Consider the following 57,671-nt stretch of genomic DNA (forward strand, 5'->3'; position numbering starts at 1 on the left):
TTCATAAGAAAGTTCCCTTATATGCGAATATATATTCTTATTATTAACGAACATATGTTCTTTATTAAATGGGGATATTTGTTTTCAAAATTATATTATTGTTTATATATTTATGGTGTAGTATGATGAGTACCAATCCACTTGATATACTTGTCCTATATGAAAACATGTTCCGATTCTCTTTGCAACTTTCGACTTAGCAGGTGGTAGTAAAGGTGTCGACCTTGGGTTTCTACTATAAATAAGTTCACCTTTAACTAACTTAGAGAGATGAATACTTTCAGTACTAGGTGATATTTTCGCTATATATGCTTATTCATCATGATCAACGCTCGACATCTAATAATGAAATGAGTATCTCTGCACTGTTGGTTCCCTGATGAAGACGTCTACTGATGAAATAATTGATGATGTGAATATCAAGGATGTACAATGATTGCACTATTAGGGTAGAGAGTATCTCTTCCGTTAACCCTAATCCCCCAATTATTTCCCCTTGTTATGCCACGTCAATGGTTTACGAAAACATGTACTGTGCCTCAATTAGAAAAATAGGCATAATCTCTCGATTTGATGTATCTACTTTTTTGATCGAATACAAAATTTTGTAAAATACCATTATAACGTTAAGTGTAAGGGGGAAAAATGAGAGTGAAATATTTTGAAAGCAATACCCTAGAACTGAGTCATATTGTTTTTCTCGGGAGAACATGGAATGAATATTTGTTGATGTTTAACTTATCAAAAGATGAACTAGTTGGGAGGTGGATACTTGATTGTCCAGGGGGAGCATGTTCATTTACTGCAACTGCAAACAAATATGGAATTAAAGCCTTCGCTGTTGATTCAGCATATTATCATACTCCAGAGGAACTTGGGAAAAAAGGCTTGCAGGATATAGAGTATATAATCTCTATGTTAGATAAAGTAAAAGAAAAATGTCAATGGAACTACTTCAAATCTATGGATGAACTTAGAGGTGAGAGACTAACGGCTTTAAATCAATGTATTCAGGATATGAAAGAATCGAAAGGATACAGATACTTACCAGCAATATTACCAGTCTTACCATGTGAAGATAAGTCTTTTGATATGACTCTTTCCGCTCACTTATTGTTTATGTATGCGGATAAACTCGATTACAATTTTCATCTTCAAACGATTCAAGAAATGATTAGAGTAACAAGAGATGAAATTCGTATTTTCCCGACAATTGATATGAATGGTAATAAATATTTGTATTTGGATGAAATTATCGATTGGGTTCGATCAAAGGGTATGAGAGTAGATGAAGTTAAAGTACCATATGAATTTCACAGGAATGCTAACACAATGTTGAGAATTATTTGCAAATAAGGGAAGAGAAGGTGAGTTTGTGGATGTAATTAATGGAATTAATCAAATATTGCTACAGGTACTTATTATTCTATTTCCAATTATTATTTATTACTTTTATTGGGAAGATATAAGCTTAATAGAGAATAAAAAAAGTATCGAATTCGCTTATGGAATAATCTCGGGGACCTCGATTATACTGTGTATGATTTGTTCGTTTCCGATTTATCATGGATACTTGCTAGATTTAAGAACAATTCCTTTATTGATAGGATTTCTATATGGCGGATATGGTACTGGGATTTTTATTTCAGTCGTATTTCTAAGTTTTCGATACTTTTTGGGTGGTGGAGGACTCCTTGTACCAGTAATTGTTTGTTCTATTGTGATTCCCATAACATTTTTGTTGATTCCTAAATATAAGAGTTATAGTTCCAGACACAAAGTAATTACTACAACGGCACTGACACTATTTACAAGTCTTTTGATTGCTAGTGTGACATATTTAAAGCTTATGTGGTCGAATCTACCAGTTAATAGAGACTTTTTTATATTTTTTGCGGGTTTTAGTATTATTCAAACATGTACTATGTGGGTAACGGTTTTCCTAATTGAGAGTATGCAGGAAAGAGTAATGATGCATTACCGATTACGACAGGCAGAAAAGTTAAATGTATTGAGTGGAATGGCTGCGTCGGTAGCACATGAAATCAGGAATCCAATGGCGGTTGTTAGAGGCTTTATGCAACTTTTTAATGAAAACGCACAAATACCTATGGATATAAGACCTTATTTAAAGCTAATAATTGAAGAGTTGGATAGGGCAGAATCAATAATAACCGGGTTTCTAACGTTAGCAAAGCCACAATTAGAAAGACTGGAACCAGTATCCGTTTTGGAGCTTATAGATCATGGAGTGAATTTAATGTCTCCCTATGCATTATTACACGGTGTAGAAATTCAAGTCTTTGCTGATAACTCCCCCTGTATCGAAGCTGATCCGAGAAAATTTAGTCAAGTGTTGATTAATATAATTAAGAATGGCATTGAGGCTATGACAGACGGAGGTTTATTGAAGATTGGAGTAAAAGAAGAGGGAGGTATTGTGTTAATAAAAATAATTGATTCTGGAATAGGAATGACGAAAGAAGAATTACAACGACTGGGAACACTTTTTTATTCCACAAAAACAAAAGGAACAGGAGTCGGATTGATGGTAAGTTACAAAATTATTGAAACAATGAATGGAAGAATTGAGGTTAGTAGTAAGAAGGGAAGTGGTACACAGTTTACTATTATGATTCCGAAAGCAAGTTGAGTCCGAGATACTGTGTAAAAATGGACTCATCTTCTAGTAAAAAATATGAGCCATTCCATACTCTTTGGTGGATGAGGTTGTCCAGACCCAATCTACGAGGAGGAATGAAATGACTAAATAATCAGATTAGCTTAAATGATGAAATTTGCACGCTACACAAAAGTCCTTACAAGGGGAGATCTCTACGGGCGCGTAAGAGCGCGATTCTTGACGCTCCTGACTTAAAGTTGTCCACCATGAGGATCAAAAACGGCAAGAGTCTTACTTAACCAGGTTCCGGGGAAAGTTACCGTCTATGCTATACTCTGTCCAGTATCAAGTATTCATAATCTTACAATATTTATGTTGGCAGTGCTCTGCAAAATTTGGCCGCCAAACTCTGCATTTTAAAGATGCAAAATACAACAAAGCCATGTTGGATGCGGAAGAGAAAGCGGAGTTAAGATACCGATTCATGAGGTGTAAACATGGATGAGAAACGAATCGAACGTATCGAAGACCAGTTAAGCCAGTTAATACGGATGATGGCGAGTATTCATAGGGAACTGGTTGAGATCAAAACGAACATGAATCAGAAGTTAGATCAGGTACTTGAGAAGTTAGACGATAGGAAAAAATAAAGAAAGCCACCGTGCCTGGTGGCATCATTCTACAGAATCTTCAATATGAATGATGTCCTTATCTTTACCCTCAAGTTTTTAACTGTGGCGATACTGATTGTTTTCGGATAAAAATGACCTTCAATTTTCGAAAGGCGGCTCACTTCTGGTAATTTGTATGAGTTCATTTTATCTTCCTAACCTTCATCCCATCCCTTGGAGGGGATAAATATATTTTCAAAATAGGTATTCGTTAATTCTTAAGACTTAGGTGTTACGTTTCGGCAACCTATGTTTTTGATCAGTTTAATTTGGCTCTAGACCTAAAGAACAAAAATATAGCACGAACAAACAAATCAATGGCAATGGATAATCCCGGCTATTCCCATGCGTCAACTGGTCGTCGATCTTGCCAGTAGTGCTTAGAAGAATTATACAGTTGTTTATGGGGGGGAATTGAAATAGTCTCGAAAGGCAGAAGGTACATAGCCCCGAGAGCACATTCTCCGACAGCCCCCATGATAATAAAACACGATCAACGGTTCAACGATCCCGATTGTTGGCGTGATGGATTGATGGTATCGCTTATAATTGTTGTTTATTGTTGTATCTTGTCGAATTTAGGGTGATAATTCTATAATTTACTAAAAACCTAATTAAACGGGACACAATGAACGATGAGATACTTAGAAACAATACAAGTACTTACTAAAGAAGAATTAATACGACTAACAAGTAAGATTCATTCCTTAGAAACAGAAGCTAACCAACGAGAATCAAATATCGTTCAAGAAGAAGATGCGTCTTTGCCAAAAGAAGTAATTTTGGATTATCGATTTCAATACTTAAGAGAACAATTAAATAAACGTAAAAAACAAAATATCGGGTTCCTTGCCAAGATCATTCATAAATAGATAATTTTTTCGTCTCGTATACAATGAGGCGTTTTTTTATGTATCAAGGTTATTATTTTCGTAAGCGTAAAATAATCCCCACCTTTTGAAGAGATGGGGATTTTCGTATGATTTACGTATTCTTTTTTATAGCCCGGCAGGTAAGCGGTAGGCTTTCTGACCAAGGGAGAAGCTGATCTAAGGAATCTTTGTCTTTCATATCTAGGTTAGGTAGTTTCTCAAAGAGATAGGTAAGATAGAAATAGGGATGTAATCCATTTTCTTTCGCTGTCTCTATGATACTGTAAATGATCGCACTCGCCTTTGCACCACGCGGGGTATTGGAGAACAACCAGTTTTTGCGACCGATCACAAACGGTTTGATCGCGCGTTCACTTCGGTTGTTATCGATCTCCAATCGCCCATCTTGTAAAAACGCCTCTAATTTTTCCCACTGGTTCAGACAATACAAGATGGCCTGACCGAACGCACTTTTGGGCAGCACTTTCGGTTTCTGAGTACGAAGCCATGCCAAAAAAGCATCCAACACAGGGCGGCTGCGTTCTTGACGGATTTGGTAACGTTCCTCAGGCGTGCACTCCTTTAAGTCCCGTTCAATCGCAAAGAGTTGATTGCAGAAATTGAGTCCCTCTTTGGCTGCTACCGGTGACGAGCGCTTCGATTCAGGCAGCGCCTTGAGTGCCTCATCGAATTTGCGCCGGGCGTGAGCCCAACAACCGACCAGGGTCACATCCGGTATCCCATGGTAACCCGCATAGCCATCGACGTGCAGGTATCCTTTGAAACCGGAAAGAAACTGACGCGGGTGTTTGCTCGCCCGTGTCGTCTGGTAGTCATAGAGGATGATGGGCGGATCTTCTCTCCCGGTACGGTACAGCCATAGATAAGAAGTTGTCTGTGCGGCCCGGCCCGGTTCACGGAGCACTTGTAAGGTCGTCTCGTCTGCGTGCAAGATGTCCCGCTTGAGTAAGTGCTCGCGCATGCGATCATAGAGCAGACTCAACCAGGTATTCGCTCCGTAGAGGATCCAGTTGGCCAGGGTCTGACGAGACAACTCAATCCCCAGGCGTGCAAACTGTTGCTCTTGCCGGTAGAGAGGCATGCTCTCCACATATTTTTGACTCATGATATAGGCCATACTGGAAGCAGAAGCCAAACTCCCCGGAAAGACAGGGGCAGGCATAGAGGCTGTGACAATCGGCGTGCTTGTCTCCTCACGCTCACAACGGCGGCAGGAGTAGACGTAACGGACATGCTTGACCACTTTGACTTCGGCCGGAATGATCTTCAGCTCTTGCCGTATCTCCGTGCTCATTTCATGCAAAGAACCACCGCAACACGAACAAACCTGCTCCTCAGATGGCAGGCGATACTCGATCGTCTCCACAGGCAGGTTTTCAAGCAGGGTTTCCCGGTGGCCGCGTTTTTTGGAGCGGCGGTACGTAATGGTTTCGAGGGTAGGCTCCTCTACAGTGGGATCTGCCTCCACCTCGGCTTCGTTAAAAAGCTCAAGCTGATCGGCATTCGTTCGTTCGCTCGAAGAGCCAAACCGGCGCTGTTGGCTAAGACGAAACTGCTCCTCATACCACTTCAGCTTGGCAGTGAGTTCAGCAATTTGATTTTTCAGCAAATCGCGTTCTTTTTGGAGATCTTCAATTGTAGTAGGTGTCGGGTTCGGCGTATGATTTTTCATAATACTATTGATTTCGACAACATACCGCGAATTCCTTTTTAATCCCAAAGTCTAATTGGGTGTACATATCATAGAATCGTACGCGCAGTGACGGCAGGGTGAGCTTGTCGCTGTTCGAGAGATAGACCATCGAGCAGCCAACGCAACTCTCGACGACTAATTTTTAATGGTACGGAGCTCGCTTCTTCCGGCCACTGAAACTTCCCTTTCTCTAACCGGCGGTAATAGAGCCAGAAACCGTTGTGTTCCCAAGAATCTTCAGTTTATCTCGCTTTCGATTACAGAAAACGAAGAGACAGGGCGAGAAAGGATCGAGTTCAAACTCTTCCTTGACGAGCACAGCTAACCCGTCAATCGATTTCCGTAGATCAGTGCTTCCGCAGGCCAGATACACTCGCTCTACGCTGGCTTCACTTAGCATAACGTTTGAAGTGTTCGCACGACGTCGGCCAGCAGCGCAGGATCAAAGCCAGGCTGGATCTCTACGGTTGCTTGCCCTACTCTAACGAGCAAGGTGTTTCTAGACTTGTCAGTCTGCCCGTCCACTTCTACCGATATCCATTTGGATGATGGGTTCACAGCGGCTTCTTTGTGTTCAATCTTCCGGAGCCAATACCGGAACTGATGAAGCTTCAACTGATGAGCTCTACACCATGCTGATGCACTCTGTCCGCTAGCCCGAAAAGCAGCGATCCGTACCTCCCACTTTTTCTTAATTCTGCATGGGACATTGAAAGTTCTCCTCTCCGAATATCTTGAGGAGATTATCTCAAATACAACACGAGGTTAGTAGGTGGGAAGTATTTGACGCTTACTTATTTTCTGTTAATTCCACCGATGATTCGACAAAAATTCATAAAATACGACATTTAATGATGGCATTTCAGATAGTAGATTATTTAAAATTAGGAGTACATTCGTCCATTCAGTTGTCTCATTGAAAGATTTCGCAGATTTTGTACAAGAAGGTGGTAATTTATTATTTAATCAAAATATTAAGGATTTTATTAATAATACCGATATAAATAAAGGTATAAAAGAAACATTACAGTATGAGCCCGAAAAATGGGGAGGGGATCGGCGCGCCAATTAGGCTAGCACGTTGTGACTACTCGGCATTAAGGTTTTGATAAAATGATTCTTTCACAAAAGGGGAATAAAGCACTTGAAACTTTTATCTCGGTCTGTTGATCCAAAAAAAAGAGCGACAAGATTAGAAGATCATTTGCAATCTGAAGTTAAATTGGAAATTCCGGCAAACACAGATTTATTGGGGCAAATTGAAATCATCAAACTAACCGAAGATGATCTAAAGATAGTGAAAGCTTTAAAGCCTCTCGTTGAGCAACATATCGAGCAGATCACGGAGAAGTTCTATGAAAATATTACAAAACAACCCCAATTATTAGATATTATTCAAAAACACAGCAGTATTGAGAGATTAAAGAAAACATTAACCATCCATATTCAAGAGTTATTCAATGGAGTTATTGATCAAGAATTTCTGCAAAAGCGTCTGCGAATTGCACACGTCCATGTAAAGATCGGACTCCAAAACAAGTGGTATATATCAGCCTTTCAAGATTTGTTGAATTTATTAATAAAAATTGTCGAAAATAACTTCGATCATCCGAAAGATGTAGTGAAAGCCATTCAGGCAATCAGTAAACTATTAAACTTTGAACAGCAACTGGTCTTAGAGGCATACGAAGAAGAGAATGAAAGAATTCGAAATGAGCAAGAGAAAAAGAAGGCTGAAATGACGAAGAAGGTCTGTGACACAGCAGAAGAGTTAGCAGCGATCGCAGCAGAAACAAGCACTTCCGTCCATCAATTAATAAAACAATCAGAAAGCATAGTTGAATTAGGAAAGCAAGGGACGGAATTGGCTCTGATGTCGGAAAGCCTTTCACACAGCGGAAAAAAACAATTGGATCATCAAAATCAAAACATGGAAAACATCCGAGAAATCATGACAGAAATCTCGATGGGTACACAAGAGTTAAATGATATTTCCAATCAAATCACTGAGGTCATAGATATCGTTAAAAGTATCGCTGATCAGACAAACTTATTGGCATTAAACGCATCCATCGAAGCCGCGCGTGCCGGGGAGCATGGTAGAGGATTCGCCGTCGTAGCCAATGAAATCAGAAAGCTTTCCGAACAAACCAAACAATCGACATCCAGAGTCATTGAACTTATCGCAAGAACTAACAATCACATCAGCAGAGTTTCTCATTCTATTAAGAACGTGAATCATTTGGTTGAAGAAGGAACACAGAGTATGATCAAAACCGATCAGTACTTTGCTGAAATCCTGGAATCGATGGACAAGACAAAAGCGCAAAACGAAAGGATAGAAATGGCATTAAAAACTTTACTGCAGGTCATTGAGGATATTTACAAGGCATCAACTGAAGTGGCTGAATCGGCTGATCGCTTGAATCAGATCACGGACGAGTCTGTTCATATGTAAAATCCAAATTCGGTCTTATGCATGAATTGATTCTTTTATCATAATGAAGTGACCTCTCAAGTAAGCAGAGGCAGATTGCCCCTGGTCTTTCTCTCAGCCGAACATAAGGTACATGGCCGTATGTACTATTTTTAAAATATTAATAAATTACCCCTAAATACCCTTGATTTTAACCGCTATATGGAATATACATTACACATTTGTTCCGAATTTAGTTATAATGAACGTGACTTGAAAACTCCTTTTCTCAATTCTACCCCTTCCGCGCGGTCATCACGACTGCGCTTTTTTTACGATAAAATAAAAGAGACACACATTTACAGAGTGCCTCCTCGTTAACGTGAAGAGTACGGGGGCTGGTGCCAATCATATCGTTTATCATCACCAATCTTATTGTACACGATGATTGATTGACTGTCTGTTCACTAGTGTTGCATAAATTATAACTGAATTTTCTGCGTTTTAATCTAATGCTATTTTAACAAAATAAGGACAGAGAACGTTAAAGGTAGCCCCGCCCATTTGGTATAATATGTATATTCTAAAAAGAAAGGGTTCCGTTACTGTCCTGTATTCTGGCATGCCGATTCATTGCTGAGATCTCTTACCTTCGCCTTTTTTTCGATGATCTATTGTACTTGAACCATTCTATGTAATCGCACCATAAGAAGGCCTTTAGACTTCGAAGCAACTCCAATAAGCTTTTGGTAGTTTGAATTTGCATCTTCATTAGAATCATCAGACAATAGGTGATCAAAGCAAGATACACTTGGTTCCAAACCGCCGTTTCGGAGAGACCATAAAACGTTTTGATTCTCAAATGTTGTTTCATCCATTTAAAAAACAATTCGATTGCCCATCGTGTACGATATATGTCACTGATCTCTTCTGCTGACAAATCAAAACAGTTGGTAATAATTCTTATGTCATTGCCCTGTGAATCCTTTGCCTCGACCAGTCGAAGTACGTGATCCATGGGCTTTTGAGGGGATCCTAGCAACACTTTTGTGTCCGCAAGGACAGGACTCTCATGAAGCACTTGAGATTCCAGAAGGTAGAACGTTGCATTGTCCTTCAAACGGGTAACAAAGCCTATTCCCCTACGGCAATAATCATCAAATTTCTTGTAATCGACATAACCACGATCAAACACATAGATGGCTTCCGAATCATCAATCAAGGAATCCATTTGTGTGATGTCATTAGGCTTCGCCGTCGTTAGACGAATCTGTTCAGGATAGACTTCATCATGATCGACAAATGCCAAGCTCACGTGGATTTTTATTCCCGCTTTGGTTTTCCGAAAGCTCGCCCAGCGGTATTTTGATAAACATAAACTGATCGTAGTTGAGTCTATGATTTTGTATGGCTTCCGCCCGGCAGGGTTAGCAGCCATGCATTGGATTTTTCCAACTAAAGAAAAAAACAGATGAGCGAGTAGATCGGTATCCACCTGACGGTGTTTCCGTGAAAGTTGCGAATAGCTGATGGAATCTAATTGCAAGAATTCTTGCATATGAGGATTCAAGATATCTGCCGCAACGGCACGTAAACTTTCACGTTTTTGCAAGATGGCGTGCAGAAATAACAGGACGTAAGATTTCGTAGTAAGCTTCTTAGCGTATTTATCTTGTTGGTTTTGATCTACTTTTTCTTGAAAATTACACTGAAAAAGTGGTTCAACCCATTTACCAAATGCCGAAAGTAGGGTATCCTTATCCTTGTCCATAAGTGTATTTCCTTTCAATGGATTTGGACAGGACTACCTGACCTCTCCATTGTAAAGGATTTTTTTATTTAAGAGATGAAAAAAATAATAGAAGAATATTCTGAATTAATTAATGCAACACTAGTGCTGTCTGTTAAGATTTCGTTAACTCATTTATATCTCTTAAAATTGTAATCGGTACGGTCAATCCGCCAAAAAGTGACTTAGAAATAAGCGCTGTAGCAGGGAAAATACGATAATACATTTTAACGAACATGTAAGCAGGGAAGTCCATGAAAAAGTCTCGTATCTCTCGAATTCGCTGGTATATCGAACATCGGCTAGAATACTTGGAAAACAAGCAAAAGAAATTAAAAGCAATCGCGCAAGGAGATCACCCGGAACAAGTGGAAACCTCTCAGATTGACGCAATATTGCAATATGTAGAAAACAAGGGGAGGATTCAGGAACTTAAACATATCATTCGTCATATGGAGGAAAAAGGGGAAGACTGGTAAGGCAATCAACCTCATTTCTCTTTAATCGCCATTCAATCTGGAGAATATACTGAGAAAATTAATTGAGGTAAATTCTACTAAAAAATGGTATAATTTCGTTCTGGATAAGAAGTACGGTGGTAGTAGCCACAGCGTAGCATGAGTAAAAAGGGGGCGCCTAATTCCTCTTGCGTTCGGTTACGCCGCAAACAAAGACAAAAGTCCAATAAGACGATAAACCTTTCTTTTCTCCCCCTCCTCTGAAACAAGGAGAGGGGGTTTTTATGTGCTACCAATCCTGTACATCGATGACAATCTGATTTTTGATACTTCTGGCCAGGCCTATGCTGTATTCAAGGTGCAATCAGAACCGTATGCCTTTCAACCGCAACACATCAAACATCAGGTCATCGATCGGGTGACGCGGGGGCTGATGAGCCTTTCCGGAGAGTTTTGGATTTTTCTCTTGTCCAAGCAATGGTCCGTAGATGAGATCCTGCGGGAGATGGGCCGACAATCCAGAAACCCGGTTTGGCAGGAGCACCAGAAGGAAGTCCAGGACTATCTTCGGTACTATCTACCCTTCCACAGGGTCAACCTGATCGTTGTTCCACTCAACCGGCAGAGGATCACCATTGACCTCACTATGGACAACTGGAAAGACTGGTTCAAACAGGCTGCGGCCGGACTGATGGATGTGAAGAACCGATTTTTAATGGGCCAAGAGATCATTCCGGAAGAACGTCTCGAAGCCGCAAGAAAGTCGACGGAGGAATGGCTTGCGGGCTCGCGGGGGTAAGACCTGGTTGAGACCGACACGGACCGTACATATGGCTTTGTCCGATGTACGGATGATCGAGCGCCCGACGCACCTGGTCATTGAGCATCCGGAGGGGGCGAAATCCTACCAGACCTTTTTCGCCACAGTCTCCGTGCCTCAACCGATCCCAGAAAACCAGCCGACCGGCTTTGAATGGCTCTACGGGGTGCTGGAAAATACCCCGTTTCCTGTAGACACAGCCATTCATGTGCGGGTGGAGGAGGCACACGAGGCCCTGGAACACCTGCGAAAGAAGAAAAAGACGGCTGAAGCGCAGTACAGGGAGTGGGTGGACAACGACGAAGATGTACCATTGGAGCTGGAGGAAGACATGGCGGCCGTGGCTTCTCTTGAAAAGAAACTCCGATCGAGACAGACGCTTGTACATGCGGTGACGGTGTTTTCGATTGGAGCATCTGATCCCAGAGAACTCAGGGACCGGACCGAGCGGTTTCAACAGATCGCAGGGACTTACCACACGCTGGTGAGGGCTCCCGGAGACATGAAGCGGATGTTTCAGGCCTTCTATCCGTTTGGGGAAGAACTGCCCACGAGCTGGGAGATCCCGATGGACCCCGGTGTGTTGGGAGCGGCTGTACCGTTTGGAACTCGATCGTTAGGGGACTCCATCGGGTTCTGGCTTGGCAGGCTCCGGAACAGGCGTCCGGTTTGGATGGACCCCCGACTGCCCATCCTGAGGAATATGACGAGCGCCATCTTGCTGGCGGGTACACTTGGCAGCGGAAAAAGTTATGCGGCGAAATACTTGGCTACGATGCTCCTAGCATGGGGAGCAAAGGCGTTTTACATTGACCCCAAGGGAGATACGGATGCCTTGGAGGAGTTGCCGTTTGATACGTTGATCTTGCGATTTACCGTGGATTCCAACACTCGAATATCCCCTTTCCGCATCGGGAACGTGCAGGACGCACGGGCGATCATGGAGATCATTTTCAATCCGCTTGGTGACGACCATCGACAAATTGTCATCAACCAGGCCGTGGAACAAGTGTTAAAAGGAGATCAGTGGGACATGAGAGCATTTCACGCGGCGGTTCTGAGCATCTACGAGAACTCTCCGGAAGCCCTGGAACGGGAAGAAGCGAGGCTTGTGGCCGAGCGGGTGAGGCTGATGAAGGCACATGAGATCGGCAGACTGTTCTTTGGCCGTGACACTGGGGAGAATCTCTTCGAACACGATCTCGTGGTTGCCATTGTCCGTGGACTGACTCTTCCGGACAAAACGGTACCCAAGGAGAAATGGACGGAGACTGAACGATATTCTGCTGCGATCCTATATGCCGTGGCTACACTAGGTCTGCGGCGTCTCATGGCTCTCCCCAAGTCGGTGGTGAAATGTCTGGCCATTGACGAAGCCTGGGTGTTGAGACGGTTTGAACAGGGGCAACGCCTGCTCAATGAGGCAATGCGTTTCTCGAGGGCCGAAAACCTGATCCCGATCATTGCCACTCAAAACGCGACAGACTTCCTGCCCAGGCCCGATGAAGAAGATTTAACCGGTCTCTTCGCCTGGAAAATCATGTTGCACCTGTAGCCAGGACCAAGTGGAAGCGGCCCTTCGTATTCTCGGCATGACCGACGAAGATCCGCGGCATTGGACGAAACGGTTTGCTGATTATCGGGATGGACTCGGGCTGGCTCGTGACCCCGAAGGCCGGATCGGGGAGCTGAAGATCGAGGTGTTACCAAAAGTGCTGGACCAATACTTTTCGAGCACGCCGAAAAGCGAATAATTTTTCTCTCGCCCCCCTTTCTAGATTGAAAGGGGGTTTTTTATTGTGCGGCGTCGGATCACGTGGATCATGTTTTTGATTTTCGGGCTTGGAGTCGGAGGTGAATCTACGGTCTATGCGGCGGACCCGCTGCTAACCTCTCCCGATTTTGAGGAACCGTCCTATCCGATATCCAACTATACATGGGACGCGGATGGTTTCTTCGGAAGGTTTGATCCCTTATACGGGATGGCCAACGCGCTTTTTCTTATCGGGGTCTTTTTGATCCGGCTTTCGATGTGGGTTTTGAATCTGGGGTATGCCCCGTCGGAGTGGCTGGCCCCGTTTCAAGCGATCTCAAATGCGATCCAGAAGAGTCACTTTTTGGACCACCTATGGCCCTTATTCGCCATCGTGGCTGGTTGGGTACTTCTCAAGGATCTGTATCAGCACAACATCCAGCGAATGATGCGGCGGGGCGTGATGTTTCTGATCGTCATGGTGTCCCTTCTCTTGTTCAAAAGTTTAGGGACCGTCCAGTACATCAAGATGGTCACGAGCGCCATCGATGCCTTGAGTTATGCGACGAGCGGCTGGGTGTTGACCTTGGATCAGCCGGTGGACCCGAATAAGCCCCAGTTGACACAGGCATCGAACAACATCGACAAGGAAATCTGGAACCGTCTCGTGGATTATCCGTGGCAATTAGGGGAAATCGGAACACTTGGAAAAGTGCTAGGGAAAAAGGATGTAGAATAGGTTCAGGGGATTGTCGGAGGGGACATGAGTGTCAGTGAAAGCACCCCGTGGCGGGATGTTCTCCTGCACCATGGAGTGGGCTCCGACAAGCGAAAAGATCTGGCAGCGATTTTGAACAGGGATGACCATCCCGATTCAAAAGCGGCCTTTGCTTCGCCTTATCGCCTGACCCTGGCCTTGTTTGCGTTGATTGCTCAACTGTGTGCGTTTGTTTACTTGATTACGTTGGGGGTCATGATGAACTTGGCCTATATCTTGTACCTGGCCGCGATGTTGGCGGGTATTGTCATTTTGCCTTTGGCGATAATTCCGTGGGACTACAGCCATAGCCTGTTACGCTGGTGGGTCAAGGGACTGTCCGGTTCCATCGTGGTTCGTCTGGGGCTAAGTCTTTTCGTCGGATTGACATTTTTGGCGGTAAAAATTTTCACGCCGAATGTGAATGCCAACGATGGCAGTGCGATCGGCAGTATGCTCTTGTACGCGGTCTTTTTCGTTTTCGCCTTATGGGTTTTGTCCCGCCTGTGGAAACGAATGCAACCGATACAGAGGCTGACAAGGGTTGCATCGGCTCCGCTCCCGGCCTTTGCGGGGAGCGGTGGCGGAGCCCATTCCAACAACCATATGCCTCCCTTGTCTCTTCCTGATGACGGAGATTCTTCTTCGCGCAGAATTGACCCGGATCGGCAGGGGAACAATGATCTCCCGGCGCTTCGTGAGATTTGGGGGAAAAGAAAGCCAGGTTTGGGCAAGGCGCTACGCAAAGCTGGATGGAAAGCCTTGCGCGGGGATATCGCAGGCGCGGCCGTTTCCCTGACAACAGAAGTGGCGAAAGAGATTGCGAAAGGAAGCGGAGAAACGCTTAAAGTGGCCGGAAAGGGATACTACGACATTTGGAAGGACACTGGCGGTGTCAGTGGGGAGTCCCTGAAAATCGCCAAAGACATGCTTTTAAAAGGCCGTCATTGGAAGAACAAACAGGCGGCGGACACTTTCCATCAAGCGGATGCAGCAACAGGCCAAGAAAACGAGGAACGAAGGAATTCCCGCCGTCCGATCGATCCGGATCGTTTGAACGTGGAGGGACAAACGCCAGAAACACATGATGAGACCTATTGGAATTCCCTGTACCGGGAGGATCCCCGGCGGCCGTCGTCACAGGAAATTCCTGCCCCACGTGATGCAGAGGATTGGCAGAGTCTGTATCAGACCGAGCCGCAGATACGGTCTAAGAAGCAAGAGACAAATCAGGAACATGGGGCAACAGAGGCGGAACAGGGGGACCGGGGAGATCAGGCATCCACGCCTTCTGCAGAAATGAACCAAGAGGCACCATCTGTTGGATCTCGTACATCCCGGTCTGGTATCCATCATGTGGTGACCGATGATCCGGCCCGTGCGGTGAACCCCGATGCCGACCAATCAGGGGTTGTGGAGCTGAGTCGACTGATGGGGACAGAGGAACATGTTCTCAAGCGACACGAGCCATCTCAACAGTTAGGGCAGAATGAACCTTCTGAAACGGATGACCGTAAACTGGGTGCTTCCGAACCGGTCCGTCAAAAGCGGGAGGAAGTTCCTAAGCCTGAAGAGGAACCGGCGGAGTGCAATGTCCAACGGATCAATGCAGATCGTCAAATGGTGCAAACCGACGACCATGAAGGAAACCTTTCAATTGCTGCTGAAAAATTGAGTAGAGTAGATGAGTCACAAGATCACGTTCTGAGTGAGACATCTGTAGAAGCAGAAGCAACGGACTTGACAGAAAAACCTGCGGAAACCGAGGGAAGAAAGCAAGCACATGAGGAAGAGCCGAAGACTGCCCCAAGAATTTGGCGTGAAAAGCCGGATACGGAGCCGGATCGGCCTGTATCCTCCCCATTCCGAAAGGCTCCGCCGTTGCTAAGTAGGATTGAGCAACGCAGTGAAACTGAAGAAACACCGGATCAGGCTTCTCGAATGAACCCAGATGATCCTAAGGTTACTCTTTAGTAAGCAGGCAACCGTGGATAAGGTTGCCTTTTTTTGTCGTTCGAAAGTATACTATAGACAAAAGGAGAGATGTTCGGTGGATAAAAAAGAACTGCGGGTGAGCGGGGAATACCTTCGCGAACTGCGCCAAAAGAAAGGGTTAACTCTGGACCAGGCGGCAGAAGTCGTCGGGTGTTCCACAGGATACTTGAGTCACATTGAAAGGGGAAGTAAAAGGAACCCGAGTTATAAAGTTATCGTTGGCTTGGCGAAGCTATACGGTCTCTCTGTGGAGGATCTTATCGGAGAAGTCGCACCACCCATCCATACCGTGGACCTTATCGAGCAACTGTATAAGGCGGATTTCGTTTTATACGAAGGCCGCGAGATCGACGTCCGTGACGATTTTGTGGCAGAACGAATCGAGACGGGTATTCGGATGGGGATCTTATGGGCTTTGGATTTGATTGAGCAACGGAAAAAGGAAGAGGAGGACAGGAGGAGGCGGAGATGATCAACGTATTTGTTTATGGCACATTGCTTACGGGAGAGCGGAACCATCGGGTGGCGGAACCGTATATTTGCAGTGTACAGCCAGGGCGAGTGCGTGGCCGTCTGTATGATGTCGGGGTGTTCTCGGCGTTGGTGCTGGATGAAACGGACCGGGGGATTGAAGGGGAATGGTTCGATCTGGAGGAGGAAGGACTTTCGGTTCTGGATCGGCTGGAAGGCTATCATGGCCCTTACAGCATCGACCATTCCGGTTTTAAACCTGGTGCAAAGCTGAAAGAACTTGTACATTGAGAATAACGAATGAAACTGAAGACATCCATGATTTAGACGGAGGTCTCAGACGGCAGACAAAACTCCCTCTCTACCATATCAGTAGAGGGAGTTTGTTCTGTATATATACAAAACTGAAACGCAGCTTAAGGGCATTCCGCCCAGTCGGATTTCCATAGCCAATTAGCTGATTTTTTAAATTCATGAAAAAGAAATACGAGCATCGCCTGCACTGACACTTTTTGAAATCCCCAAAAAGTGGTCCAACGAAAACCATGCTTGTAAATCCGCAAACACACGATCAATTCTTCGGCCTATGGCTTGCGAAGCATACGGACACCTCTTACCAAAATAAATCTGTGTGACTATTCGACAAAAAAGCGTGTAGACCTTGTACTTTAGGTACTTTGTCTACACGCTGAAGCCATAACATGACGTATGACTTATTTATCAATTCCTATTATTGATTATTTGTTGTGGTGCCATATACGTTTGATGCTACTGTCTCTGTAGATGAAGAACCGTTAGTGTTACCCGTTGTAGTGATTTGAGTTGACTGGCTTCCTGAAGTTGAACTACCTACGGAATTCTGATTGGAAGCCGTTGTATTGGAAGTTGTAGACTCATTTTCTACAGAAGTTCCTGCAGATTGTTGAGAAACAGTGGTTTCCGTTCCAGAAGATGTAGTTGTTGTAGTTGTAGCAGATTGATCGCCCATTACAACAACTGTACTATCTTGTAAGCGATCAAGTAATGTAGCAGCTTCCGCGCGTGTAACCACGCGATCAGGTCTAAAAGAACCATCACCATATCCGTGCATCAAATCATATTTAACTGCCGTAGCTACATAAGGTTGGAGAGCTTGTGGAATCTTTGTGTAATCTTTCGGGAATTTTTCTTGTAATAATTGTGTAGCAGTATCGGCATCTAACAATTGCATCTCCGGATTTTGCTTGAGTAAGATTTTTACTAAAGTGACTGCTACGTCTTCACGCTTATCGCCTTCAAAGGGCTTGAACAGAAGACCACCATCTAAAGTACGATATGCATCAAAGTAATCCTTAGCGGCTTCTACATATTTATACTCCCAAGAAGTAGGAGGCACATCTTCAAAGTCTTGTTGAGTAGAATCATTTTTTAATTGAAAATACCGCGTAACCATCGTAGCGAATTCTGCGCGTGTCACCTGAGCATCTGGATCAAATTTCTGTTTACTTTTACCGGAGAGTATCCCTTTTTTTACGAGATCCATGATGTATTTTTTTGCCCAATGTCCTTTTACATCGTCGAAAACGACTGTGTTATCGACAACATTGGTGGTATTCGTAATATGAATGTTTTGCCGAGCATGACCGTTCCCTATAATTTGAATGTTTCCGTTTCCCCCTTGGGCAAAAGCGGGAACCGCATTGAATGAAAGGGCGGAAATCATAGATAAAGTAGCAATGGTTTTTTTCACAACACATCACCTCTGTTAATTTTTATTTCATAAGTATAATAAACCATTAATGAAATTATTTCATAGAATATGAAATCATTTCGAGTAATTTTTGTGTAATTTTCTTTAAGAAAAATATAATTTTCTCTGTCAAGGAAGCGATCTCTTGATAATTTGCATTAGAGAGGGGGGTTATAAGGCCTCTGAAATGATAGTGCCGTGTCCACTACTCCGGATTGTGGATCATAGGAGAGCAAGTCTGCTCGCTTGTTTCCATCAAGGTCTGCTGTCATGATGATTCGATTTTCTCCCCGCGCCCAAGGACCGAAGCGCTCTCTTACCCGCACAAAAGCCGCCCTACCGTTTGAATTCGCTTCTTCCCATACGCCATATTGAGGATAAAAGAGAAGTAGATCCGCTTTACCGTCACCATCTACGTCTCCAACCGTGACGCGTGCGTTCGCGACCGCATGGTACCAGACATGCCACGGGGAAAAGACACCGTTTCCTTCCGAGAGTGAAACGTAAGCCGTATGATCCTCGTTGGACCAAAGAATCAGATCTGCTTTTCCGAATCCGTTTACGTCTGCCAAAAAGTACTGAGCGTCTTTCTTCAGCAGGGGAGGTACGCGTAATATATCCTGTTTCACTGTATTTTTATTAAATGTAAAGGAACGAAACATGCCTGTCTGTTTATCGATCATGACCAGTTTTTCTTTACCATTTCCTTCAACATCCCCTACGAGAATATCATCGTATTGTTGAGGAAGAGTATAATCGCGCACATGTATCAACTGATGGCCATTGCTGATATACAGGTGTCCGGTTCCGTTCGTATCCAAAATGAGTAAATCCGATTTTCCGTCACCTGTGAAATTTCCCGTTAGAATCCGTCCGTTTAGAGGTTTCTTGATATCAAGCCAAGTTTCCCAAGGTTTGAGAGTCCGATTCCGCGGCCATGTTAGGCGATCGGTCTGCACATAAATCTTCCCTTGCTTCGGATCCACCGCGATTCGATCAGAAACACCGTTTCCTTGCAGGTCGGCGGTACCGACAAAGCTCGTCCCTTTAGGGAGTACAATTCGGTGCGCAGGACTAAAGGGGACTACATCAAAGATCGTGGCAAAATGATAACCGCATGCGCACATCCCAGTAACCAATTGATGTAAATAAGAATTCGTCCCCTTCTTATAGCGGTAAACCGGAAGTCCGTCTCTCATTTCGACCTTGCCATCTTTATCTCGTACAGGCTCAAGATAAGGAAATTCTAAATAAGGGTGAAAGTACATACTCGCTAACACATTTCCTTTTTTGGCATCATTGAGAATGCGTTGAATGCTTGTCTCGTCCTGAACATAACGGAGCGGGGCCGGTATATAGACAACACCCAAACTCGGATTTCCCCAATGATTGACATCTTCACGATAAACGACATCCTTCAGGGAGCGAAAGTCTAAGAAGTCGGGTTCATACAGGATTCCCATGTAGGAACTAAATACCTCCCTCTGAATTCGTGTATCTGCATAGTGAGGAGACTCCCAGAAGGACGGAGTCAGTCCTGCGGCCTGAAACGCATGCAAACTCTTTTCGATGCGGGAGGCAGCATAGGCAGCCGTTTGGCTCTCCGGGGCATCCGGGACGTCAAATTCGCGACCGATGCTGGTATTTTCGAATCCATCCGGTCGTTTTTTGTTTCCATATTGGTGGGTATACCCGTGCATGCCGAGAATGCCTCCATGTTCCGTCGCATACTTCATAAGTTCAATAAATGGACGGCTATCTCCGTTAGGATTTTCAATAGACACATCCGTCCATGTCTCATATCCAATTAACCGCCGGTCACGTGGGATTAAGGCAATATGAAAAGGGACGTTCTCTTCGGATAGATAATCAAAAACAGCTCTTAACTTTCCCAACTGATCCTTTGTTGCGTAAGGGCCACCAGGTCCTACATCTTCTAGGCGAAGAAGGGCAAAATGACTGTGCATGGAAGGAAAATCATTATCGGGTTCGGCTACGCTCGTTGATGAACATGTAACACAAAGTAAAGTGAGCGTGAATAAAAGAATGAGTAGTCTGTGGTGTCTCATTGATCCTCATCCCTTACTTACGCAATTATTTCTATTGATGAACAACAAATCTTTGATGTTAGAGAAAAAGTGGACTCTCAACTAAAAAAACGACAGATTCATAGGGATAAAGAAGAATCCGTTCTACGTTGGTGGGATGAATCTTGAAATACCATCCAACTGTATAGAGGATCTCATTTCATCATAGTACCCAAAAATAATAAAATAGCTGAAAAACCATGCGAAGACAACTTTTATCATATAAAAATAAGAAATTCCCAGGAATTTCCGGTTACTGTTCTTCTTTCCCGGGGCCTGTAGCTATACTTATAAGCGGAATTAAAAAAGTATAGAAATTCGGATAACTAAAGTTCGCCCATAGTTTGTTTTAACTTATCACATACTATAGTGGAAATTATCCTTTGGTTCGAGGTGAGGGTTATGATAAAACATTTTCGCATAGTTATAGCTTTGACGTTAGCGAGCTTTTTGTTTGCAGGTTGTACAACAACTGAAACACCGAAAATCTCCAATTTGAATAAACCTCAGCAAAAGACTGCAAGTACTCCTGATCTCGCCGATGGTCCTGAATCACAAAATCGAACGATTTTACCCATACATAAGGCATTGGAAGGAAGCAATTTATCTGGAATTTTATTTTATAAGGGCCCAGCGAACGTAAAGAAAGCTGCGTTAACATTTGATGATGGTCCAGATATCCGTTTTACTCCACAAATATTGGAGATTTTAAAGAGACATGGAGTGAAAGCCACCTTCTTTATTATCGGGACAAGGGCACAAGCACACCCTGAGATGGTACGACGTATCGCACAAGAAGGGCATGTAATTGGAAATCATACTTGGACCCATCCAAATTTAAGGAAATTGTCTCCCGGTCAAGTTCGTGCCGAAATTGATAAAACGAATCAAGAATTATTTAAAATTCTCGGATATTACCCAGATCTATTTCGACCACCTTACGGGAGTACAACCCCCAGTGAAGTTCGTGAAATAGGCTCCATGGGGTACAAGGTGATTGATTGGTCGGTGGATACAAGAGATTGGGCGGGAACACCAACAACACAGATTATGAATTATGTACGGAGTGAAATAAGCCCAGGAGGTATCATTTTAGAGCATTGTGCAGGGGGAAGAGGGGAAAACCTAAATAATACTATTAATGCTTTACCTCAAATCATTTCACTTCTGAAAGCGCAAGGATTTACACTCGTTACTGTGCCGGAACTTTTAAATATCCCCGCAACAATGTAGCAATCTTATATAGTTGATCAGAATGACTCGAAAAAACAGGACTGGAATCAAAACCTTTCCAGTCCTGGAATGAAAGCACTGTCATTTCGAGTGTTAAGGAGCATAAACGACGAGAAAGGGTCTGTCGTCATTCAAAGGAGCTACAAATTCGTTGGCCGTACCTAAAGCACGGGCAACGGCCCAGCCCCAAGGCATATGTTTACTTGGATAATAGATCGATAGACGTGTGGCGTTTCGACCGGGCCCTGCATATGTAACCTGGAATCCTTTGTTTTTTAATGTTTCTGCCACCTCTTGTGAACCATATACCACAACTGGAATCTCTTCGGGGTTCGGGAGAGTAGGGAGACCTAAATCCGATCCTGTCGACCCTAAAGGGGCCAGTTTTTTTGCAATCTCTTTTGGATCTAATACATCGTAGTACGCGCCTGTAATATAATTTTCTTTATTAAAATTCGGTGCGGGCGCATCGGCAAGATTCATGGAGTCACGAATTGTACCTAAAGAGATTTTCTGAACCTCAGCTCCGGCTGCTTCCATACCGATCCCGACCAATCTAGAAGGACTGATATTCGTTGCAATGTCCTTACTCCAAATGTTGAGCAGTCTCTGTATGGCAGCAGGATTTTTGGAAGAATCCAGTACCTTTTGTTTTAATATCTCGAGTACCTGCATTTCAGCTTCCTGCCGCTGAAAGTCGTTCACACGATAATTATTTCCCGCTTGGTTTTGTCTGACACGAATATAAGCAAGGGCTTGCTCTCCATTCAATATTTGCTTTCCGGGTTGGAGATCGACACCACTATGATCCGGATCATATAAGCGGGCGGGTACATCAACTTCGATTCCACCCACAGCGTTGATTGCATCTACAAACCCTTGAAAGTCAGTCACAATGTAATCATGAATCGGTAATCCCGTCATTTTTGATACGGCCTGCATGGTAAGCTCCGGACCCCTTTCTGGAGATTGCTGCAGTCCAAGCGTAAAAACAGATTTAATCTTTGGAATCGGAATATCCCAATCCGGTAACGCAATTAAAGTATCGCGTGGGATGGAGATCAGGGTCACGACATGTTTAGAGGGATCTATATGTACAACAAGGAGGGTGTCTGCCTGCCCCCCGGAAGAACCTAATGACAAGGGATTCGTAGCATCCCGCGCATTGTTGGCGATAAGCAAAAGATTGATCGGTTCCGTATTCCCTGTCAAACCTTGCCCGATCTCATTGACAACATTTTGCATCATTTGTTTCTGATGGGTCATCAAGGCATATGTGAATGAACCTAGCAGCAACGTCCCGGCAAATAAACTCAAAGAAAGCAGAAATCTTTTGCGAAACTTTTTTTTCTTGTTTGGCTTCCCGCGATGTGGATTCATAGTTGCTGAAACTTCCTTTCGAAACGGGTTTTTCATTCATCAGATTGAGGCTTGTACTTTGATAAAATTTTATAAAAAACAAACCCCGCAACGATGGCATCATCGACGTATCCATATGGAATGAAAAAATCAGGAATAAGATCAATTGGAGTAACAAAGTAAAGAAGAGTGGCCATAATCCACGCATGAGCCTGTTTTGTGAGTTTGGTACTCTGAAGCCATTGATACATCGTTTGAAGTTGTTCTATGAAGCGTCCATGAGCTTTTATCTGTGTCAATTTTGTTCTGAATTCCTTCTCAATCAGTTTGTTAAGGTCGTGGTTTAAACAATACTGGTAAAGTCCTCTCAGAATTTGAAATAAAAGATGATAATCCACTTTTGGACTATGATGATTTTCATTTGAACAATCGTCCGCATGTAGAAGGTGACTCATTTTCTCGTAAAATTGGAGGGCATGAATTCCATCTTGTGAGCTGATGAACTGTTTCAAAGAATCATACACTTCAAAAAGTATAGGAGTCTCTAAAATTTTGGCTATCCCTTGAACCTCTTCCTCGCTTGGGATTCTTTTTCCGGTCATAATACGGGAGAGAGCGGCTTTGTTTGTCTTTACACATTCTGAAGCATTCATTTCTTCTACCAGCTCTTCTGCAGTCATTCCTTTTTTCTGCAAAAGATAGCGAATACAATCCCCAAATCGTTTCATTTCAGTCATAATCATCACCGTAACTGAATATATCATGAAATATTTACGATAACAATGAAATTATTTCAGAACAGTGAATGACCATTGCGGTAGCAATCTCTCTTTCATATACTGGATTTGCTGAACGCTCATCACAAGGTGATTAATAAAACCTTTACAATCAAAGAATTGACATAATAAAATCAACAGCATAAAATGACTGATGGATTGAAAAGAATAAATAAATCCTCGTTAGGCGAGGCGTCTATACAAACAAAGGCCACTGCCCGGAAACGTCGAAAGACGCCAATGGGTAGAACAGGTATTGCCGGATTAAGGCTTTACATAATGTGGCTGAGCGATCGTGCTCTACGTTGTATAGTGCTAAAGCTCAACTAGGGGGATTGATGACCTTCTTTTCTGTGTGTTTATGAAGAAGCTCACTACCCCCTGTAGATCATTACAGGGGGTTTTTTATGGAATCATAAGGGGAGGTGATGGGAATGGACGGGTATCCCCTAAAACTATCAAAAAATATTTACAAGCATAGCATAATGGAGGGGATTTTCTCGGCAAAAATCATACCATTCAACCGTCAAATACCAGAACAAACCCGTATGAATGCACATCATTTTTTACTAAAATCACTGTTGCTAAACAAAAGGAAGTGGCGAGTCCCGCAAACGATTGACCTTGTTGGCTGGCGATATAAAAAATCTTGCTTACGGAATTCAAATTTGCTATCGAATCAGTCTTTTGATTCATAAATCATGAGAATCATTCAATCCTTGAAGGGGGTGATGGGCATGGGAGATGGACCCAGTTGTCGAATGTGTGTTCGAAAATCAACGGATATAACTACCCATTTAAAACTTCAATTCCAAGGAGGTAATCTGTCATGCTGGATAACCAAGCTCTCAACCTATCATCCCCTGTGCTTGACGACGCTCATGAAGGCGACATTCGTGGAGCGTTTGGAACCATACGCAAACAGGATACGGCCCCGCGCAAAACTTGGGGGGCTCGGCTTCGTACGTTACTGGCTATCATGGGTCCCGGTCTCATCGTCATGGTAGGCGATAACGATGCTGGCGGCATCGCTACGTATGCTCAGGCCGGGCAGAACTATGGAACGAGCCTGCTATGGGTGCTTCTGCTTCTCATTCCCGTATTAATCGTGAACCAAGAGATGGTCGTGCGTTTGGGTCTTGTGACTGGCGTAGGACACGCTCGCCTCATCTTTGAACGATTTGGACGTTTCTGGGGGGCTTTCTCTGTCGGTGATCTTTTCATCGTCAATTGTCTGACCCTTATCACAGAGTTCATTGGAATCGACTTGGCGATGTCGTATTTCGGAGTCAGTCCCTATATTTCCGTTCCAATTTCCGCATTGCTACTCATTGCAATAACCGTGACTGGCAGTTTCCGCCGCTGGGAGGCGTTCATGTACCTCTTCATCTTGGCGAACTTTTTAGTGATTCCGCTTGCGATCTGGAGCCATCCACATGCCGGTCCAGTAATACACGACTTTTTTGTTCCCCATGTTCAAGGTGGCCTGAATTCGGATGCACTGTTGCTCATTATTAGCATGGTTGGTACCACAGTTGCCCCTTGGCAACTGTTCTTCCAGCAGTCAAATGTGATCGATAAGCGCCTGACTCCGCGTTGGATGTCCTACGAACGGGCGGATACGGTCATCGGTGCATTCGTCGTGATTCTCGGTGCGGCGGCTTTAATCATCGCTACTGCGTTCGCCTTTCAGGGTACCAATCTTGCGGGTGCGTTTACCGATGCGGGTGCGGTCGCAAAAGGTTTGGCGGAAAAAGTCGGGCCGTTGTCGGGGGCCTTTTTTGCGATTGTCTTGCTAAACGCTTCACTGATTGGTGCAGCTTCTGTCACGCTCTCCACATCGTACGCCTTTGGCGATGTGTTTGGCGTCAAACATTCCTTGCATCGAAACTGGCGGGACGCTCTGGGCTTCTATGTCAGCTACACCATCCTCATATTGATATCCGGAGGGATTGTACTGATCCCCCATGCACCACTCGGCCTGATCACAACGGCGGTGCAGGCACTCGCGGGTGTACTGCTTCCGAGTGCAACGGTCTTCTTGCTCTTGCTGTGCAATGACAAGGATGTTCTGGGTCCTTGGGTCAACAAAATGTGGCTGAATGTAGTAAGCAGTATTATTGTCGGTGTTCTGGTCATGCTCTCATTTATCCTTGCCGTGACAACCCTTTTCCCTGACGTGAACGTACAACTCTTGACCGTGGTTTTGGCAGGCATTTTGGTGATCGGACTTCTAGTCGCTGGTTTGCTATATTATCGTCAACGAGGGAAAAATCCCACATATCCCGAATCTGAACAGGATCGCATGACTTGGAGGATGCCTCCATTGAGTACGCTTCCTAAACCGGTATGGTCGAAGACACGCAAGTTGGGCATGATCTTATTACGCGGCTATCTACTCGTAGCAGTCATTATGTTGATTGTTAAAGCTGTGCAACTTTCGCTTGGGCATTAATTTTCAATCGTCATCGAGGAAGGGGCAATCCATGGTCCCATCAGACCGGTCGATGTTTAAGTCTTGGAATGAAGCATGTCAAATCTTTCGATACAGTATAAAAGTCCTCGTTCTCGCCATTAGGCAAGACCGAGGACTTTATTCATTTAAAAATTTTACTCACGTTTTGGAGATTTGATTCTAAGTATAAAAAAGGCAGTTATTTTCACCATAAGCACGAGGAGGAAATACATGTGACTTTGCTATACTTTACACTCCATGTTGTTACCGCACTACTATGTGGCATGATCATTGGTTTTGAAAGACAATGGCGACATCGAATGGCCGGATTACGAACAAATGCTCTTGTTGCTTTGGGCTCTGCTTTGTTTGTATCACTCGCTGGGATCATTGTTGGTGAATCCAGTCCCACTCGTATCGCTGCTCAGGTGGTGTCGGGGATAGGTTTCATTGGTGCAGGTGTGATCATGCATAAATAAGGAGGTAATGTTCAGGGATTAAATACGGCAGCTACATTATGGTGTAGCGCCGCTGTTGGAACACTTGCGGGCTTAGGATTTATACTTGAAGCATTCATTGCTACTGTTCTTGTTATTGGAACGAATCTTTTCTTGCGTCCGATTGCCGAAAAAATCAACAAACAGCCGATGAATCAAACAGAAATTGAAACACGTTACAGTGTTCGAGTTGTATGTCGTCAGATTGATGAAACCCGTATTCGTGCTTTATTGCTCCACGCGATCGGAAACGAACAACTCTTCTTGCGCTCGTTACATAGTGAAGACCTCCATGATCATTCAGGGAAAATGGAGGTCATAGCTGAACTATTCACTCAGGGGCGCAGAGACCAATTAGTTGAATCAATTGTAGGTCGTGCCAGTTTAGAAGAAGGGGTAAGTTTTGTGAGTTGGGAAGTTGTTTAGTTTACGGGATAAAAGGAAGCACGGCTGGCACTTGAACTTTGGAGTCAGTAAGCAAAAAGGTATCTCATCGAACGGATGAGGTACTTTTTTTGCATAGGTGAGAACGAAAACCTCATATCGATAATGAATATCATTTTATCCTAAATTAAGCTGTTTTTTGAGATTAATATTTATTATCATTGAATTTCTTTATTTTTCTCTGGTTTTTAAGGCTATTCATGAATATAATAAGTGGTGGGAAACAAAGGGAAGGTAAGAAATGGTAGCAAAAAAAGAAAAGGAGTTATTAGGGATTATGAAAGATCTTAAGATAAAATTATTAATCGAAAACTGGCGAAGAGAGATGGAAGCCGTAGTGTTATATAAGGCATTAGCTCAAAAGGAAACCGATCCCAAACGAAAAATGATTTTATCTCAGCTTGCAGATATAGAAGAAAAACATACAAAACTTTGGGAACAAGAACTTAAAACTTTAGGCTATTCCCTTGATCAATTACCATCGATTTCGTTACCGAAAAGCTTGAAAAAAGAGGAAATGTTACAGCGAGTTTTGGATGTAGAACACAGTAATGCTTCTTGGTATAAATCCCAACGAAATCTAATTGAAGATGAAAATCTCGTTCAGATTCTTAATGAAATCGAAGAGGATGAAGCCAATCACGAAGGGACCGTGGAATCCTTCACAGAGAAGAAAACAGTGGTAAGTCAACTACTTGAAAAAATTTGGGATGAGGAAAAATGGCATAGGCGGCATACTGGTGGTTGGGTCGGAGATGTTATCTATGGTGTCAACGATGGGCTTGGTGCTATTTTTGGAATTATTGCTGGAGTGGCCGGATATACCAATAGCAATCATATGATTTTGGTATCTGGTTTCTTTGGTGCTTTGGCAAGCACCTTATCCATGGGCGCAGGAGCTTGGCTGGCGACGAAATCAGAAAACGAGGTAATGGAGAAAGAATTAGATCGTGAGCGAAAAGAAGTCCTTGAAAACCCCGAGCACGAAAGAGAAGAACTGGCTCTTTTATATCAACTAAAAGGTTTTACTAAAGAAGAGTCTGAGACCATTGCGAATAGAATTTCTCAAAATCCGGATCAATTTGTGAAGACCATGGCACAAGAGGAACTTGGAATCCATGAGACAAATGAGGGCAACCCTTGGGTTTCCGCTTTTTATGGATCCATCTCTACGTTCGTTGGCGGGATTATTCCGCTTATTCCGTTTTTCTTTTTATCGGGTCTCCCTGCCATGATCATCGCAGGTGTCGTTTCTATACTCGCTCATTTTGCTGTTGGGGCAGCTAAAAGTTTAATTACCGCTAGAAGTTGGTGGGCAAGCGGTTTAGAAATGATGACTGCTGGAATTATTGTAGGTGTGATTTCCTACGTTCTAGGATATTTGGGTACAATTTTATTATAAACGAATTAAGGGACTGATGTTCATCAAACGAAGAATGATGACAAATGCTTCTCAACCGCATCACACACGCTGACAAACTGTAATTTTTAGTTTGTCGGCGTTTTTTACATTCAAGGCTCTTCTTTATCCTTCTGATCACCGCCAACATAAAAATAGTATATTCCATATAAAACTTTTCCTTTATTTAAGTGATCATGATTTTCAATTTTTTATTAACTTTTGAGCGCTTTTTACTTAGTATATCGAACCATTTTTCTTATTTTTTAAGCTCATTCTTTTTCTAATAGTTGACATAGATTTTTGTAAGTTCATGCTCTATACTTTGGAACGAAAATATTGGGGTACTCATCCTATACAGGAGATGATCGTTTTGTTTTTTAAATACCAGAAAAAGGGGCGTTCATCATTTCCTTTGAAAAAGAAAAACAATCGCATTACCATCACCATGATCATGATCATCTATATGATGATTTCAACCGCTGCACTCGTTTTGTATGGACCTTTTGAAAATCTGCGCAGTGCAGTGATTGGTGCCATACTCACAAGCCGGCATCCATGGCTCATCACTCCTTTTTATTCAGCCTCTACATTGGCAAAGTATCGGCCTGTTTCCTTAGATACAATGGACCGGGGAACAATGCGGACTGGGGACTTTGCAAACATTCACGATAACGAAATCGAAGTGGTTCCGATTCAAACAGCCAAATATTCCGGCTGTTTATTGATCATTCATGATCCAAAACGTGTACATGTGGCGGTGACAAAATATTTAAACTCTGTTGGCGAAACAGTCAGTGAAATGGTGAAGGATTCCGGTTCGATCGCCGGTATTAATGCGGGAGGATTTATCGACGGTGGGCATGGTACGGGGGGAATACCTCTCGGTATCACCATTTCACGAGGAAAGTTTATCAGTGGAGATCAAACCTCGAGGGAACCTGTTATTGGAATCACAAAAAGTGGCGCACTGATCGTCGGCAAATATACGTTTCATGAACTTGAGCAATTGGGAATCTTAGATGCGGTCTCGTTCGGACCGGAACTTGTTCAAGACGGGAAACCTTATTTAAAGGCTACCGATGGATCCTGGGGCTACGCACCGAGATCAGCAATTGGTCAACGCAGAGATGGAGCGATTTTGTTGCTTGCCCTATCCGGACGGGGGAATGGTGGAATTGGTGCAAGCTTGCTCGATTGTGAGCAAGTGATGTTGGAACATGGCGCATATGTGGCAGCCAATCTGGATGGAGGATACAGTTCTGAACTTTATTATAAGAATCAATTTCTTGTACCTCCGTCGAATCCCCTTGGAGAAAGGTACGTGGCGACAAGCTTCGTCGTAGATGGGGGGAATACTACGTGAGAAAAAAGTGGATGATGAACAAAAAGGTATCCATATGGACGGGAGTTTTTACCTTGTTCACACTGTTCCAACTGGTGACACTCCATAAGATCGATAAATTTTTGCAGCCTCCCGTCTCGTCCATGGAAGGTTCTACACAAAAGGAACAAGAAATAGTAACTCTCATGCCCCCCAAGAACGCAGAACAAGTGATGTATAGCCAAGATAAACAGTACATGGCTTATACAACAAAGGATACGTTGACGATTGCCGGAAAGGAAGGAACCATTTTTCAACGAACGGTGGGGCAGGTATCCTATATGCAATGGCTGGGAAATACGAATACCCTTTTATATTTTGTCCAAGGCTCTTACTTGGATGCATATTTATTACCATTAAATGAAGCAAAATCCTATTTGATTCACGAATGGATTGGAAATCAGCGGAAAGTTGTAAACACCTTTTTCTCTCCGTACATGGAATACTTATATATTGAATTGAAAAATGGTTCAGTGTATGAAGTTTACAAGTATGACGCGGTAAGCGGAATCCGTCAATTACCATTGGGGGACATACAAATCTCACGCATTGATTATGACGAGCTTTCTGATCAGATGAATATAACGAGTTCTTTTGGCGGAGTCTGGCGTTACATGAGTGATCGATTGTACCGTCCGGACGGTTCGCTCGTCATACCGGCTGTGGCAGTTAATCAGCCGAATCCAAGAGCTGATAACCATCACTATCTTGAGGGAAAGAAACCATCATCCATGTCAAGCAATGAAATGAAGAAATCCAACGACATTACATCTAAAGAGACTCCTAACAACATAAAGCAGTCTAATACTACTGTCGTACCTCCTTCAGCCAAAACAACAGGAAGTACGGTGGCGGATAAATCACCCGCTGGATCTTCTAACCAGGTGAAAGCTCCAATACAAAAATAAGTGATATCGCATATAGTCTTTGATAATATAAAAAACAGAGGCAATAAAGGCTAAGAACAAACGCTTTAGTTGAGAAGGTTTCTCTTGATCGAAATCGTTTTAGATCACTAACAGAAGATATTGCTTTCCCATATTTGATGAATGACCTTACGGCTTCCATTATGGAAAACCTTATCCACGTTGAATTCTGGCAAATTCAATGAAACCGTGATAAACTGTTGGCGCACTCATAAAACCTCGTATTTGTTGTTAGTTAAACACCAACAATACTTGAGGATTACGAGTGCTTTTTCAATGTCAACCACTTTCGTGGTGATGAACCGAATTAAGTTTCAAAAAGTGGGTGTTTAAAGATGGATGAAAATTTCGGAGTGGAGAATCCACTAGAAAAAGTTGAAGAAGAATTGAGAGAGTTGGAAGAAAAAGAAGAAAAGTGGGAACGAGAAGAGCACAAACAACGCAAATTCAATAACTGGATTGCAGTTACAATTAGCGTGTATGCAGTATTTTCAGCTCTTTCTGGACTTCAAGAAAGTCAAATCACAACCGACACCTTATTGGAAATGGATCAAGCAGTACTGTTGCAAGCAAAAGCTTCCGATCAATGGAATTACTACGATTCGAAAAGTACGAAAAACGATGTAATCAAAGGACTGTCCCAACTTGTACCTGCTTTACAGGGGGATGCATTAAGTAAACAAAACGTACTAAACGAATACCAAAGTAGCATGAAAAAATTTGATTCAGATAAGACAACTCTACAAAAACAAGCCGATGACTTAGAGAAGCAACGGGATGAGACTATTCAGCATACGAATCAACTGGTTCTTAGACACCACAAAGCAGGAATGGCAACAACTTTTTTCCAAATTGCAATCGTATTGGCTTCTGTGGCCTCTATCTTGCGAAAGAAACTTTTCTGGTATGGATCGTTTGGTGTAGCTTCCATTGGTCTTATTTATTTATCTTCGTTGTTGTTATCCAATTAATCCACATGGCGTTTATCAAAAAAAACCTGTCTAGGCATGATTCATACTGCGGGGCAATTATGTCTGCTTTCATGGCAAAGAGGTAGTTTGTTCGCAGTCTGAGAGGGGGGGGACGAACCCCTCCTCTTTTTTTCTTCCACTCCCGTATAGAGGTAAGCGTAAAATAATCCCCACCTTTTGAAGAGATGGGGATTTTCGTATGATTTACGTATTCTTTTTTATAGCCCGGCAGGTAAGCGGTAGGCTTTCTGACCAAGGGAGAAGCTGATCTAAGGAATCTTTGTCTTTCATATCTAGGTTAGGTAGTTTCTCAAAGAGATAGGTAAGATAGAAATAGGGATGTAATCCATTTTCTTTCGCTGTCTCTATGATACTGTAAATGATCGCACTCGCCTTTGCACCACGCGGGGTATTGGAGAACAACCAGTTTTTGCGACCGATCACAAACGGTTTGATCGCGCGTTCACTTCGGTTGTTATCGATCTCCAATCGCCCATCTTGTAAAAACGCCTCTAATTTTTCCCACTGGTTCAGACAATACAAGATTGCCTGACCGAACGCACTTTTGGGCAACACTTTCGGTTTCTGGGTACGTAGCCATGCCAAAAAAGCATCCAACACAGGGCGGCTGCGTTCTTGACGGATTTGGTAACGTTCCTCAGGCGTGCACTCCTTTAAGTCCCGTTCAATCGCAAAGAGTTGATTGCAGAAATTGAGTCCCTCTTTGGCTGCTACCGGTGACGAGCGCTTCGATTCAGGCAGCGCCTTGAGTGCCTCATCGAATTTGCGCCGGGCGTGAGCCCAACAACCGACCAGGGTCACATCCGGTATCCCATGGTAACCCGCATAGCCATCGACGTGCAGGTACCCTTTGAAACCGGAAAGAAACTGACGCGGGTGTTTGCTCGCCCGTGTCGTCTGGTAGTCATAGAGGATGATGGCCGGACCTTCTCTCCCGGTGCGGTACAGCCATAGATAAGAAGTCGTCTGTGCGGCCCGACCCGGTTCGCGGAGCACTTGTAAGGTCGTCTCGTCTGCGTGCAGAATGTCCTGCTTGAGTAAGTGCTCGCGCATGCGATCATAGAGCAGACTCAACCAGGTATTCGCTCCGTAGAGGATCCAGTTGGCCAGGGTCTGACGAGACAACTCGATCCCCAGGCTTGCAAACTGTTGCTCTTGTCGGTAGAGAGGCATGCTCTCCACATATTTTTGACTCATGATATAGGCCATACTGGAAGGAGACGCCAAACTCCCCGGAAAGACGGGGGCAGGCATAGAGGCTGTGATAATCGGCGTACTTGTCTCCTCACGCTCACAACAGCGGCAGGAGTAGACGTAACGGACATGCTTGACCACTTTGACTTCGGCCGGAATGATTTTCAGCTCTTGCCGTATCTCCGTGCTCATTTCATGCAAAGAACCACCGCAACACGAACAAACCTGCTCCTCAGATGGCAGGCGATACTCGATCGTCTCCACAGGCAGGTTTTCAAGCTGGGTTTCCCGGTGGCCGCGTTTTTTCGAACGGCGATACGTAATGGTTTCGAGGGTAGGCTCCGCTACAGTGGGATCGGCCTCCACCTCGGCTTCATTAAAAAGCTCAAGCTGATCGGCATTCGTTCGCTCGAAGAGCCAAACCGGCGCTGTTGGCTAAGACGAAACTGCTCCTCATACCACTTCAGCTTGGCAGTGAGTTCAGCAATTTGATTTTTCAGCAAATCGCGTTCTTTTTGGAGATCTTCAATTGTAGTAGGTGTCGGGTTCGGCGTATGATTTTTCATAATACTATTGATTTCGACAACATACCGCGAATTCCTTTTTTTAATCCCAAAGTCTAATTGGGTGTACATATCATAGAATCGTACGCGCAGTGACGGCAGGGTGAGCTTGTCGCTGTTCGAGAGATAGACCATCGAGTAGCCAACGCAACTCCCGACGACTAATTTTCAACGGTACGGCGCTCGCTTCTTCCGGCCACTGAAATTTTCCTTTCTCTAATCGGCGGTAATAGAGCCAGAAACCGTTGTGTTCCCAATGAAGAATCTTCAGTTTATCTCGCTTTCGATTGCAGAAAACGAAGAGACAGGGCGAGAAAGGGTCGAGTTCAAACTCTTCCTTGACGAGCACAGCTAACCCGTCAATCGATTTCCGTAGATCGGTGCTTCCGCAGGCCAGATACACTCGCTCTACGCTAGCTTCGCTTAGCATAACGTTTGGAGTGTTCGCACGACGTCTGCCAGCAGCGCGGGATCAAAGCCAGGCTGGATCTCTACGGTTGCTTGCCCTACTCTAACGAGCAAGGTGTTTCTAGACTCGTCAGGCTGCCCGTCCACTTCTACCGATATCCATTTGGATGATGGGGTCACAACGGCTTCTTTGTGTTCAATCTTCCGGAGCCAATATCGGAACTGATGAAGCTTCAACTGATGAGCTCTACACCAAGCTGATGCACTCTGTCCGCTAGCCCGAAAAGCAGCGATCCGTACCTCCCACTCTTTTCTTAATTCTGCATGGGACATTGAAAGTTCTCCTCTCCGAATATCTTGAGGAGATTATCTCAAATACAACACGAGGTTAGTAGGTGGGAAGTATTTGACGCTTACAGAAAACCGTATGTTTGAGAAGTTCACCTATTGTATAAAAGTTGCACTAATGAATAGTGAAAGAATTCGTTCTTTTTTGATGAAATCGCTTGTCATATAATTTGCTTAAACAAGCATTACCCTAAGGGGAGAAAATTCATGCTTTTGACATCGCGATCTCATAAGCTGATATGCATGATTTTGGATTCACAAGAACCTGTCCGAATTAAAGACATTGCCCGAGAATTGCAGGTAAGCGAACGGACGGTGAAATATGATCTGGAAACCGTTCGCAGTTGGTTGCAACGTCATAATATTGAGTTACAATCCCAACCGCATAAAGGGATTTGGATAGAAGATACGGGTATCCGAAATCGATTGTATAGTCTTTTGAACGATGGCCAAGGCATTGAAGTATTTCTTCACCCCCAGGAAAGAGTCAAACATTTAATGCTGGAATTATTGTTGCAAGACAGTCCTATGAAAATCAACGATTTAGCCGGGAAATTACATGTGAGTAGAAACACGGCGATTTCCGATTTATCCATGGCTGAAAATCTTTTGGGAAATTGGAATGTCTATGTGGAACGGAGTCGGTTTGGAGTTCAGGCAGTTGCGACCGAAATAAACCGGCGTTTGGCACTAGAAAATATCATACAGGGTCTATTTAGCGGAAACGATATGTTCAATCTTGTTGAGGGGATCATTCAAGGGAGCGACATTCCTTTACCGGTTGGTCGGACGATGGAAAAACTTCGTCTATCAAGAGATGATATCCATGCGATTTTCCAAGCAGTGAATAGCATGGTGAATACATGTGAGAAAGGCAACGGAGTACATTTTACAGACCGGATGATCATTGGGATTTATATTCGGTTGTGCATTGTGATCCAACGCCTTCGCTCCAATCATGAAGTGGTCTTGGAATCTAACGAAATTCTATCTGTTAAAAAACTAAAAATATTTAGTGTGTTACAGGAAGTTCTCAATGATCTATCGGTTCGTTTGGGTGTAAATATCACAGACCATGAAGCCTGTTTTATCAGTCAACATATGATTGGCATGATTTTACCCGCGACGAATGAAGGGATAGAGGATTATTATTCTCTGACCGTGGAATTGATTTCACAAGTAAGCGGTCGAACGGCCATTCATTTCCGGGATGATGCTCTTTTATTTGAACATTTGTTGGCACATATGACAGAGAAATTAACAAAATATCGACACGGTGTGGTAGATCCCAATCCTCTCATCTCCGATATTATTCGTTCCTATCCGGATTTGTTTCATATTGTGAAACAAGTTTGTCAGGATATGTTTTGTAAAATGAATGTTCATTTTTCCGATTCAGACATTGGGTATATTGTGATGCACTTTCTTGCTTCGCTTAAGCGGATGCAGGAAATGACCAAATGTAAAGCGTTGGTGGTATGTGGAACCGGGAGAGGAACCGCTCAATTTTTAAAAATCATTTTAGAACATGAAATTCGCCATCTCAAAATTGTTGGCTGCTGTTCCGTATCAGGGTTAGAAAGGCAAATCCAGTTGCATAAACCCGATCTGGTAATTAGTGTGGTGAATGTTCAAGCGTCGGTTCCCATCGTGGTGGTCAATAGCATTCCGAATCGCCAAGACCTCGATTCGGTCCGGGAAGTGATAACAGAACTTCGTTCACGACAGAATCAAAAAGTGACGGTTGATTCACCGCCGTCCGATCTCTCTTCGTTAGAGCAATTCACGCAGGAAGTGATTTGCAAAGGATTTGATCTTAGCCGGACGATTCTTTCTGAAATGAAAGATTATTTGAGTGATCAGCGTGCTGAAGGATTGGCTTTGCATCTGATGTTAATGGTTAGCCGTTTGGCGTTTGGTTCAGCTTATGATGACAACAGTGTGAATCATGAGTGGACATCTGAGCCGATGGCGGTCATTCGTGAGAAATTGATGCACATTTTTCGAGAAAAAAATCTTGTGATTCCCGAAAGCGAAATCCATGCGATTCTTTGTTATTTTGTCTAAAGGAAAAGGAGGATAAAGTTGGATCTTCTCATTCAAAACGGAACGGTCGCGGATCCTTCTCAACGCATTTTTCGTTCTCTTGATGTGGGAGTGAAAAACGGAAAAATTGTTGGACTCTTTGAACCGGGGGCGATTTCCGCGGAATCGGCGAAGGTAAGAATCGACGCTTCCGGATGTTTGGTGACCCCCGGGTTCATTGACCTTCACGTCCATGTATTTGAACATCGGACAGAGTTAGGAATTCACGCGGATCTTGTCGGGGTGAAGCAAGGGGTGACTACGATTGTAGACGCCGGAAGTACAGGCTCTCGTGATTTCCAATCATTCCTTACCGAAGTTGTTGAAAAAAACCAAACGCAAGTGCTGTTGTGGATCAATATCGCTTCCCAAGGACTTTGTGATGGCCGTTCGGAATTATCGGATCTGAGTATGTTGAAGCCGGATGAAACAGAAGCGTTAATCAATCAATACCCGGTGATACGGGGGATTAAAGTCCGCATGAGTCGTTCGGTCGTGAAGGGAAACGGCTTACAGCCTTTAGTCATTGCCAAGAAACTCGCACAAAAAGTGGGACTCCCTCTTATGGTCCATATAGGAAACGCTCCGCCTCGACTTGGCGAGATTCTGGATCTGCTCGATGCTGGTGATGTTGTTACACATGCTTTTCATGGGAAGGAGGGCGGGATCGTAGATGAAAATGGTTCAATACTTCCGGAAGCGGAGAGAGCACTCAAACGAGGTGTACTTTTTGATGTAGGACATGGCAGTTCAAGTTTCAGCTTTCGAACCATGAAGCGGGCAAAAGAACTCAACGTTTTTCCTCACACAATCAGTACAGATATTTATTGTGAGAACATAAATGGTCCCGTTTTCAGCCTGGTTACAACGATGACCAAATTGTTATCCCTTGGTTTTACTGTTGAGGAAGTGATTGAAGCCTCGACGTGGAGACCTGCGAAAGTGTTGGGCTTATCGAACGAAATCGGAACTTTGAAAGAACAAACGATTGCCGATATAACCATTCTAAAAATGATTCCGGAACCGATTACCTTGATCGATTCTGAAAATGAAAAGATGGTGGGCAATCCTCATTTGCTGGTTCAATACACGATAAAAGCAGGAAAGGTTTTGAAACATGTTTGATGATCTGATTCAAGAGATTTCGAAAAAAAATCCATTATCCTTACAAGAAAAGAATGAATTAATTTCATTGCTAGTGAATGTAAAAGAAAAGACAGAAAAGATCTCGCTTTCTTTTACAAAGGAACGATGGGTAGCGATAGCCGTTCACTTGTTGGCGTTTATGCGGCGGGTGAAACAAGGTGAATCTTTGCCCCCCATTGAACAAGAGATATGGGACCAAGTCAGCCAAGAGATGAAAGATGTGAGCCAACAAGTACTGCAGACTTATGGCATGGACAAAAATCAAAATATTGAAAATACCGAAATATTCTTGCTTGCCGTTCATTTCGAAACGGCAAAATTTGAACAATAACGGGGGAAGAAGGAATGGAACGAAAAGTAAAAGTGGTTATCGGTGACCGATTGGGAAAAGGTCAGAAAGTGGCAAAAGGAGTTGAGTCGGCAGGTGGAATACCTATTTTGATTCCGGGTGTGGGTGCAGACATGAAGGTTGGGGACTTCATGCATAAAGAAGGGGCTGACTTTGGCATTTCCTTCTGTGGAAGTGGTGGTGCGGGAGCATTAACCGCGAAAACGAAATATCATTACCCGGTTGAATTTGGCCTTCGTTCGATTGAAGCGGGTATTACTGCTTTGCGGGAGGGAAAGAAAGTCATTGGCTTCGGGTTTATGGACACGGAAGAGTTGGGCAGGCGGCTCACCGAAGAGTATATCAAAATCATAGGAGGTTAACGATGTACAAATCTTTCACCCACACGCTAACACTAAGTGGAGTCGGAGAAACAAAGGAAGCGGCATTCAATAAAATTTTTTCACAGATTCAGAGGAAAATCGCACAAGACATCCCAGGAATCCCCTTGCGGATCGAACCACAAAATGTGGAAATCATTCGTGCAAAGGAAACGATATACACGGAGCGATTCATGGGAATTTTCTTTCCGCGAAAACGAACACGCTATGAGATTACAGCACAAATTACCGTTCAATTGCGTATCATAGATGTTTCGAAGATTGAATTTGAAAGAGAAGAAGAGCATCTGACAAGGGTCCAGCACTTGATTCGTATGGAATGAAGAAAAATATCATGATATAGGAGGAATGAAATGGAAACTCTAGTCATTCTATTGGAATCCATTATTATTGGAGCACTCGTTGGATTTGGTGTGGGTGCCGGTGCCGCGAGAATGTTCCATGCCCCTACTGTACAGGGGATGGGAGCGTTCCGAACCTATGGGGAATTGAACGCCTGTGAAGGGGATCCTATTGCACACTTTTCATTTGGTCTAGGGTTTTTGTTCAACTCATGGGCTTCCATTGTAGGTGCGGGAGCTTTTACTCAAGACGTGGAGCACCGGATTATTCCAAACTGGGCGGCTGCCGCATTGTTATGGAAAAACAGAAATGTCGAAGAAACATTGCACAATCCGAAAAAAATGGCTTTTGCGGGTGCGATCGTGGGAATGATCGTCGTTACTGTTATGAACTCAACGGCCGCTTCGATTCCCGAATCGATGCAAAAGGTAGCCACGGCGGTATTAGTCCCCGCTGCAAACTGGTTGATTAACCCGATCATGCCGATTGTATTCTGGACGGCGGCGATGGATGCCGGAAAACGTACCGGCGTGTGGGGGACTGTTCTTGGTGGAGTGGCACATTTGATCATGGGGAACGCTGTACCGGGCATTGTGTTGGGGATTTTAATAGGAAAAGGGATCGACGACAGCGGTTGGAACCGAATTACGAAAACACTCGTGACTGCTGTGATTTTACTGTTTATCCTCAGCGGATTCTTCCGCGGTTTTGATGTGAAATTGTTGCAAAGCATTCATGTAACAGTTCCTCAAGGGCTCATTGAATTTCATAAGCTCTTTGGTTCCGAGGTGAAGTAAAATGGATTATCAAAATAGAGGTTTTTGGTATTCAGAAAATGCTTTCATCTTATTTGTCGCTTGTCTCTCTGCCGGTATCTTCGCAGGAACTCATATGTACTATGTCTACCATGTTGGCGCATTCAATGATATCGCGGTTGTTGCTTTACTGGCTGCCGGAATAAAAGGAGGAAGCTTCGGTGCAGCCGCCGCTTTTGGGGCGAGCTTCCTATTCGCCCGTGTGCTGGAAGGCCCTCTCGTTGGAATCCTGGATATCGGTGGGGCCTTGCAGACCGGAGTGGGAATTGGTATTCCGGCTATCATGCTGGCCGCGGGCATTACGGGTCCATTAGCTTCTTTTCCTCTCGCTCTTTTGACAGGTGCAGTGATCGGTGCAGTCATTGGGCTTATCATCGTTCTCATCCGGAAATTCACAATCAATTCAGCAAACTCCACCTTTGGGGCTGATGTCATGATGGGGGCGGGTAACGCGGCGGGCCGTTACCTGGGACCACTGATTGTGATTGCTGCTATTATGGCATCCATTCCAGTAGGAATTGGAGCAACAGTAGGAGCGGCAATTTTCTATGCTTATAAGAAACCGATCGCTGGAGGAGCCATTTTGGGAGCCATGATCATGGGAGCCATTTTCCCAATCGTTACAAAATAATTACAAATTGGAGCTGGATTTCAGTCGTAAAATTTCGAGAGGTGTTATGATGGGTATTTATCAGGACTTCGGATTAAAACAAATCATCAATGCAAGCGGAAAAATGACGGCACTAGGCGCAAGCGCAGTCCATCCGGAAGTCGCAAAGGCGCTCTCGGATGCCTCGATGGACTATGTGGATATTCACGAACTTATGCTGGCAGCCGGTAAAATCATTGCAACCGTTACAGGTGCAGAGGATGGCTGCCCCACTTCAGGGGCCGCTGGCGGAATCGCGATCAGCGTGGCTGCCGTCATTGCAGGAACCCATTTGACCAGGATTGAAAAGCTTCCATTTTCAGATGGACTCAAAAATGAGATTGTGATCCAGAAAGGGCATGCGATTCATTTTGGGGCTTCGATCACGCAGATGATTTCCTTGGGTGGAGGAAAAGTAGTAGAAGTCGGTCAAGCCAATCATGTGGAAAAGAAACATATCATGGAAGCCATCAATGAGCAAACGGCAGCTATTTTTTATGTAAAATCGCATCATGCCGTTCAAAAGGGTATGCAATCACTGGAAACGATGATTTCGATCGCAAAGGAATATCAAATTCCGATCATTGTTGATGCGGCTGCCGAAGAAGATCTGCGCAAATATATTGCCATGGGAGCGGATCTCGTGATTTACAGTGGCGGTAAAGCGATTGAAGGACCTACTTCCGGGTTTATCTGTGGCCGCGCCTCTTTGATTGAAGCTTGCCGTGCCCAATATAAAGGAATAGGCCGGGCGATGAAAGTAGGAAAGGAAGCGATTGTAGGGTTATTGACAGCTCTTCGGCGTTACGGATTCAAGGAAGATTTATCTCAGGAACAGCGGCGGCGGATGTTATGGTTGATCGAACAGATAAAAGACATCAACGGAATTGAAGGAAGCATTGTACAAGATGAAGCAGGGCGCGACATTTACAGGGCCCAACTCAAGATTGATTCGAAAGTACTTGGAATGAGCGCGCATGAATTGATCCGTCGTTTGGAAGAAGGCAATCCCGCCATCTATACGCGGAATCATTATGCCAATATAGGGATTATCAATATAGATCCAAGACCCTTGTTACCGGGTCAAGAACAATTGATTGTCAAACGTATAAAAGAAATCGTGGAGGAGACATATGAACATTCAATTTAATGTACTCGCAAAAAATGTACAAAATGCAAAGGAAATCATGGAAGTCACCGACGGTCACGCTTTGATCGGAATCATGGTAAAACATTTTCCCACTGTTGATGATGCTGTCAAGACTGTACAGGAATTTCAATCGGAAAATATTCCGGTTTCGGTTGGATTGGGAGCCGGGGATCCGGCACAGTGGGAGAGAGTCGTTCAAGTTTCCGTGCGTACGAAACCGGCCCATGTCAATCAAATATTTCCTGCCGCTGGTTATACGATCGCTTCCTTGCGAAGCGTCAAGAGTGAACAAACCATTGTGAATGCAATGATCACACCGAGTGGGACACCCGGCAAGGTGTTTATTTCGACAGGACCTGTCAGTCAGCAATATCAGGAACCTGTTTCCTGTGATCTGGCTGCAGCCTTGCTGGCAGAGATCGGTGTTCCATCCATCAAGTTTTATCCTATTGAAGGTAAAAAGAGATTAGATGAAGTGGCTGAGATGGTTAAAGCTGCAGTGCGTCATCAGATCTATATTTTTGAACCGACCGGGGGGATTGACGTGGATTCGTTACCGGAGATTGTAAAGGTTTGCGCGGAACACGGCGCAAAGCGAATCATTCCCCACATCTACACGTCCATTATTGATAAAGAAACGGGATTCACCCGCATCGAGGATGTTCAGGCATTGGCCCAATCTGTATCCAAATTGACACTTTAGAAGAGATAGAGGACAGGCATGCTTGCAGCATGTTTCAGACGGAAAATTCATGTTGAAGAAACGATTCGTGTATCTCGCACAAAACATAAATGGCTCGTATCTTTAATGAAAAGATACGGGCTTTTTATTTTGTAAGCCGTGAATCTATTCGTGACCGGAGTAATGACTGAAATTATCAAGTAATGATCGATTGGAATAGAAGTATTTATTCATTTGTGAATAATAAGTATTCATTATTGAATAACAAGGATCTATATACCTTTCATGGGAACTTTTGTGTACTTATTTATAATTGTGCGAAAAATTGATTAAAATCTCGAATATTTCCTATTAACGTAAAGTCTAAATGATTGGAATAAATGTTGCATACTTTCATTTTCAGTTACATAAAAAGGAGGATCATTATGACAAAGTACCAACCGAAAGATTCATTTCAGTCTCCGCGTTTCTGTGGACCCCGAACCTTTATGCGTCTCCCGCATGTTGATCGGATAGATGATCAAATGGATTTTGTCATTCTAGGCATTCCGTTTGATTCCGGTCAATCGTTTCGTACGGGAGCCCGATTCGGGCCGGCGGCGATTCGAGATTTCTCGATTTTGTTACGTCCCTTTAATCCTGAGCAAAACATCAATTTGTTTGAATACGTGTCTGGTGTCGATTACGGTGATCTCCCTGTAATCCCCGGGTATATTGCGGAAACCTACGACAAGATCGTGGAAGGATTGGATCCAATAGTTGATAAAGGGATTATTCCCATAGTTTTGGGAGGGGATCATTCGATTACTTTGGGGGAACTTCGAGCCATCGCCAAGAAACACGGTTCGGTCGCATTAGTACATTTCGATGCTCATTCAGATACATGGGACAGTTATTTTGGACAAAAATACAACCACGGGACACCGTTTCGTCGGGCAGTAGAAGAAGGATTACTCGATGTATCTCGATCAATTCAAGTGGGGATGCGCGGTGGCTTATACTCACCGGAAGACTTACAGGATGCCCGGGAACTGGGCTTTGAAGTCTGGACAACCAATCAATTTAAGCAAGTCGGTGTAACACAAATGCTGAACGTAATCCGAGAGAGGGTTGGAGAAGGTCCGGTTTTCTTGTCGTTTGACATCGATTTCCTTGACCCCGTTTATGCGCCTGGGACCGGCACTCCTGAAGTTGCCGGTGTGAGTATTGACGACGCATTAGCTTTAGTAAGAGGTCTTACTGATTTAAACTTTGTCGGTTTTGATTTAGTTGAGGTTCTTCCCGCTTATGACAGCGGACAAATTACAGCGGCCGCTGCTGCCAACATAGTATTTGAATTTATTACATTGATTGCATTAATGAAACGGCAAAAGGTTCAACAGAAGTCGGTGATGATGTAAAGGAGGAATTCGTGTGCAGGAATCACATCATATTTTCATACAGGGAAAATGGCGGAAAGGAGAAGGAGGGATTCGCAAAATTATGAATCCCTCCTCCGGGGAGGTACTAACTGAAGTAAAAGAAGCCACAGAGGAACAAGTGGATGAGGCTGTCTTGGCGGCCCGCCGAGCATTTGAAACAACCAACTGGGCTGAGAATATCGAGTTGCGGGTTCAAATGTTGCGTGAATTATCAGATAAATTAGAGGAATCTGCCGAGGAATTTGCTCTACTGGAGACTCGAAACACGGGAAAACCGATCCGCGAATCCCGGCTAGATGTGAGTGACTCAATAACATGTCTCCGCTACTATGCGGATCTTGTTGCAAATAGGATCTGCTGGGAGAAAGAGATGTACGACGGTACGATAAGCAAGGTGGTGGAAGAGCCAATTGGGGTATGCGGATTGATTGTTCCATGGAACTTCCCATTGTTGCTTGGCATATGGAAACTTGCTCCCGCTCTGGCTGCCGGTAACACTGTAATCTTTAAGCCGTCAGAAGTAACACCACTCTCGTTTTTGAAACTAACAGAATTGATCGAAAAGAGCGAAATGCCCCCGGGAGTGTTTAACCTTGTCTTGGGGGAAGGCCGCTCTGTAGGGCATTCGCTTGTAGCCCATCCGGAAGTGGACAAAATTTCTTTTACGGGAGGCTCTGCAACAGGACGCCGAATCTATCAGGAGTGTGCCAAGAACTTAAAACGTGTTTCTCTGGAATTAGGAGGTAAATCTCCGTTATTGGTGTTCGACGATGTGGATCTAGCAACTGCTGTTGATTGGGCAATGTTTGGTTCATTTTTCAACCAGGGGCAAGTATGTGTTGCTTCCTCTCGTATCCTTGTGCACCAATCCTTATATGATGATTTCTTAACCCATCTTTCTGCAAGAGCAGCTCAAATTGTGATTGGGGATCCTGTAGATGAAACAACCGAAATGGGGCCTCTCGTTAGCGAGGCTCATCGCAAGAAAGTGGAAGAGTATATTCAAATTGGATTAACAGATGGTGCTCGGTTGTTAAGCGGAGGGCAACGAATTCCTGACCGTTCTGGTTACTATCTGTCACCCGCAATATTTACGGATGTAAAACAAGACATGCGAATCGTACAAGAAGAGATATTTGGCCCTGTAATTACTGTTCAACCTTTTAAAGAAGAGATAGAGGCGATTCAACTGGCAAACGATACTCCTTTCGGTCTTGCAGCCGGGGTATTGAGTAGAGATCTGGAGCGGGCTGAACGGGTGGCTGGTCGCCTAAGGGCAGGTACAGTATGGATTAACGGATACCATACTCCACACGTTGAAACTCCTTGGGGTGGTTTCAAACAAAGCGGTATAGGGCGTGAGTTAGGGCCCCAGGGCTTAGCTGCATTTACGGAAGCTAAACATATCAATCGGAATCTTCAACTACAACCAATTGGTTGGTATTCGAACAAGGGGGTTAGTTCATGATGAAGTATTTTATGCAGAATGTAATATAGGCATCGTGTATTCATGGATAAAAGATCTGTTTGTTCTCAAGTATATCCATTTAGGAGGTTGACAGATGACTAACCATCATCCTTTCGCCCATGATAGTATCCAGCCTACACCGATGAACGCGAGAACGATGGGATTATTCCCTGCGTTTTCACTATGGTTAGGTTCGAACGTTGTTGTAACCACGGTCTTTACAGGGCAGCTTCTCGTTCCCGATCTGCCTTACTTAACAGGCCTTGCCGTGATTCTTTTCGGTTCCCTTATAGGAGCGATTTTTCTGATTCTCACTGGAAATATTGGAACACGTACGGGTCTACCTACTATGGCACTATGCCGGGGGGCCTTTGGGACACGGGGAGCTCATTTGCCCTCGTTATTAAATACGACTGTTCTTATTGGATGGAGTTGGATTCAAGCCTATATGGGGGGCTCAGTATCGATCATGCTGTGAAAAATCTTACAGGGTATAGCAACATCAATTTCTGGACCGTTTTCACTCAAGTGGTGGTGGTTCTTATCACGATCTATGGGCATAAAGGAATTGAAACCTTTGCATCATTAGCTGCACATTTTATGGTCATATTAGCGTTTGTCCTCTTTGGGTATTTGTTTACTGAGTATAATATCGGAGACTTGATTCATCTACCAACCAGCCAAAATCCCAAAAATACAGTCATCACTGGATTTGATATAGTTGTGGCTACGGCGTTTTCTTGGCTCCCGCTTGTATGTGATTATAATCGGAATGCAACATCATCGAAAACAGGAATAATTGGAACGTATGCTGGATACAACATTGGAACATTTTTAGCCATGGCTCTTGGAGCTACAGTTTCTGGTCTCTCAATCCTAAGTAACATAACCCAAACCTACGATCCCACTGATCTTATTGGAAGCAAACATCCATGGTTAGGCTTATTACCAGCACTGGTGATTTTCGTCTCGGTGGTCTCCACTAATGTTATGGCACTCTATAGTTCTACCCTGTCTTATTTGGCTGTTTTTCAAAAGCAAAAATATCTGGCTACAACGATCGTTATTGGAGTAATAACCATTCTTGGTGCATTGTTAAAACAATGGTTACTTGATCATTTTCAAAATTTTTTGCTAATGATTGGAACACTTTTAATTCCTGTGGGCGCTTTGATGATCGTTGATTATTATCTCGTGAACAGAGGTTATTATGATCCAGATGAGATTATTAATGGTACGAAGAAGCTATATTGGTATTTTAAAGGAGTAAACGTATATACTTATATTTCTTACTTTCTTGGAGCAGGATTCGGATACTATTTCACGTATGTCCGTACTCTTCCAACGGGAGCTACGATATTAACTTTTTTGGTAACATCTGTTGTATATTGGGGACTCATTAAAATGACAGGAAAGAGTGTGGTACCCAAGAATATCGAAAAGCCCAGAGAACTATCAACCGGATTTCAAAATACCAAATGATTAAGAAGGTGTACGATACGAAAAGAGAGACGTACTGATGAAATACTCTAAAAGGAGAAAGCGAGGGTTAAATATGATCAAGATTAAAAAAATAGTAGATCTTTCTCTTCCTTTGACGAATGATACGCCGATCTATCCCGGAGATCCCCAACCGAACATCAGTGTAGCCACGACCATTGAAAAGGAAGGCTACAACTTGCACTATGTACACATCGGTTCGCAGACAGGGTCACATGTGGATGCCCCTTATCATTTTTGTGATCATGGTGAGCGTATAGATGAATCTGACTTGCGGTTATTTATCGGAACCGGTGTGGTCATTCCTGTAACTGGAAAAGGAGAGCAAGAAGAAATTACTTTAGATGATGTAGAAACTTACTTGGATCGATTAGCTCCGGGCAAGATCGTGTTATTTCATACCGGGTGGTCCCAATATGCGGGGGAAGAAAAGTACTTTCGCCATCCGTATGTCAGTGTGGAAGTGGTGGATGAGATGATTCGTAGAGGCATACGCACCTTTTGCATTGATGCAATTAATATGGATGTCACCGGCGGAACGTCATTTCCAGTACATGATGCGGTTGCGGCGGTCAACGGAATTATTGCGGAGAATATGACAAACTTCGAATCAATTGATTTCCCTGATCCGCTAATAACGTTGTTTCCGTTAAAAATTGCGGGAGCCGACGGCTCACCTGTTCGTGCGGTTGCGATTGAAATAGAAAAGTAATCTATTTTTGATTACTTTTAATTTCAATTTGCGGTACGGAAAACCTGCCGTTATAGTTATTGGATCACGAACCATCAAATCCCCGGGGTGGTTTCCCCGGGGAAGCGGAATCGAACAACTAAATCATTTCGTTGTCTTTTTTGGGGACGAGAAGGATAGAAAGGGAAGCAAGTAGACCCGCAATAGCAAATGTATAAAAACTAAACATCTGATTCATGCCCTTCGACATCAATAGACCGATAATAATCGGGCCTGATATCGCCCCAATTCTTCCGACTCCCAGCCCCCATCCCAAAGCTGTTGCCCGAGAGTGGGAAGAAAAGTATTTCGTAACATAGGCATTTAACAACTGTGTATTTCCAACAGAACCAAATCCGGCGAGCCCGACAAGAACATAGACAACAAAAATGGACGATTTTACAGATAGAAGAGCAATACAAATGGCAGCTAATAGATACGAAAAGCCAATGAGACGCTGAGATCCCCAACGGTCGGCTGCCAGGCCAGCTATCAGTGTGCCCACAGCTGCGGTAAGGTTGAGCGTAAGCATGAAGGATAGACTTGAACCCAGCGGGTAACCTGCCTTTTTCATCATTTGCGGTAACCATGTGTTGAGGCCATAGATTAAGAACATACTCATGCAATAGGTTACCCATAATAGAAGCGTAGCTCTTATATATTTTCTAGAAAAAAGAGTAGAGAGTCCTTGCCATTTATTTTTCGGATCCCGTTGCCCTTCTTCCATTTCTATTGCTTTTATATTGAGATGATAGCGCTCGCAGATTTTTTCCGCTTCTTCTTTACGATTCCGAGCGAGAAGGAAATTCACCGATTCAGGCATATACAAAATAATGAAAGGGACGAGAAGAATTGGCAATATACCAATCCAAAACAAAAAACGCCAGCCATGATTTTGCAGCAATAGTATGGATAAGACTGCTCCAAGAACAATCCCAAAAGAGTAGCCGGTAAACATGACCGCATAGATAAACGAACGGCGCTGAACGGGTGAATATTCAATGGTAAGAGCGGAAGCGGTAGGAATGACTCCTCCCAAACCGATTCCCCCGACAAAACGAATGAAACCAAAGGTTTCCGGTGTTTGGGCCATCGCAGCCAACCCCATTGTAATAGAAAAAACCGTTAAGCTGAAAATCAGAGTCCATTTCCGCCCGATTAAATCTGTAATTGTCCCTACCATAATGGCGCCAAATAGCATCCCCAACAAAGCGTAACTGCCAATAGCCCCCGCTTGAACAGGGGATAACGCCCATTGCTTGTCTTCCAAAAGCTTGGGAAGGACAGCACCGTATATCCCCAAGTCATAACCATCAGCCAACATCGAGAGGAAACAGAAAATAACAACGAGTACTGTCAAAGATGGAATAGAAACCTTATGATGTATCGCAATGCCTTCTTTTAAACGATTTTTTTCCATCAATTTCAATGGTTTATCACTCATGGATTTACCCCCTTAGGTTCCATCCCGGGAAGGATGGGATACCTCCGTTTCCCATCCATTCCCCCAAAAAGTAATGAATGCTCGGGCTATTCATGAGTACATCCAGATTACTTTTTCTCATGATTGAAATCTTCCCTGTTATGATAAGTGGGGCGCGGATAATCGAAAACCTGGCCGATCGTCGTGTAACGCGTGCCCGCCAATCTTCCGACAGGTTTTAGCCTGTCTACATCGATTCTTCCGCTGTCCAGCAATTCATCGGCAATGTGAAAACAGAGAACTTCACCGATGATGACATCTGCATTGGGTGCATCCTCATGGCCACCCAGCGTGAGATGTTGATGTAACCGGCATTCCATGGCAATTTTACACTCTTGAATTCGTGGAACATCTACGATGTGCCCTGGGATCACAGTTAACCCTGCTAACTCAATTTCGCTGATATCTTCCGGCGCGTCGATCGATGTGTAATTGATTTTCTCCACATTCGCTTCATCCACAATGTGTACGATAAACTCTTTCTTCTCAACTGCATTACGTGCCGTATCCTTCATGATCCCTCCCTGTTTTCTCATACAGCTAAACATGAGAAGCGGGGGCTCGGTACCAATAACATTAAAAAAACTGAAGGGTGCCGCATTCACGATTCCTGTTTTGCCAACAGAGGTAACAAAGGCAATGGGACGCGGAAGGACACTGCCTATTAATAGTTTGTAATTGTCTTGCCGCGTTTGTTCCGATGGGAAAATGATCAAAACACGTTCACTCCCTTAAAAGCCGGCATCACTTCACGTGCAACCAATTCTATCGATTTCATCACTTTTTCATGGGGCATGCCGCCGAAGTTCATCAGCATCATGACGTGATTCATCCCGATCGCTTCATATTTCCGAATAAGCTGGATCACATCCTCCGGAGAGCCTATCGCCAATTGTTCTTTGGCTAACAGGTCGTCATAGCGTGCATTTTTCCCGTACTGTCTGGTCTTTAAATAAAGATTTATGTGCTCTTCACTATCCTTTCTGGCTTGTTCCGACGTTTCGGCAACATAGGTGTGAAGCGCTAACGGGATTTCCAGTTGATCAAGATCGTAACCGCTTTCTTTATAGGTTTCTTTGTATCCTGAAAGAATTTCTTCAAGTTCATGGATGGAATTCGCATTGACGTAAGGAATCCCCATGATCGGATATCCCATTTTTGCGACATAGTACGCACCCGCCGGGCGAAGGGCAGCGATCCAAGTAGGAGGCATCGGGCGCTGAACAGGAAGTAGATTCAACTCTACATCGGTACACTCAAAATAGTTCCCCTTAAACGAAAAACGCTCACCGCTCCATGCCAATTTAATGATCTCCAGGGCTTCATTAAAGATATGCGCCTTATTCTCTGTGGTCATATTGAAGCCAGCGAATTCGTGTGGCAGATAGCCACTGCCGATACCAAAATTTAAGCGTCCGCCGCTCAGTACGTCGGCAAGGGCGTAGTCTTCCGCTATGCGCAGCGGATTATGAAGAGGGAGAACCGCTACGGATACACCAAGACGGATCTTTTTGGTTCTCTGCGCGGCAGCCGCAATCAGCATATTGGGTGAAGTAAGGACGCCGTACTCACTGAAATGATGCTCGGCATACCATACGGAATCATAGCCGAGCCGGTCACCTGCCTCCGTTTGTTGAAGGACTTCTTCAATAAACTGTTCAGGTGTTCGGTCATACACGTGTTTGTAATTATCAAATACGGTAAACAAACTAAATTTCATTTTCATCTCTCCTAAACCAAATTTTGAGTATCTTTTTCCATGTACTCAGGATTTTGGAAGCCACGAATACACATAATTTTCGTCTTCGCAAGAAAGGGCCTGTTTGGTGATGCGAAGTGGTTTGAAAGTATCGATCATTACTGCATATTCATAAGTATCTTTTTTGCCGATACTCGCTTCAATCGTTCCAGGATGAGGCCCATGAGGTAATCCCATCGGATGAAGCGTCATCGAACCTTCGCTAATTCCTTTCCGGCTCATGAATTGACCATCCACGTAATAAAGGACTTCATCGCTATCCACATTGCTATGATAGTATGGTGCGGGGATGGCTTCCGGATGATAATCAAATAACCGAGGGACAAAAGAACAGATCACGAACCCTTCCCCCTCAAAAGTTTGATGCACAGGTGGAGGCAAATGAATTCTGCCTGTAATAGGCTCAAAATTCTTGATATTAAAAGCCCAGGGATACAAATATCCATCCCACCCGACAGTATCTAATGGGTGAAAACCATATTCGTAACTGTGCAATTGATTGTGCAGTTTGACGCGTACCTCAAACTTCCCCTTTTCATCATGTGTAACAAGTTCTTCCGGTGTCCGGATATCGCGCTCGCAATAGGGGCTGTGTTCCAGGAGTTGCCCATGTTCGTTGCGATATCTTCTGGGAGTTGTGATCGGACCCGATGACTCGATGACAAGAAAACGGGTCGCTTCAGACTCCATGACGACCCGATAGGTAGTTCCCACCGGGATCACCAGGTAATCCCCTTCCTCATAGGAAAGTTTGCCGAAAATCGTTTCGAGATACCCCTTTCCTTCATGTACAAAAAGGATCTCATCCCCTTCCGCATTCCGGTAAAAATAGTCCATTCCCACTGCAGGACGGCAAACAGCGATTCGTACATCTTCATTCCCCAGAAGATAGATTCGCCCCATGACAGGGTCATTGGATTCGCCCTGATGTTCAAGGGAAAAAGTTGCAAAATGACGATGTTGAAGAGGAATGGATTCCGCATACTTTGGTGTCAAATCTCTAATCTTTCCAACATGCTCAATCTCAGTAGGAGCATTCAAATGGTAAACAATCGATTGAATGCCGGAGAAGCCTCTCGTTCCCATCACCTGTTCCCTGTATAAGGTTCCATCTGGCTTCTTAAAAACCGTATGGCGCTTTGGAGGAATCATTCCCCGTTTTTGATAAAACGGCATGTTATCATCTCCTTTCTATTCAATAATGTTATTTGTGAGGGTTCCCATACCTGTAACGGAGAGGGAGACCGTGTCGCCCGGTTCTAGCCAACGATGAACCTCTTCTCCCAGTTCAAGCAAACATCCGTTTCCCACGGTTCCCGAGCCAAGAATTTCCCCCGGATAAAGGGTGACATCCGCTGAAGCTCTTTCAATCATCTGAGCGAAGGTATAATAAATGGTTTCAAAGTTTCCGGATGAAATCTCGTTTCCATTTATATAAGCTTTCATTTCCAAGCGATAACGCCCGTTGGCTGTCTTGTAACGATCCAATTCATCAGGCGTTACGAGATAAGGACCTAAGGATGTGGCAAAATCTTTCCCTTTTGCCGGTCCCAAACCTACCTTCATCTCTTTTATCTGAAGATCGCGGGCACTCCAATCGTTCATAATCATGTAGCCAAAAATATAATCGGCAGCTTTCTCAGCAGGAATATCTCTACCTTTTTTGCCGATGACACAGGCGAGTTCCAATTCGTAATCCAGGCAACGGCTTAGCTTTGGCCTTCGAATCGATTCTCCTGTACCTACTACAGCCAGATGATTGGAAAAATAGAAGACAGGTATCTCATACCATTCCGGAATCACTTCAAGCCCTCTTCGCCCTCTCGCATTTTTAACATGTTCTTCAAATGCATAGAAATCACGTATCGAAGGGGGCCGGGGTATGGGGGCGAGCAACTTGACATTGCGTATTGGTACTCCAATCTCCAGAATGACTTCCGGTTTGCTTTGTATCGATCCATGGATTTCCTTCCATTGCAAGGAAACCTCTTCTCCCGCTTCAATAAGAGACAGTAGGGATTCAAATACGGGCGGAGAATCCCTTCCTTGTGATCGGAACCAGTCAGCTGCTGCCTCCAATGGAATCATGTACTCTTCATCCTGAAGTTCAACAATCCAGCCCACCTTTTCTTTGCTCTGATCGCAATACGTCACCCATTTCATCCGTACGACCTCCGTTATCGTGAAAAGGGAATAAAAAAACGGCTGCAAAATACATGATGTCTCCCCCCATCTTCGGTGAGTAACACTCATGTACTTTACAGCCGCGTTTATCTACTACAAAGAGATGAAGGTTGTTCATCCCCATAGATATCCGGCTCTTTTAAGATACAGTTGTCATCATTCTCGAAGAATTTCGACATTCAAAGTAGCGATCGAATGCCGACCGAATGGCCTGGATGATGGCCCCTAACGCCGGAACAAAAACTTGATTCCGGATACGTTCAACCAAAGGATCCATTCCCAATTTTAAATCGTATCCCTTTACTAACTGGCTAATGAATTGATTGGTTAGATCCATCACAAATGTGAAAGAAGCATCCATAATCGTATCGGTCTTTCGATCCACAACCATTACAAAACCAATGACTTTCTGTACTTCATATAGGGTGGTACCTTTCGGTAATTGAGCAAAACCCGCTACCAATACATGATTTTCATCATATTCTAGAGGCAAATTACGCAAAAGGTATCGTCACCTCGCTAAATATCATTATTTTTATACTATTTTAACACTTGTTTCACTTGGTGTAAACGCTTTCTGAAGAGTTATAGTGGTGTCAGACAATTCACTTGATTATGCAGTTCGAAGCCGTTCATCCAGTCACGGATTCAGGAGAATGTCGATTGAGAAAACATTTCTTTGAAAGAAATGGTATGATAAAAGTAGGCTCTCACCCTGGAACATTCATTTTGTTGTGATTTCGATAAAAATGAGTTCAAAGACTCCCGTTTTTGTTGTATCATCACATAATAGTAATAAGCTTGAAATGTCACGATAAATGGTAAGGAATCTATGCGAGATTATACTATTTTATGACAAAGCGGCTCAAATCAATGTCTTTTATACCGCTTAAAGACTGAATATAAAGACATCTATACGTTCAGTACCTTAGAGGTGATACAGTTGGACAAAAAAAACATTCAAAGGATCCGCATCATGCAGTATTTTATTGAAGCGACCGTGAAGATCATCAAAGAAGAAGGAATCGAAAATGTGACCATCCGCAAGATCGCCGATCTGGCGGGCTACAATAGCGCGACGATCTACAACTATTTTCAAGAAGTCTCTCACTTGATCTTCTTCGCGGCGATGACATTTCTAAAAGAGTATACGGATGCGCTTCCCCGCTATATCGCGCAAGGGAACAGCCCTTTGGAAAAGTATATCTTGATATGGGAATGCTTTTGCAAATACTCGTTTGCGGAACCTAAAATTTACCATGCTATTTTTTCATCCGATCTGGGCGGGCAACCGGAAGATTTGATCCAAAAGTACTATACGATTTTTCCCACCGACATCACGGATCTCCCGGAAGAGCTGATTCCGATGGTGCTCGAGTCAAATTTGACAAAGCGAGGAAGAATCGCTCTCGAAAGATGTGTCAAAGAAGGATACATCAAAGAAGAAAACGCGGAAGAGATCAACGAAATGGCTACATTGGTGTGGCAAGGAATGCTGACATTGCTCTTGAACAAAAGGCGCAACCTGAGTCCGAATGAAGCCGCACAGGTTGTGATGAACTATATCCGGCAAATCGTTCTCAACGCCAATCACTTTGAATTTCCGGCAAGGCAGTAACATTGTCATGGGCCCGATATCGGTTGGACAGAAGCATGAGGTTAGCGATCCAGCCACAGGTTTCACAAAGCGATCATAAGAAACGGGTCCGAGTTGTCAGCTCGGACCCGCTGGAAAATGGTGAACTTAAGCGGATATATTCGACATTTCGCCCGCTTGCTTCCTGTGGAGGTTGGTCAGCGGCAAAGGTGGGCAAATGTTACGTGTCAGATACGAGACGACAAAGATCGTGATCAAACCGGCCAGCATCGCAAATGTTCGGAACGGGAAGAGCACCACGCCGTCATGAATCATCGGATAGGGAAGTATCGGAGGAAGTTTCAGTAACCGTTCACCGCATCCGACCCGCAAGAGGAAGGCAACGAAATAACCGGCAAGCGAGCCGTATTTGTTCGCTCCTTTGTAAAACAGCGCTGCGGTCAGTTGCGGGAAGAGTATGCAGTAAACCAAGTCGCTAGACAGGTACCACAATGCGTACACGCTTTTTGCCGACAATGCGATTAAAGTGGCCGCCGAACCGATAATGATAATGGCACGTTTGATAATTCTATCCAATTGCGCTTGATTGGCCTGCGGTTTCAGCAGCGGGCGATATACATTCCACGCAGCCATGCCGGACGCCGACAACATGGAAGCGGCTACTGCAGCCATCACGGCGGCTGCCAGTCCACCGAGGGCAATGGCACCTACAAAATCAGGTGTCATGTATTTAAAAACGTATGTGAGGATCATCGAGGAATTTTCCGGTGCAGTCGTTCCAAGTGCTTTCCAGTCAGCGTTGTATCCGGCTATGCCGATCAAGGTGGGAGGTATTGCGGCGAACGCACATAAGATTCCGGCGGTGATGGATAGCCACATGGCCACATTTTCATCTCTGGCGGACAGCACCCTCTGGAAGTAGCTTTGCCACGGAATGCCGCCAAGGATTAAAAGCAATGCAAAATCCCACCAGTTCCAGTACATATCGCCCCAAGCGGGATCTTTCCAACCCATCAAGGGAGGAAACAAACTCATGGATCCTTGCATGCCTTCCGCGTAATGGGCGAATGCCTGGCTGACTCCACCAACGTGGGAGAAAGCAAACGGTAAAGTTAAAAACAACCCGATAAACATAATGGACAATTGTAAAACATCGGTATGTGCAACCGCCCATAAACCTCCAACGACCGTGTAAGCGAGAGCAACCACCGCGGAAAAAATGATAGAAACGGTGAAGCTCAAACCGAGAATCATGCCGAAGGTGGTTCCCAGTGCGGTCAAGATCGCGGCGCTCCAAAAAATTTCTCCGAGTACCGCCGGTACGTACAACAGACTGGCCATCCGTTTGCCAAACCTCGCTTCCAACGGATCCAGCATCGTCATAAATTCATACCGCCGCATCTTTTTGGCGTAGAAAATCCCGCCGACAATCAGGCTTACGGAATAGCACCAAGGCGCTTGTGTCCATACAAAACCGGATTTATAAATATTTTCCGCGGTGCCGGTGATATATCCCCCTCCCACCCAGGTGGCTGTCATTGTAAACATGGAAATCCAGAGAGGCATCGCCCTCCCCGCGACCAACATGTCATCCGTCTTCCCTCTTTTATTTCGAATCGAAACGGCTCCGATGTAATAAATCACGCAATACAGGATCAGGGTCATCATTAATCCGGACCAATAGATCGGAGTGTTTGAAACAAGGGAGTAGATATAAGCAATGGCTGTAAACACGACAAAGCCTGCGATTGAAGTTCGGGCAGGTGTCCACAACTTGGCTCGGTTCTTGTCCGGCATCGTCTGATTTTCCAAAGTGGAAGGCGCTTCAGCCGCTGTATTGAATTCACTCATACGGTTTCCCTCCCGTTTTGAAAGATTGCCGATCTGTTGAAGCAAACAAAGACGGTTCTTTTCGGCTAGTAAGGGTCAAATGAACTACTAAAAATTGGGGTAGTATGGTAAACTATTTGTATTCACTTGATAAGAGCCAGTTCTTTTCAAGTGGCAACCGGCTGAATGTGACACGTTTGGATTGGGACAACCGACATCGTCACATTCGGCCCTTTTCAAGGAGCCGCTTCTGCACCTCCTTTCCGCAGTTGGATTGTAAAAGGGGATGTCGTGAACGCATCACCTTCTTTCGCCGGGTTTCAAAATATCATTAACCAATGTAACGAGCGATCCGTTTGCCCGTTACATTAGTTAACCTTCCTGGGGGAGCGTTTGTAGCCTTTCATCGTATGTAACTCATCATCATAATCCGTGGTTTTATCAGTTTTCTCATAATTGCGATTATTATGAAGTTAAGATATGTCTCTTTCCTTCCCTCTCCTTGCATCGATAGACTTTCTTGATTTCTTTAGAAAGCGATATCATTTGTTCCAAACGGAACTGTATGTCGCATGAAAGCGCTTTACTATTTTCGTAAGTCATGAAGCGAAGCTGCCACTTGTTGGCGAACGCGGTCACCCATTTCATCGGCATTACGAACGACACGATAATGGTCGGTGACAAGGATCGTATCAATCATGAACCATATGAGAGATCCGTTCAGTCAATCGTTTGGCGTTTTCGAATGTGAATGCAGCATGTTTACCTTTTCGGTTTTGAATGATTGTTAAAGATTACTATAGCAAAAAAGATAGATATGTCAATTGCAAAAATTCAGTTAAATTTGTCATTGACTATAATATAATCACGATGATAAAATAATTGTGATTTCTGATAATTACAAATGTTCTACATATAAAGTGTCTGAGGGGGGATTGGAATGCGAAAGATGATGTACATTGACGGAAAATGGGTTTCGGCACGTTCTGGCGAAACGAAGGAAATCATCAACCCTTACAACCAGGAGGTGATTGCCGTTGTTCCGCGGGGTGACCGCGAAGATGCACGCGATGCAATCCGGGCTGCTCGAAAAGCGTTCGACGAAGGGGAATGGCGGAAAGTAACGGCTCCCGAAAGGGCAGACATGCTGTTTCAGGTAGCGGAGAAAATCAGGAAGTATAAGCAAGAGTTGGCGGAACTGGAAACGTTGAATACGGGAAAAACACTCACCGAAAGCCTAGCGGACATGGATGGCATTGCCGCCGTGTTCCAATATTATGCGGGATTGGCAGACAAGGACGGAGGCATGATCATCGAATCACCTATACCGAACTCCAGCAGCCGGATGGTGAGGGAGCCGGTTGGCGTTTGCGGACAGATCACGCCCTGGAACTATCCCTTATTGCAAGCATCTTGGAAACTCGCCCCGGCGTTGGCGGCAGGCAACACCGTAGTCGTCAAACCGAGTGAAATTACCCCTCTGACGACCTTAAGAATCGCGGAGATTTTTGAGGAGGTGGGCTTTCCTCCCGGCGTGGTCAACGTAGTGCTAGGGCCTGGCTCAACGGTCGGACAAGAAATAGCGGAAAATCACGATGTCGATTTGATTTCTTTCACCGGTGGCGGTGTCGCCGGCCGCCAGATTATGCAGGCGGCGGCAGGCAACTTCAAGAAAATATCGCTTGAATTGGGAGGAAAAAACCCCAACATCGTGTTTGCCGATGCCGATTTTGATACTGCGGTGGATTATGCGCTGAATGCTGTATTTTTCCATGCCGGACAGGTCTGTTCAGCCGGTGCGAGGCTTCTTGTGCAGTCATCGATCCACGACAGATTTGTGGAAGCGGTTGTGGAGCAGGCGAAACACATTCGCCTCGGGAATGGATTTGATGAAAAAACGCAAATGGGGCCGGTGATTTCAGCCGAACATTTGGCGAGCATCGAAAAATACATTCAAACGGGCATCCA

Annotated in this window: 52 protein-coding genes, 3 pseudogenes and 1 riboswitch (1 of these 56 running past the window's edge); of the genes and pseudogenes, 37 read left to right on the top strand and 18 right to left on the bottom strand. The window is 44.2% G+C overall.

The window, feature by feature from the left end; translation table 11 throughout:
- Positions 1-645: 645 nt before the first annotated feature.
- From DNHGIG_RS10595 to DNHGIG_RS10610, 4 genes are all read left to right on the top strand, one after another.
- Positions 646-1,356: an SAM-dependent methyltransferase gene (locus DNHGIG_RS10595; RefSeq protein ID WP_439647735.1), complete on the top strand. Its 711-nt coding sequence runs from the start codon at positions 646-648 to the stop codon at positions 1,354-1,356.
- A gap of 19 nt (positions 1,357-1,375) precedes the next feature.
- A complete protein-coding gene (locus DNHGIG_RS10600; protein ID WP_282199592.1) occupies positions 1,376-2,653 on the top strand; it encodes an ATP-binding protein in 1,278 nt (425 codons plus the stop codon).
- A 467-nt stretch (positions 2,654-3,120) separates the two neighbouring features.
- Positions 3,121-3,273 carry a hypothetical protein gene (locus tag DNHGIG_RS10605; protein WP_282199593.1) on the top strand — a complete coding sequence of 51 codons (153 nt, stop codon included), beginning with the start codon at positions 3,121-3,123 and terminating at the stop codon, positions 3,271-3,273.
- Between the two features lie 656 nt (positions 3,274-3,929).
- Positions 3,930-4,166 carry a hypothetical protein gene (locus DNHGIG_RS10610; RefSeq protein ID WP_282199594.1) on the top strand — a complete coding sequence of 79 codons (237 nt, stop codon included), beginning with the start codon at positions 3,930-3,932 and terminating at the stop codon, positions 4,164-4,166.
- Positions 4,167-4,278: 112 nt separating this feature from the next.
- Here the strand turns inward: DNHGIG_RS10610 and tnpC (DNHGIG_RS10615) are convergent, their stop codons facing one another.
- The 3 genes and pseudogenes from tnpC (DNHGIG_RS10615) to tnpA (DNHGIG_RS21195) all read right to left on the bottom strand — a co-directional run bounded on the left by tnpC (DNHGIG_RS10615) (position 4,279) and on the right by tnpA (DNHGIG_RS21195) (position 6,627).
- Positions 4,279-5,859 (bottom strand): IS66 family transposase, encoded by a 1,581-nt coding sequence (gene tnpC, locus DNHGIG_RS10615; protein WP_282199595.1) that lies wholly within the window; start codon positions 5,857-5,859, stop codon positions 4,279-4,281.
- Between the two features lie 68 nt (positions 5,860-5,927).
- A pseudogene (gene tnpB, locus DNHGIG_RS21010) lies at positions 5,928-6,280 on the bottom strand (IS66 family insertion sequence element accessory protein TnpB).
- On the bottom strand, positions 6,274-6,627 hold the full coding sequence (gene tnpA, locus DNHGIG_RS21195) for an IS66 family insertion sequence element accessory protein TnpA (RefSeq protein ID WP_439647771.1): 354 nt from the start codon (positions 6,625-6,627) through the stop codon (positions 6,274-6,276). Before tnpA (DNHGIG_RS21195) ends, tnpB (DNHGIG_RS21010) begins: the two are co-directional and overlap by 7 nt.
- Before the next feature lie 397 nt (positions 6,628-7,024).
- Between tnpA (DNHGIG_RS21195) and DNHGIG_RS10625 the strand changes: the two genes are divergently transcribed.
- Positions 7,025-8,338, top strand: a complete 1,314-nt coding sequence (locus DNHGIG_RS10625; RefSeq protein ID WP_282199597.1) for a globin-coupled sensor protein — start codon at positions 7,025-7,027, stop codon at positions 8,336-8,338.
- 604 nt (positions 8,339-8,942) lie between these two features.
- Here DNHGIG_RS10625 and DNHGIG_RS10630 read toward each other — a convergent pair.
- Positions 8,943-10,067 carry an IS4 family transposase gene (locus DNHGIG_RS10630; protein ID WP_282197990.1) on the bottom strand — a complete coding sequence of 375 codons (1,125 nt, stop codon included), beginning with the start codon at positions 10,065-10,067 and terminating at the stop codon, positions 8,943-8,945.
- 272 nt (positions 10,068-10,339) lie between these two features.
- Between DNHGIG_RS10630 and DNHGIG_RS10635 the strand changes: the two genes are divergently transcribed.
- The 8 genes from DNHGIG_RS10635 (at position 10,340) to DNHGIG_RS10670 (ending at position 16,630) form a co-directional block, all read left to right on the top strand.
- A complete protein-coding gene (locus tag DNHGIG_RS10635; RefSeq protein WP_282199598.1) occupies positions 10,340-10,564 on the top strand; it encodes a hypothetical protein in 225 nt (74 codons plus the stop codon).
- A gap of 265 nt (positions 10,565-10,829) precedes the next feature.
- The gene (locus tag DNHGIG_RS10640; RefSeq protein ID WP_282199599.1) at positions 10,830-11,342 is read left to right on the top strand and encodes a hypothetical protein; all 513 of its coding nucleotides are present in this window, start codon (positions 10,830-10,832) and stop codon (positions 11,340-11,342) included.
- A 7-nt stretch (positions 11,343-11,349) separates the two neighbouring features.
- On the top strand, positions 11,350-12,918 hold the full coding sequence (locus DNHGIG_RS10645; RefSeq protein WP_282199600.1) for an ATP-binding protein: 1,569 nt from the start codon (positions 11,350-11,352) through the stop codon (positions 12,916-12,918).
- 10 nt (positions 12,919-12,928) lie between these two features.
- On the top strand, positions 12,929-13,117 hold the full coding sequence (locus tag DNHGIG_RS10650) for a hypothetical protein (protein WP_282199601.1): 189 nt from the start codon (positions 12,929-12,931) through the stop codon (positions 13,115-13,117).
- A gap of 45 nt (positions 13,118-13,162) precedes the next feature.
- Positions 13,163-13,855, top strand: coding sequence for a hypothetical protein (locus DNHGIG_RS10655; protein ID WP_282199602.1), 693 nt, complete (start codon positions 13,163-13,165; stop codon positions 13,853-13,855).
- A gap of 24 nt (positions 13,856-13,879) precedes the next feature.
- The gene (locus DNHGIG_RS10660) at positions 13,880-15,847 is read left to right on the top strand and encodes an ABC transporter permease family protein (protein WP_282199603.1); all 1,968 of its coding nucleotides are present in this window, start codon (positions 13,880-13,882) and stop codon (positions 15,845-15,847) included.
- A 76-nt stretch (positions 15,848-15,923) separates the two neighbouring features.
- Positions 15,924-16,340 (top strand): helix-turn-helix domain-containing protein, encoded by a 417-nt coding sequence (locus DNHGIG_RS10665; protein ID WP_282199604.1) that lies wholly within the window; start codon positions 15,924-15,926, stop codon positions 16,338-16,340.
- Complete coding sequence (locus tag DNHGIG_RS10670; protein WP_369414705.1) at positions 16,337-16,630, top strand: gamma-glutamylcyclotransferase family protein; 294 nt, start codon at positions 16,337-16,339, stop codon at positions 16,628-16,630. The genes DNHGIG_RS10665 and DNHGIG_RS10670 overlap by 4 nt, the downstream gene beginning before the upstream one ends.
- A gap of 439 nt (positions 16,631-17,069) precedes the next feature.
- Here the strand turns inward: DNHGIG_RS10670 and DNHGIG_RS10680 are convergent, their stop codons facing one another.
- Both DNHGIG_RS10680 and DNHGIG_RS10685 read right to left on the bottom strand, forming a co-directional pair.
- Positions 17,070-18,068 carry an S-layer homology domain-containing protein gene (locus DNHGIG_RS10680; RefSeq protein ID WP_282199605.1) on the bottom strand — a complete coding sequence of 333 codons (999 nt, stop codon included), beginning with the start codon at positions 18,066-18,068 and terminating at the stop codon, positions 17,070-17,072.
- A gap of 158 nt (positions 18,069-18,226) precedes the next feature.
- The gene (locus DNHGIG_RS10685) at positions 18,227-20,137 is read right to left on the bottom strand and encodes a DUF2334 domain-containing protein (RefSeq protein WP_282199606.1); all 1,911 of its coding nucleotides are present in this window, start codon (positions 20,135-20,137) and stop codon (positions 18,227-18,229) included.
- 420 nt (positions 20,138-20,557) lie between these two features.
- On the opposite strand from DNHGIG_RS10685, the gene DNHGIG_RS10690 reads away from it, so the two are divergent.
- Positions 20,558-21,388: a polysaccharide deacetylase family protein gene (locus tag DNHGIG_RS10690; RefSeq protein WP_282199607.1), complete on the top strand. Its 831-nt coding sequence runs from the start codon at positions 20,558-20,560 to the stop codon at positions 21,386-21,388.
- 93 nt (positions 21,389-21,481) lie between these two features.
- Here the strand turns inward: DNHGIG_RS10690 and DNHGIG_RS10695 are convergent, their stop codons facing one another.
- Positions 21,482-22,768: an LCP family protein gene (locus DNHGIG_RS10695; protein ID WP_282199608.1), complete on the bottom strand. Its 1,287-nt coding sequence runs from the start codon at positions 22,766-22,768 to the stop codon at positions 21,482-21,484.
- 32 nt (positions 22,769-22,800) lie between these two features.
- Positions 22,801-23,484, bottom strand: coding sequence for a DUF1232 domain-containing protein (locus DNHGIG_RS10700; RefSeq protein WP_282199609.1), 684 nt, complete (start codon positions 23,482-23,484; stop codon positions 22,801-22,803).
- Between the two features lie 211 nt (positions 23,485-23,695).
- Positions 23,696-23,863: riboswitch (M-box (ykoK) riboswitch) on the top strand.
- Between the two features lie 489 nt (positions 23,864-24,352).
- Here DNHGIG_RS10700 and DNHGIG_RS10705 point away from each other — a divergent pair.
- The 7 genes and pseudogenes from DNHGIG_RS10705 (at position 24,353) to DNHGIG_RS10730 (ending at position 31,599) form a co-directional block, all read left to right on the top strand.
- Positions 24,353-25,978, top strand: a complete 1,626-nt coding sequence (locus DNHGIG_RS10705) for an Nramp family divalent metal transporter (RefSeq protein ID WP_282199610.1) — start codon at positions 24,353-24,355, stop codon at positions 25,976-25,978.
- A gap of 233 nt (positions 25,979-26,211) precedes the next feature.
- Positions 26,212-26,592, top strand: a pseudogene (locus DNHGIG_RS21015) (MgtC/SapB family protein); the annotation flags it as partial.
- A gap of 33 nt (positions 26,593-26,625) precedes the next feature.
- Positions 26,626-26,901 (top strand): hypothetical protein, encoded by a 276-nt coding sequence (locus DNHGIG_RS21020; RefSeq protein WP_369414754.1) that lies wholly within the window; start codon positions 26,626-26,628, stop codon positions 26,899-26,901.
- Positions 26,902-27,160: 259 nt separating this feature from the next.
- Positions 27,161-28,321 (top strand): VIT1/CCC1 transporter family protein, encoded by a 1,161-nt coding sequence (locus tag DNHGIG_RS10715; RefSeq protein WP_282199611.1) that lies wholly within the window; start codon positions 27,161-27,163, stop codon positions 28,319-28,321.
- 370 nt (positions 28,322-28,691) lie between these two features.
- Positions 28,692-29,684: a phosphodiester glycosidase family protein gene (locus DNHGIG_RS10720; protein ID WP_282199612.1), complete on the top strand. Its 993-nt coding sequence runs from the start codon at positions 28,692-28,694 to the stop codon at positions 29,682-29,684.
- Positions 29,681-30,610, top strand: coding sequence for a hypothetical protein (locus DNHGIG_RS10725; RefSeq protein ID WP_282199613.1), 930 nt, complete (start codon positions 29,681-29,683; stop codon positions 30,608-30,610). The genes DNHGIG_RS10720 and DNHGIG_RS10725 overlap by 4 nt, the downstream gene beginning before the upstream one ends.
- 353 nt (positions 30,611-30,963) lie before the next feature.
- Complete coding sequence (locus DNHGIG_RS10730) at positions 30,964-31,599, top strand: DUF4337 domain-containing protein (protein WP_282199614.1); 636 nt, start codon at positions 30,964-30,966, stop codon at positions 31,597-31,599.
- Positions 31,600-31,803: 204 nt separating this feature from the next.
- Here the strand turns inward: DNHGIG_RS10730 and tnpC (DNHGIG_RS10735) are convergent.
- From tnpC (DNHGIG_RS10735) to tnpA (DNHGIG_RS10745), 3 genes and pseudogenes are all read right to left on the bottom strand, one after another.
- Positions 31,804-33,380: pseudogene (gene tnpC, locus DNHGIG_RS10735) on the bottom strand (IS66 family transposase).
- A 70-nt stretch (positions 33,381-33,450) separates the two neighbouring features.
- A complete protein-coding gene (tnpB, locus tag DNHGIG_RS10740; RefSeq protein WP_282199615.1) occupies positions 33,451-33,807 on the bottom strand; it encodes an IS66 family insertion sequence element accessory protein TnpB in 357 nt (118 codons plus the stop codon).
- Entirely contained in the window at positions 33,801-34,118 is a 318-nt protein-coding gene (gene tnpA / locus DNHGIG_RS10745) for an IS66 family insertion sequence element accessory protein TnpA (RefSeq protein ID WP_282199616.1), read from the bottom strand. Before tnpA (DNHGIG_RS10745) ends, tnpB (DNHGIG_RS10740) begins: the two co-directional genes overlap by 7 nt.
- Before the next feature lie 222 nt (positions 34,119-34,340).
- On the opposite strand from tnpA (DNHGIG_RS10745), the gene DNHGIG_RS10750 reads away from it, so the two are divergent.
- From DNHGIG_RS10750 to DNHGIG_RS10815, 14 genes are all read left to right on the top strand, one after another.
- Positions 34,341-36,200 (top strand): BglG family transcription antiterminator, encoded by a 1,860-nt coding sequence (locus DNHGIG_RS10750; protein ID WP_282199617.1) that lies wholly within the window; start codon positions 34,341-34,343, stop codon positions 36,198-36,200.
- 18 nt (positions 36,201-36,218) lie between these two features.
- Positions 36,219-37,343 carry an amidohydrolase/deacetylase family metallohydrolase gene (locus tag DNHGIG_RS10755; RefSeq protein ID WP_282199618.1) on the top strand — a complete coding sequence of 375 codons (1,125 nt, stop codon included), beginning with the start codon at positions 36,219-36,221 and terminating at the stop codon, positions 37,341-37,343.
- The gene (locus tag DNHGIG_RS10760; RefSeq protein WP_282199619.1) at positions 37,336-37,695 is read left to right on the top strand and encodes a PRD domain-containing protein; all 360 of its coding nucleotides are present in this window, start codon (positions 37,336-37,338) and stop codon (positions 37,693-37,695) included. Before DNHGIG_RS10755 ends, DNHGIG_RS10760 begins: the two co-directional genes overlap by 8 nt.
- Positions 37,696-37,709: 14 nt before the next feature.
- A complete protein-coding gene (locus DNHGIG_RS10765; protein WP_282199620.1) occupies positions 37,710-38,075 on the top strand; it encodes an SFCGS family glycine-rich protein in 366 nt (121 codons plus the stop codon).
- A 2-nt stretch (positions 38,076-38,077) separates the two neighbouring features.
- A complete protein-coding gene (locus DNHGIG_RS10770) occupies positions 38,078-38,416 on the top strand; it encodes a DUF4312 family protein (protein WP_282199621.1) in 339 nt (112 codons plus the stop codon).
- A 30-nt stretch (positions 38,417-38,446) separates the two neighbouring features.
- Complete coding sequence (locus DNHGIG_RS10775) at positions 38,447-39,232, top strand: DUF4311 domain-containing protein (RefSeq protein ID WP_282199622.1); 786 nt, start codon at positions 38,447-38,449, stop codon at positions 39,230-39,232.
- A gap of 1 nt (position 39,233) precedes the next feature.
- Positions 39,234-39,881 (top strand): DUF4310 family protein, encoded by a 648-nt coding sequence (locus tag DNHGIG_RS10780; RefSeq protein ID WP_282199623.1) that lies wholly within the window; start codon positions 39,234-39,236, stop codon positions 39,879-39,881.
- Positions 39,882-39,930: 49 nt separating this feature from the next.
- A complete protein-coding gene (locus tag DNHGIG_RS10785) occupies positions 39,931-41,049 on the top strand; it encodes a DgaE family pyridoxal phosphate-dependent ammonia lyase (RefSeq protein WP_282199624.1) in 1,119 nt (372 codons plus the stop codon).
- Entirely contained in the window at positions 41,033-41,752 is a 720-nt protein-coding gene (locus tag DNHGIG_RS10790; RefSeq protein ID WP_282199625.1) for a KDGP aldolase, read from the top strand. The genes DNHGIG_RS10785 and DNHGIG_RS10790 overlap by 17 nt, the downstream gene beginning before the upstream one ends.
- A gap of 404 nt (positions 41,753-42,156) precedes the next feature.
- A complete protein-coding gene (gene speB / locus DNHGIG_RS10795) occupies positions 42,157-43,131 on the top strand; it encodes an agmatinase (RefSeq protein WP_282199626.1) in 975 nt (324 codons plus the stop codon).
- Between the two features lie 13 nt (positions 43,132-43,144).
- Positions 43,145-44,620 (top strand): aldehyde dehydrogenase family protein, encoded by a 1,476-nt coding sequence (locus DNHGIG_RS10800; RefSeq protein WP_282199627.1) that lies wholly within the window; start codon positions 43,145-43,147, stop codon positions 44,618-44,620.
- Between the two features lie 94 nt (positions 44,621-44,714).
- Entirely contained in the window at positions 44,715-45,098 is a 384-nt protein-coding gene (locus tag DNHGIG_RS10805; RefSeq protein ID WP_282199628.1) for a cytosine permease, read from the top strand.
- A complete protein-coding gene (locus tag DNHGIG_RS10810; protein WP_282199629.1) occupies positions 45,095-46,102 on the top strand; it encodes a purine-cytosine permease family protein in 1,008 nt (335 codons plus the stop codon). The genes DNHGIG_RS10805 and DNHGIG_RS10810 overlap by 4 nt, the downstream gene beginning before the upstream one ends.
- A gap of 76 nt (positions 46,103-46,178) precedes the next feature.
- Entirely contained in the window at positions 46,179-46,832 is a 654-nt protein-coding gene (locus DNHGIG_RS10815; protein ID WP_282201405.1) for a cyclase family protein, read from the top strand.
- 118 nt (positions 46,833-46,950) lie between these two features.
- On the opposite strand, the gene DNHGIG_RS10820 is transcribed toward DNHGIG_RS10815, so the two are convergent.
- The 6 genes from DNHGIG_RS10820 to DNHGIG_RS10845 form a co-directional block, all read right to left on the bottom strand.
- Positions 46,951-48,270, bottom strand: a complete 1,320-nt coding sequence (locus DNHGIG_RS10820) for an MFS transporter (RefSeq protein WP_282201406.1) — start codon at positions 48,268-48,270, stop codon at positions 46,951-46,953.
- A 131-nt stretch (positions 48,271-48,401) separates the two neighbouring features.
- The gene (locus DNHGIG_RS10825; RefSeq protein ID WP_282199630.1) at positions 48,402-49,049 is read right to left on the bottom strand and encodes a flavin reductase family protein; all 648 of its coding nucleotides are present in this window, start codon (positions 49,047-49,049) and stop codon (positions 48,402-48,404) included.
- Positions 49,046-50,053, bottom strand: coding sequence for an LLM class flavin-dependent oxidoreductase (locus tag DNHGIG_RS10830; protein WP_282199631.1), 1,008 nt, complete (start codon positions 50,051-50,053; stop codon positions 49,046-49,048). Before DNHGIG_RS10830 ends, DNHGIG_RS10825 begins: the two co-directional genes overlap by 4 nt.
- A 45-nt stretch (positions 50,054-50,098) precedes the next feature.
- Complete coding sequence (locus DNHGIG_RS10835) at positions 50,099-51,268, bottom strand: homogentisate 1,2-dioxygenase (protein WP_282199632.1); 1,170 nt, start codon at positions 51,266-51,268, stop codon at positions 50,099-50,101.
- A gap of 15 nt (positions 51,269-51,283) precedes the next feature.
- Positions 51,284-52,255: a fumarylacetoacetate hydrolase family protein gene (locus tag DNHGIG_RS10840; RefSeq protein ID WP_282199633.1), complete on the bottom strand. Its 972-nt coding sequence runs from the start codon at positions 52,253-52,255 to the stop codon at positions 51,284-51,286.
- Between the two features lie 160 nt (positions 52,256-52,415).
- Complete coding sequence (locus DNHGIG_RS10845; RefSeq protein ID WP_282199634.1) at positions 52,416-52,778, bottom strand: DUF3870 domain-containing protein; 363 nt, start codon at positions 52,776-52,778, stop codon at positions 52,416-52,418.
- Between the two features lie 432 nt (positions 52,779-53,210).
- Here DNHGIG_RS10845 and DNHGIG_RS10850 point away from each other — a divergent pair, with 432 nt between their 5' ends.
- Positions 53,211-53,894 carry a TetR/AcrR family transcriptional regulator gene (locus DNHGIG_RS10850; protein ID WP_369414706.1) on the top strand — a complete coding sequence of 228 codons (684 nt, stop codon included), beginning with the start codon at positions 53,211-53,213 and terminating at the stop codon, positions 53,892-53,894.
- A 126-nt stretch (positions 53,895-54,020) separates the two neighbouring features.
- Here the strand turns inward: DNHGIG_RS10850 and DNHGIG_RS10855 are convergent, their stop codons facing one another.
- The gene (locus tag DNHGIG_RS10855; RefSeq protein ID WP_282201407.1) at positions 54,021-55,670 is read right to left on the bottom strand and encodes a high affinity choline transporter 1; all 1,650 of its coding nucleotides are present in this window, start codon (positions 55,668-55,670) and stop codon (positions 54,021-54,023) included.
- A 973-nt stretch (positions 55,671-56,643) separates the two neighbouring features.
- Between DNHGIG_RS10855 and betB the strand changes: the two genes are divergently transcribed.
- Positions 56,644-57,671, top strand: partial view of a betaine-aldehyde dehydrogenase gene (betB, locus tag DNHGIG_RS10860; protein ID WP_282199636.1) — the 5' portion only. Its footprint extends 442 nt past the window's final position; 1,028 of the gene's 1,470 nt are visible here — the first part of the coding sequence; its start codon is at positions 56,644-56,646; its stop codon lies beyond the right edge, outside the window.

This window comes from Collibacillus ludicampi, assembly GCF_023705585.1.
Classification (GTDB): Bacteria; Bacillota; Bacilli; order Tumebacillales; family BOQE01; genus Collibacillus; species Collibacillus ludicampi.

Excerpts from the sequence above, each read along its gene's own strand:
- DNHGIG_RS10595 (WP_439647735.1), top strand. The coding sequence starts at position 646 with ATGAGAGTGAAATATTTTGAAAGCAATACCCTAGAACTGAGTCATATT.
- DNHGIG_RS10605 (WP_282199593.1), top strand. The coding sequence starts at position 3,121 with ATGGATGAGAAACGAATCGAACGTATCGAAGACCAGTTAAGCCAGTTA.
- DNHGIG_RS10610 (WP_282199594.1), top strand. The coding sequence starts at position 3,930 with ATGAGATACTTAGAAACAATACAAGTACTTACTAAAGAAGAATTAATA.
- tnpC (WP_282199595.1), bottom strand. The coding sequence starts at position 5,859 with ATGAAAAATCATACGCCGAACCCGACACCTACTACAATTGAAGATCTC.
- DNHGIG_RS10630 (WP_282197990.1), bottom strand. The coding sequence starts at position 10,067 with ATGGACAAGGATAAGGATACCCTACTTTCGGCATTTGGTAAATGGGTT.
- DNHGIG_RS10635 (WP_282199598.1), top strand. The coding sequence starts at position 10,340 with ATGAAAAAGTCTCGTATCTCTCGAATTCGCTGGTATATCGAACATCGG.
- DNHGIG_RS10660 (WP_282199603.1), top strand. The coding sequence starts at position 13,880 with ATGAGTGTCAGTGAAAGCACCCCGTGGCGGGATGTTCTCCTGCACCAT.
- DNHGIG_RS10670 (WP_369414705.1), top strand. The coding sequence starts at position 16,337 with ATGATCAACGTATTTGTTTATGGCACATTGCTTACGGGAGAGCGGAAC.
- DNHGIG_RS10685 (WP_282199606.1), bottom strand. The coding sequence starts at position 20,137 with ATGAGACACCACAGACTACTCATTCTTTTATTCACGCTCACTTTACTT.
- DNHGIG_RS10690 (WP_282199607.1), top strand. The coding sequence starts at position 20,558 with ATGATAAAACATTTTCGCATAGTTATAGCTTTGACGTTAGCGAGCTTT.
- DNHGIG_RS10695 (WP_282199608.1), bottom strand. The coding sequence starts at position 22,768 with ATGAATCCACATCGCGGGAAGCCAAACAAGAAAAAAAAGTTTCGCAAA.
- DNHGIG_RS10700 (WP_282199609.1), bottom strand. The coding sequence starts at position 23,484 with ATGACTGAAATGAAACGATTTGGGGATTGTATTCGCTATCTTTTGCAG.
- DNHGIG_RS10705 (WP_282199610.1), top strand. The coding sequence starts at position 24,353 with ATGCTGGATAACCAAGCTCTCAACCTATCATCCCCTGTGCTTGACGAC.
- DNHGIG_RS21020 (WP_369414754.1), top strand. The coding sequence starts at position 26,626 with ATGAATCAAACAGAAATTGAAACACGTTACAGTGTTCGAGTTGTATGT.
- DNHGIG_RS10715 (WP_282199611.1), top strand. The coding sequence starts at position 27,161 with ATGGTAGCAAAAAAAGAAAAGGAGTTATTAGGGATTATGAAAGATCTT.
- DNHGIG_RS10730 (WP_282199614.1), top strand. The coding sequence starts at position 30,964 with ATGGATGAAAATTTCGGAGTGGAGAATCCACTAGAAAAAGTTGAAGAA.
- tnpB (WP_282199615.1), bottom strand. The coding sequence starts at position 33,807 with ATGCTAAGCGAAGCTAGCGTAGAGCGAGTGTATCTGGCCTGCGGAAGC.
- tnpA (WP_282199616.1), bottom strand. The coding sequence starts at position 34,118 with ATGTCCCATGCAGAATTAAGAAAAGAGTGGGAGGTACGGATCGCTGCT.
- DNHGIG_RS10750 (WP_282199617.1), top strand. The coding sequence starts at position 34,341 with ATGCTTTTGACATCGCGATCTCATAAGCTGATATGCATGATTTTGGAT.
- DNHGIG_RS10760 (WP_282199619.1), top strand. The coding sequence starts at position 37,336 with ATGTTTGATGATCTGATTCAAGAGATTTCGAAAAAAAATCCATTATCC.
- DNHGIG_RS10765 (WP_282199620.1), top strand. The coding sequence starts at position 37,710 with ATGGAACGAAAAGTAAAAGTGGTTATCGGTGACCGATTGGGAAAAGGT.
- DNHGIG_RS10770 (WP_282199621.1), top strand. The coding sequence starts at position 38,078 with ATGTACAAATCTTTCACCCACACGCTAACACTAAGTGGAGTCGGAGAA.
- DNHGIG_RS10775 (WP_282199622.1), top strand. The coding sequence starts at position 38,447 with ATGGAAACTCTAGTCATTCTATTGGAATCCATTATTATTGGAGCACTC.
- DNHGIG_RS10780 (WP_282199623.1), top strand. The coding sequence starts at position 39,234 with ATGGATTATCAAAATAGAGGTTTTTGGTATTCAGAAAATGCTTTCATC.
- DNHGIG_RS10785 (WP_282199624.1), top strand. The coding sequence starts at position 39,931 with ATGGGTATTTATCAGGACTTCGGATTAAAACAAATCATCAATGCAAGC.
- DNHGIG_RS10790 (WP_282199625.1), top strand. The coding sequence starts at position 41,033 with ATGAACATTCAATTTAATGTACTCGCAAAAAATGTACAAAATGCAAAG.
- speB (WP_282199626.1), top strand. The coding sequence starts at position 42,157 with ATGACAAAGTACCAACCGAAAGATTCATTTCAGTCTCCGCGTTTCTGT.
- DNHGIG_RS10805 (WP_282199628.1), top strand. The coding sequence starts at position 44,715 with ATGACTAACCATCATCCTTTCGCCCATGATAGTATCCAGCCTACACCG.
- DNHGIG_RS10820 (WP_282201406.1), bottom strand. The coding sequence starts at position 48,270 with ATGGAAAAAAATCGTTTAAAAGAAGGCATTGCGATACATCATAAGGTT.
- DNHGIG_RS10830 (WP_282199631.1), bottom strand. The coding sequence starts at position 50,053 with ATGAAATTTAGTTTGTTTACCGTATTTGATAATTACAAACACGTGTAT.
- DNHGIG_RS10835 (WP_282199632.1), bottom strand. The coding sequence starts at position 51,268 with ATGCCGTTTTATCAAAAACGGGGAATGATTCCTCCAAAGCGCCATACG.
- DNHGIG_RS10840 (WP_282199633.1), bottom strand. The coding sequence starts at position 52,255 with ATGAAATGGGTGACGTATTGCGATCAGAGCAAAGAAAAGGTGGGCTGG.
- DNHGIG_RS10855 (WP_282201407.1), bottom strand. The coding sequence starts at position 55,670 with ATGCCGGACAAGAACCGAGCCAAGTTGTGGACACCTGCCCGAACTTCA.